Raw genomic sequence first — 57,671 nt, forward strand, 5'->3', positions numbered from 1 at the left:
CGGTGAGTGGCATTGTCCGCTCGGGCTCGACCGCGACTGTTACGGCGGTCGCTCACGGGCTCGTAGACGGCCAAACGGTGTGTATCGCGGGAGCGGATCAGGCGGAGTACAATGGCGACTTTGAAATCGCCGTTACCGGCGATGATAGCTTTGTCTACTCTGTGGCAGGGACTCCAGCGACCCCGGCCACGGGGGATATTATTTACAACGGCGGGCCGTATATCGCGGAGGTTTACGGCGACATGATCTTTACCTCCTGTATTTACTCCGACCCGTCCCGGGAAGGGGCAGAGTACATTATGCTTTTCTCCGCCTCAAAGGCCTTTCTGTGGAGTGAGAGTGAGGCTGTGATCACGGTCCCGTTTGACGTCTCCGAATCCATTGCTCTTGCCGACCGCCCCTCGGCCCGCCAGGCGGGCGATAAGGTCTACCTGCACAGGGGGCGTGGTAAGCTCGCGCTCGTTTGGGACGGTGACGTAGAGGGGGCCTTTACGCCGGTGGCCGCAGAGCCGGGAACAGTCAATGAACTGGAGGACGCCACGGCGGGGTGTGTTGGGGGTAAGGTCACGTTGGAGGTTGCTGCTCATGGGCTTTCGGACAAGGCAAGCGTTACGATCCTCTCGGCAGCCGAAGGTTCCGGTCTGGTCGAGGGAGACGCCTACGAGGTCCGCGTGGTCGATGCCGGCACTTTTTACTTTTGGGCGAATGTCGCGGACTTCACGGATCAGTCTGTGTCTGTCAGTGCTCGCCGGCCGCTCTCCGGGGGCTTTGAGGCCCTTCCGAAGGTGAACTGGTCGGTGTGGGCTGACTCCCGGCTGTGGGTTCCCTATGCGCGCGATCAGGTGGCGGCGTCGGATGTGCTCGATCCGGAGACGTTTGACCCGGTCACGAACCAGTTTCGCATCAATCACGGGAGTGCTGACTATCTGGTCGGGCTTCACGCCTGGCAGGAGGGGCGGCTGTTAGTGGCCTACCGGCGCTCTCTGCACCTGCTCTACGGCACGACGGGCAATCTGGATGCCGTTCAGGTCTACACACTGACGAATGAGTTTGGCTGTCTCGCCCGGCGGACGCTGGCGACGGTCGGTGCGAGTATCTTCTTTCTTGGCGACGGAGGGGTCTACTCGCTGGGGGCGAGTGGGGAGCTCGCGCTGCTGGGCGCCGATGCGCCGGTGTCGCGGCCTATCGACGATGTGCTTAAGCATGTGGATGCGGTCAGTGCCGAGGATGGCGCTCAGGCGGTCTTTCATGATTCGCGCTATAAGCTGGCCATTCCTACCGGTAGCCCGGCCGTGGTGCGTGTGGTGAAGGGCTCTGGCCCGTCCGGGGCATTGACCGAGGCCGATATAACGATTGTTGAGGGCGGCTCGGGCTATCGAGACGGGACTGTCCGGGTTCAGGTGCTCCCGCATTCAGAAGACGTTGAGACGGTTTCACCGGCAGAGCTGAGCGCGACCGTTGAGAATGGCGTTGTCACAGCAATTTCGGTGGACGTGGGAGGCAGCGGCTATGCAAACGCACCAACGATTCGCGTACTTCGGCCTAATGACACGGTGCTAGTCTGGAGCCAGCTTAATCAAGCCTGGGAGAGTGTGGACACCTATCCGGAGGGAGTGGACGTGCAGGACATTTTGCTCTCCCGCTATCGGGGGCGACTGCGTCAGTTTTTCGCCAACCGTGAGGCCGGCGTTTATCTGGCTGAGGAGCTTGAAACCGGCGATGAAGTCGGCACGTCCGGAGACGGCGGCGGGGGCAGTGTGCCTGTTGCCGGCGTGCTGGAGACGCGGGCCTATGGTGCGGTCGGGATTAATCGCTTTCTGGATGCGTGGATCGACGGCGTTTTCAGTGGGGATGAATGCCTTGAGCTTGCCGGTGTGCATGAAAACCCGGACGGGGAAAGTCGCTCCCTGGTAATAGGTGGCGCTGAGGGCGACGACTTTGTCCAGCGGTGGCCTGTCCGCAAGCGGGCTCACGTTTGCCGCCTGCGTGTGACTACCCTGCTTGGTCGGCCGAGGATCCGGCGAGTCGGTGTGCGGTGGATTAACCTTTCTCAAAAACAACGACGGAGATTTGAATAATGGCCATTCTGAATAAGGGACACGTTTTTACGGAGGGTGTGCTGCGAGCCGCTTACCTGAACGACGCTTTCGACAAAGCGACCATCACGCTAGAGTCCGATGATGCGGATGATATTACGATTGAGATCGTAGGCGAGAAGATCCGGCTCAAGGCGGGCAGTGTCACTAACGACAAGGTGGCCGAGGACGTTGTTGAGGCTCTAGTCGGTGAGGGGCTTTCACGCAACGGGAAGCTTCTGAATATTCAACTCGCTGATGGCGTGCTGAGTATCGGGCCGGATTTATCCCTGGCGGGTATTACCGGGGCCGACGATACGGCGACCGCAACCACTGATGATGATCACGGCCTCAGCGTCGGGGACCGCGTGATTATTTCCGGCTGTGATCAGGGGGAGTACAACGGCATCTTCGATGTTGCGAGCACTCCGACGACGACGACCTTTACCTATGTTACGGCGAGCTCGATAACAGTATCTCCGGCCACGGGCAGCCCGGCTGCCAAGCTCTCAAAGATACAGTTTTCGGTCGCAGATCGTGCCGACGTTGAAAGCGAGACCGGCGAGCGGCCGGTGATCCCGGGGATTATGCGCTATCATCCGGCTTTCCCTGTGGCGTGGGCATCAGCTCAAGGGGATGGTACGATCTTACAATCATTGGGGGTCGCGTCCATCGAGCGATACTCGGATGGCGACTATACGGTCACGCTGTCGGAGGAAATGTCGGGCACTGACTACTGTATCATTACTACGATGGGGAGATCTACGAGTAGCGGCTACGTGGTGTGCTACGAGATCCTCAGTGCGACTCAATTTAATCTGCATGTATCGGCCGATTTCGATTTCTCTTTCTGCGTTTTTGGTCCGCGTGCTTCTGCCGAATGAACGCCTGTCAGATAGCCATTCAACACTACGCTCGGGTCGGAGGAAACTTTTCCGAAGTGCTCGGGCAGTATGCCGCGAATGGATACGTCCACCTGACCCCGGACTATATTTTGATCTTTCGGCCGCTCATGCGGGAGGAACCTGGTCGTTGGCTCGACACCGTCGAGGCTCTCAGGGCTGACACCTGGTTTATTCGCTTTGCGGCGGGGGCGAGCTGGCTTGACCGCATGTGGGATCACATGCCCCACCCCCTCCCCTTCATTGGCTGGCGGCGTAGATTGCGCGGAGACCAGCTCGTTTTTCACGATCTCAAACGCATTAAAGGACTTACTCAATGTTCCACATTTTAAAGCTTTTCGGAAAGCGCCGGTGCTGTCGGTTGCTCAACATCTTTAATCCCTTCGCGCTGGCCGAGGCCTGCACGCTCCACGACTCCGAGCCGGCGTATCAGGAGTACACCCCGCGCGACGCCGGAAAGGACGCCCTCGCCTATACCGAGGGAATGGCCGACCCTGAGCTTCAGCGAAAACTGCTGGAAACGGACCAGACTTTTCGACCCGAGTGGACGGAGCTCGACCTCCAGATGCTCGACACCTACATGCGGGGGACGGACGAGACACGCGGCATTCTGGAGCAAACGGCAGATGCGGCCGAAGCGAGCCGAGGTATCACCAGCGCCGAGCGCGAGGACAATCTGGCCGACGTCGAGCGGCTGGGGGGCCGGGCCTCCGAGGCCTTCCGGGCCGCCAATCCTCAACTCACGCAGATTACAGACTCCCTCGTCTCTCAAGCGCAGGATGAACTCGACGCCAATGGCCGCCTGACTCCACAGGAGCAGCGTGAGGCCACGCAGTCTGTCCGCGAGGCCTACGGGGCGCGCGGGATGGAGATGAGCAACCCGGCGATGTTTGAGGAGGCCATGAACCGACAGGCCTATCTCGATGCACGGCAGGACCGTTCGCGCAGTTTCGGGATGGGGGTTGCTGGCCTGCTCGATCAGACCTCCCTCGACCCCTACGCTGCCATCCTTGGGACGGGCTACTCCTCCGGGCAGAGCGGCAGCGGGTTGGTCAACTCCGGAATTGGTTACGATCTATCCACCCTGGCCGGCTCGCAACTCATCAACCCCGATGCCGGTGTGAATATCGGAATGGCGAACGCTGCCAACCAAAACAATTTTAACTCTAATATCTTCGCCTCGAATCAGGCATTCTGGGGAAGTGTCGTCGGGGCTGCCGGTAATATGGCCGGGGCCGCGATGCCGATGTAGGGAAAGGATAATCAGATGGCACGATTGGGAGACAGTATCCACGCGGGGCTACTCCGCACCGACTTTAGTCCGATCCGCGCAGGCGGGCAGGCCTTCGCCAACGGGATTTCGCAGGGTGTGGGGGCGATAGCTGACGGCATCAAGGAAAGTAAACTGCGCGAGCGTATTCAGCAGGAGCAGGACCGCACCCTGGCTGAGGAAACGAAGAAGTACACACAGATCGCAACCGCGCTCGGCGTCCCCAAAGGTGAAGCCTCATCGAAATCTCTCGGCGAGCTGAAGGGGTACGTTGAGGGCGAAGCCATGAAAATGACGCAGCAAAAGCTCCAGGCTGAAACCGTTGCTGCGCAGGCGAAGGCGCAGGCGGCGCAGAGTCCGGCTGGCGGGCCTCAAAGCTACACGGATCCCACCAGTGGCAGGCCCTTTGTCTACTACGGCAACCAGATACTTCCGGCGGGGGAGTCGGCGGGAACGCCGTGGGCTCCCTACATGCAGGCGGGCCGCACGGCAGGCAAGCCGCTTCCCGTCGCAGAGGTAGCCGGTCAGCCTTACTACGCCGTTTCCGGCGTCGGTCTGGTGAATCAGAAAACCGGGGAAGTCATTTCCCGACCCGGCGGCGGCACGAACTCTGTTTCTCAATATCTCGCCGGGCGTAACGCTGCCCCTCAAGTCTCGCCAGAGGCTAAGAAGATGCAGGAGCGACAGGGCACGATCAATGCGCAGGTTGAAATGCTGCGTCAGGGCGACAGCGGAACGGGTCAGTGGAAGATCCTCCCCGGAATCTCTGACCGCAAGGCCCATGTTAAGAAGCTGATTGACGACTACAACGTCGAGGCTGCGCGACTGGGGCAGCCTCGGATGGAGTACCCGCCGGAACTGGCGGCCGGTGACAACTCGGCCGCCCGGGATGAATCTCTCGATACCGACAAGGCGCTGGATCGCCTCTTTAAGTAATGGCCTCGACGGACGTCAACCAACTGCTCGATGCGCGGGACGCTGAGCTGGAAAAGCGCGTACGCTCGGATCCCTCCGTTGTGCGCTGGTTGAATGGAGCGAGCGACGAGGAGGTCAGCCAGTTTCGCGACCAGGCTTATTCGCGGCTGGGAGAGATGGACGAGTTTCGCGTCGAGACAGTTCCTGCTCGTAAGGAGAAGCGGCTGATCAACGCGGCCCCGGATACTGGCCTGGGGCCTGCTGTCGCGCAACCGGTGGAGGCTGAGCGCGACGTGGACGCGGTCACGCGGCCTCTCTACGACCGCTCGACCGAGGCATTTATCAAGCGGGCCGGATCCGAGCCTGTGGACTGGGGCCAGTTCGGCGCGGATGAGGTAGTCGGGATTGCCGGACTCCTGGCGCAGGCCTACCCTCAGCGGGCACAGGAATTTCTCAAGCAAGGCGGTGCGCGAGCACAGTCCATTCTCGACGAACGCGGAATGACGCTCTTTCCGGATGCGGAGAAAGAAGGGGGCTCGAAGCTGTTTGCGCAGGATTTCACCAAACGGTTAATGGCGACGGGTGAGCCCGTGGGCGGGCCGTTGACGGACATCGCCAAGGCTCAATACAAAATGAACCTGACCCCTCCGTGGGCCTCAAGGGAGGAAGCGGAGCAGAACCGCGAGTTTGCCGAGCAGATGTTCCAGGAGGGGACCGGATGGGATTCGCAGAACCGGATGCTCGCGGCCCTCGCCTACGGGGATGAGGTCGCTCTGAATAAAAACCTCGGGACAATGCTCTCGTGGGCCGGGGGTGCGAACGCACTGCTTCGCCGCAGCCTCGGCCCGGGTCGTTTTGTTGTGGATCCGATCTCTCGGCAGGGCGTGCTGGAGGGGGCGGCCTTCTCGGTCGGGATGGGGGCGACGCTCGGGCCTGAGTATGCGCCCTCCCCTGTTGCTGATTCGCTGGGGCTGGAGCCCTCCCGGCTGACCTCGGCAGTTGAGGCCGGCCTGTTCGATCTGGCTGTAGGCACCGGATTGAGAACTGTTTCCAATACCCGATTGGTCAACCGTGCGCTGGAAAATCCTCACATTGGGCGAAAGATCGAAGAGTATCTCTCTGAGCACGGCGTCAGCAGGACAGCCGACCGTCTGCGGGAGCTGGAAAAAGAAGTCACAAGGCGCATGCGCGAAGCCGTCGAGAAGGCTCGCCAGCGCCCCGCTAAGGACGTTACGCCGGGTGATGGTATGCAGTCTCGGTCTGGGGCGCTTGAGCCGCCACAGGAGCGGTTGCCGGATGCCGGACTTGAGCCGATTCCGCCGACGGTGGACACTCCCGGACCTATGGGTCCAGCTCGCCGCGGGGATCTTCCAGCCGAAGGCGGTGAATTTGTTAATGACGTGGCCGAGGGTCACGCGCGTCCAGCTCCAGAGAAGCGATTTCGGCTACCAGACGGGACGGAGATTCAGCGGGCCGACATCGTGGCGAAGCCCGGTCCTCGGGACAGCGTTGTTGACACGCCGGAATGGGTGAAACCGGAACCGGAGGTTGTGGACGTGATCGCCATCCCGGTGTCGGATCTTCCGAAGAAAGGGGAGCTTGAGGCTGCTCGGCGCAATCTCGTAGCCTGGGCGCGGGAGAACCTTCAGGGAAAGACTTTTGAGACTCCGCAGCTTGGGCCGGTTGAGGTTTCCCGGAGAAGTATCAACAAGGGGATGCGGAGTTCGCATGAGCATGCGTCGGCTCAGATCGCGGCGGGATACAGAATCCCTGAACTGCTCGCCAACAGCCTATACGGCTTCAAGGTCGAGAACTCGAAGAACGGAAAACCTCGCGTGCCTGCTCATCGTCTCTTTGCTCCCGTACAGATCGACGGGAAACCGTGGCGCGTGAAGCTCACGATTGAAGAGCGAGCGGGGAAACTGTACTATGATCATTCCCTTACACAAATAGAGCCCGACACGGGGCCGGGCTCATCGTCTGGATTGTTCAAAGCTGGCCCGGAGAACCGGCGCTTTTCCACAGACGATACCCCTATTCAACCACAGCCGGGGGCGGAAGTCAAGCCGGTGGCGTCGGTGAGGGCTGTTCGCAATGGAGTAAGGTTGCGGGAAAACGGAGCGGAAATGCCGACACTTGGCCTTACGCCGGAGGCAGTTTTCGAGGAATTTAAAAAGTTGCGGTTCGCGGCGGGGTCGCTGCCGATCCTTCGCAGTTACGGCGAAGCCCCCGGTGAGTACGCGATGGGGCCGGACGGGCTGGAAAAACAAGAGCTTGTCGGTGGGGTCGCGGCCAAACGGAAAATCGGTGCCCAAACGTTGAACACGATCCTGGAAGACATTGCCGCGGGGGCTGTTCAGATTCAGTACGAGCCTGCTAAGGGGGTGGGGTTGACTGCAAATTCCCGAGACTACGTCGGGAAAGCGGATCGCCCCACGAATGTGCTGCATCAGGCCGACGGTGTACCTTTACAAGCCTACACAGAAGGGCCGGGAGGCTCGGCTGTCACTGAGGCGGTCAGCGCCGAGGCCTCGACGATCCGCGGCGAGCTGGATGCGGTCGAGGGTGAGCGCGAAGCGGTTGCCGTAAAGATGCAGTCGCAGGATGTGGTCCCGGAGTCTGTGGCGGGGGTAGCCCGCCGTGAAGCTGGCCGATCAATGGCAGCCGCTCTGCGGATCCAAAAAAGCTACCTGCTGGATAAGCTTGATGGGCTGATTGCCGAGGCTCCCGCTGTATCGCCTGAGAGCCAGCCGACGATAACGATCTCCATTCCGGACGACGGCACCTTTACGGTGGCCAACGACGAGGTATCCCTCAAGCGGTTTCGCGCGCTCATCGCCAAGCGAATGGGCAAGGGGTACAGGGTTCCGGATGCTCCGGGGTCGGTTGGTGGGCGATTGCCGAGCCCAAGTGTCTTTGATGCGGCGAAGCGCGAGGCGGCGGCGGAAAAGAAAGCCACAAAGGGGAAGGCTCCCACAGTGCCGGCATTGAACAAGCGGCCGACGGTAAAGGATCGTAAGGCGGTGGCTGAGACGTTCGTCGGCTCGGACCCGAAGGTCAAAGTGCTGCACAAGATCCACCAGGACGGGAAGCTGGCAGTGGCGACCGACAAGGCACGGTTGATTGTGCTGCGGGCCGACGTCGGCAGCTCGGGCCATTATCCTGAATACAAGCAGGTCTTACCCAAGTGGGCGGTGGCCGTTGATTCGGAAACAGGATCCATTACCTGGACCGGCGGGGAAGCACGACGGGTCGAGGTGGATACTAAGACCTTTACGGGCAACCTCGGCCGGGGAAAGCCTATCTATTCCCTTCAGAACGGGCAGGTCTTGCTCGTGGATCGCGGTGGCGAGCTTACCTTTGCTTCAACCAACGTCCACGGTGAATATTATCTGCCCGACGGGCTGACGCCGGAGGAGGCAAAGACAGGGGCAGTGGCGATCTTTAATCCCGAGTTTCTCGGAGATCTGATGGCGGCGAGCCGACGGCTCGGCCATGAACGGCCGCAAGTGCTCTTTGGAAAAGATGAGGGGCAGCCGCTCATCATCAGGTTTGGCGATGAGGGCTTTGCGCTTCTGATGCCTGAGCGTGGAAGTATCGAGGGCATGCTGGATATAATAGGGGCCAAGCGGGAAGCGCCTGCGCCGGCGGCGACCAAGCCCAAACGCGCCAAAGGTGCGGAGGGCTACCCGGCGGCCGAAGGAATGAGCCGCACGAACGGCGGCGAGCTGGGGCCGACCTACCGGGCGGCCGAGGCCTCGCCTGAGCCGGAGCCGGTCGTTATCGAAATGCCGGAGGCGGTTGCCTTCGCGCGGGAACTGCTGGACGGCAAATACCCGGGCATCGTTCGCGGGTTTCGGGGTAAGTGGCTCGGGGTTTTCCGGCACACCGATGGGCCAAAGGGTGAGGGTTCGATTGCGTTGATGGCTGATATTTTCCAGCTCGTGCAGCCCGCTGAGAAAGCCGCGCTTCGCAAACAGGCCGAGCAGTGGGCCAAGGCTCAAGTTGAGAGCGGTGATGCGTCGCTGGCCGACGTCGAGCGATTAACCTTTGAGCGATTCGAGGAGCTGCTGGACCGGCTCCTGTCACAGCGCAAGGCGCAAAACCCGATCCTTGCCTCAAAAGTGATCTGGCACGAAGTCGGCCACCTGGCAGACTGGTTGCCAGACAAGGTAGTGCGCGGTCGGGGGAACGTCCTCGCGCGCATTGCCAGCCTGACTCGAAGCCTTCAGACAACCCTTGAGGCAGAGATGCCGAAAGCCGGGGCCGAGGACCGGAGGCTGACCCGAAAGGACCGGGCGGCGCTGCGCCGTAAGGCAGAACGCGAGACCGGCGCTCGGCCACCCAAGGATGAGGAGGCCGAGTTGGCGGCCTGGCGTGAGGAGGTCGGCCGGAAATACCGCGAGCTGGTAGACGTTGAAATCGAGGAGCGCGGACTGATCACCGAGGCCGAGATCCGCGAGGAGCTGATGGAAACAATGGCGTGGTGGCAAGGTCTGCCCGGGCCGCAGGCCATTGACCCCTACTATCACCAGGCACACGAAATGTATGCCGAGGCCTTGAGTGTATTTTTCAATAACCCGCAGGCCTTGGCGCAGCGGGCCCCAAAGTTTTATCGTTCCCTGCTCTCCTATCTGGAGCGCAAAAAGAATCTTCACGATCTTTACTGGGGCATCGTGGACGACATCCGCAGCGGGCGAATTATGAAGAAGCGCGTGCAAAACCTGCGGGAAATGTTTGCCGACTCCTACGCCGCCGGGATCGAGCAGGAGCAGCGGGCAAAGCCGACCTGGGGTGAGCGGTTGGACGTAGTTCGCTACACGCTTGACCGTCGCTTTGGGCCTGTCTACCGGCGGGCAGAGCAGGCGCGCAAGAGCGGCAAGGCCCCAGATGCGGTCGACGCGGCCGAGGAAGCTATCGGCAATTACAGATACCGGGTGGCGCTGCATGAGCTCTATCTCGATCAGCTCAACAACCGGGTGGCCGGTCCACTTGTAGAGGCCAATCTCGATATGGTGGACCTGGCCGAGTATGTCTTTCACAAGCATGTCGTGGAAAACCGCTACGATCTGGCTAATGCTCAGGGCTGGACCAGTAAAACCTCGCAAGAACGACTCGACGAAATGCAGGAGCAGCTCGGGGGTGGGAAGTGGGAGGCCTTGGAGCAGGGGCAGCGGCAGTTGCGGGCACTTTACGAGGAGTACGTGGTGCGCCCGGCGGCCGAGGCTGAGCTGTTCGACCCGGAGTTGCAGGCCTTAATCGAGGAACGTGTCTTCTACGCCCCTTTTAATAAATCCGGGGCATCGGCTGCTCCTGGCGGTCGTGGGAGCATCGAGGAGGCCCTGGAGCAGCGCCTCGGGGCGGCCGGGTCAAAGATCTATCAGGCACACGGCTATCTCGGTGAGATCACCAATCCGGCTACGGGGCTGATGCAGAAAACGCTCTCCATGATTTCGATGATCGCTCGGGAAAAGGCCAAGCGTGGCATTGCCGAGCTTATGATCAAGATGAACGATCCCATGATCACCGAGGCCTCCCGGAAATGGGACGGACGCCGGCGGGCCCTAGTCATTAAGGAAAATGACCGGGTCGGCACCCTCTCCTACCTGCACCAAGGACAATTGCGGGGCTACTACGTCCCGAAGGTCGTTGCCGAGGCCTTCGAGTACGACTCACCGGTTGAGCTGGGGCTCGTGCTCAACTCGATGCGCTGGATGAACTACGCACTCAAGGGGCTGTTTACTCAATGGAACTACGCCTTTTGGCCGGTCGCCTTCGCGCGAGATCTGCGCGGTTGGGCTCGCCGGATCCCACAGGGGCATCTGCTCTTTACCGACCGGGCCGTCTGGCGCTACCTACCCTCCTCCCTGAAGGCGGCCCGGGACAGCGTGCGCGGCCGTGAAAATCCGCTGGCCGAGCAAGCCCTCAAGCGAGGCATGGTAATCTCGCGGGGTGAACCTTACGGGTTCTCAGATCTGGCGCAGGATAATTTTGAGCGGATGCTGCTACGCTTCAATAAGGATCCGAAGACCTGGCGGGGTAAGGAACTGTCGATCTGGCAGAATGTCTGGAAGCTCGTCGAGAAGTGGCAGGCAACCGGGCAGATCTTCGAACGAGGGATGAAAATCGCCGGCATGCAACACCTTGACCGGACGGCACCGGAGCTGCCCGAATGGCGCAAGCAGTGGATGGTCCGTAACTGGAGCGGATCCCCTGACTTTCTGGATAAGCCGAGTCCCAATGTCGCCCCCATCTTCGACCTGTTCATGCTTTTTTATAATCCGTTCAAGCAGGGATGGAGAGCTGAAGCTGCCGCCCTGAAGGCCTCACCGGCCGGATTCGCCGCACGGCTGGCCAAGTACACGGTGCCACGACTGCTCTTTAAAGGGCTGCTGGCGGGCGTTTTCGGGGCGGCGGGGGTGGAGATCCTCCGGCGGACGCTCGGGGATGAGAAGGCCGATGAGGTGCAGGCGATGATGGCATCGGTTCCTGAGTACGACAAAACAAACTACGACATTATCCCGCTCGGGTGGGCCGACCGTGAGGCCAAAAAGGTGACATACCTTCGACTCCCCATGGAGGAAAGTGAACGGCTCTACTCCGGCGTCCTCTGGAAAACAATGAGCGATGAAGGCAAGCCGGGGCAGGCCTTGAGTTTCGCAGGCGGTCAGTTGCCGGGGGCTAATCCTCTGCTTTCGGTGGGGATGGCGTGGTTTCAGTACCTTGTCGGCGGGCAAAACCCTTATGATCCCTTCTACGGCCGCAATATCATTGACTCAACATCGTTTGAGGCGGGCGAAGGAACTGAGGATATGCTGCGGTGGACATGGAACTCGACCGGCGGGTCTATCCTCATGCGAGCGCGCGAGGATTCGCTCTACGACACCGAGCCAACCGGGCTTGAGGAGACGTTGAATCTTCCTGTGGTGGGACCACTGGCAGGCCGCTGGGTGAAGGTCTCCAATCGCGGGCTTTACGATCAGGCCGAGGCTCTCACGGCCGATGTTCGAGAGAGTCGGGCTCGAGTGCGGCTGGTCGGCCGGGAAATCGTCCGTAAGTTGATGGTTGGCGAGGCTGTTTCTGAAGCTGAGCGCGCTGCACTGGCTCAAAATACCTACCTGGCTGACTACGTGGACCGACTGGCAGCAAAAACCCTTCAGCGACGCAGCAGCGTTGAAATGGACATTCTCATGCGTGCGGGCTCAAAGGAGGAGCAGCTCCTCCTGCTCGATGAAATGATGACCGAGGGCAACTAAAGCGCAGTCGAGGGGCGATTGACCAAGTCTGTGTAGTGGCGCTCGGCGGTCGCGACCGAGTCCCGAAGGTTTCGAGCCGCAACGTATATCCCGTGTGCCGTTGCCCACTCTGCCCCGGCCTGCTTGCGTAGTTCATGGAGACGTTTCTTGCGATCTGGCAGGAATGGGGCGAGGTAGGCGGCAGCATCCCGCTGAACAACTTCCTTGCGAGCTGTGAGCGTTTTCCCCGGGATAAGGTAGTCTGAGGTCCAAGGCTCTTCCACCGGGAGTTTGAGGAGTTCACGCCATGCGAGCACGCGCGCCTTCGACACGGGAACCTTCCCGTATTTGCTGTTTCCCTTAGCGATAAACGCCGGCACCTTATCCTTTGCGGGTCGATAGCGTATATCAATGGCCATCCCCGCACCGTCATTAACGATCCATTCCCACCGGGCTTGCCATATTTCCTGAGCCGTCAGGCCACAATACCGTGCCAGCTCAACGGCGATGCGGACGCCGTCGGTTTGCTCCACCAGACCGGCGAGGATAGCCTCGTCAACATCTTTCGGGATGGTTTGGAATCTCGTGGCTTTCTGAGGGAGTGAAGGCAGGGAGCAGAAGTCCAATACGTTACCGGGAAGATCGAAATTCCCTTTGTATATCCGGCGGGAGGCCCGGCCGAAGATGTCCTTGGCTGCACCGTAGGTGCTGTTTAGGCCTAGATTTAAGTCGAGGTCTACGTCCTCGCCGTAACGTTTCCCTCGCTTCTTGTAGCGAGAAGCTCTCCAACTGAGTACCCTGTCCTCTGTCAGATCGGTCAGTTTCAAGTCTCGCCAGCGTGAACCGGCAGAAACCTTCAGGATGGTGCCGAGTTGGTTGACGTTTCCGCGTGCGGTCTTAGTCGATACTCGCCCGCGTGCGGGGCCTTGCTGCTCATAAAAAACAAGGAGGTCGTCTAATGTCGGGGTGCTGTTCCTGCGGGACAGGGTATCCTCGCCCGTTGTGAAAAGTTGTTGGTAGCGAGCCCAAAACACATCGCGTGCGGCGGCCTCGGATGAAACTCCACTGCTCCAATGAAACCGCCGGCCTTTTACCTGAAACATGCATTTGATGCGCTTCGTGGCGGGATCAAGGTACATATTTCCGGCCACATTCTCGCGGCGAAGGCGGAAGTCGGACTTAATGCGAATCATGATGTGTGCAGCAAACAACTGTGTTGCCAACAAGTCAAGATCCGTGTGCGCTTTTGTGTGCGCCTAGCGTTGTCCAAGATGTCCGCGATTGTCACCCTCTGACACGCTTATATTTCCCCTAGCAACTGGCCAATCCCGCATGAACAAAGGGACAATCGGGCTACAACCCGCATAAACAAAGTGGTGGGCGCTGCAGGGCTCGAACCTGCGACCTACTGGGTGTAAACCAGTTGCTCTAGCCAACTGAGCTAAGCGCCCCAAATGAAAAGCGCGAATTATCGAGTTAAACTGGCACGGAGCAAGCTTTTATTGCCCATAACTTAAAATCCCAAAAACCAATTGACACCATTAGAGTAATAGCGAAAAACACGCCACCATGCTACGTTTAGCCACCTCACGCACACTCATACTATTATCAAGTTTCATTGTTGCAGCACTGCCAACGTTTGCCGCGACAACCATATTTTCTGAGAATTTCAGTACAAATGGAACGTTGAATGGGATGTCTCCCGATGTCGGCGGCACCTGGAGCGGCTCAAGCGGTCTCACGGTCGAAGACGGAGTCCTCGACACAGCTCTCAGTAACACCCCGTCCCCCGACTCGATTAGTGCGAGTTTTACGCAGGCGCTTGGCAGCGGTGAAATCCTTGGCTTATCGTTCATCACGACCGAGACACAGGGCTTGTTTGCCACAAATGGCTACGCCGGCCTAACGCTGTACGCGGGTGGCACAGAGTATTTCTTTATTGGCAGTCCTGGCTTGGTTGACGAATGGGGAATCACTGGCACAGGCCTCTCTGCATCGACTCAAACCTTCACCCCAGCACTGACCGCGGAAGCCCAAACTGTCTACTTCACATACGAGTACGACACGGGTGATTGGAGCCTCAACATCGGCGGCGAAAACCTGAACGGCACTGGAGTAGCAAACCTGGAAATCGATTCCGTGGGTATTGTATCCGACGGATACAATATCGCCGATATCGCCATCTCCTCCATAGGCCTGGAACTCATCCCCATTCCCGAGCCCGGATCCTATGCTCTGCTCTTCGCAGGCGGTCTACTCGGGCTTCTCGTACTGCGCAGACGCATTACGAAGTAGCCGCGTACGCCAACCTACGCCACCCCTATAGGCACTTGGTTACAAACCGGTTCCTGTCGGACCGATTATGGGCCGATAAACGTTTTACAGAGGAGCAGCCACGAGCATCCAACGGCTACCTCATTTGAGGCAGCTTAAAACACAGGCGCCTTATGGATAAATTCCATGAAGGCGACAAGTGTATGGTGGGCGATGCGAATCAGGCCAGAGCGGACTGCTTGTGCAGTTCTTCGGCGATCTGCACGGCGTTAAGGGCTGCGCCCTTCCAGAGCTGATCACCGACGATCCACAGCGACAGGCCGTTCTCAAAGGCCGAGTCGATACGCAGGCGCCCTACCCCGCACTTTTCCTTACCGGAGAAGTCGAGCGGCATCGGGTACACCTTGTTCTCCACGTCGTCGCACAGCTCGGCACCGGCAAAGCCAGCAATGACCTCGCGGGCCTTGGCCAGATCCACAGGGCGCTCAAACTCGGCGTTGATGGCGATGCTGTGGGCACGCAGCACGGGCACACGCACACAGGTGGTCGAGGCACGCAGGCCGGGCAGGCTCATGATCTTGCGGCACTCGTTGAGCATCTTGTGCTCTTCCTTGGTATAGCCGTCCTCGTAGAACACGTCCACGTGCGGGAGCACGTTAAAGGCAATCTGGTGCGGGAACTTCTCCACCTTCATAGGCTCACCCTTTTCCCAGGCGTGAATCTGGTCGATCAGCTCGGCCATGGCCGAGGCACCGGCACCAGAGACCGCCTGGTAGGTGGAGGCGAAAAAGCGCTTCAGCCCGAATGCAGCGTGCAGCGGGGCCAGCCCCATCAGCGCGACAGCGGTCGAGCAGTTGGGATTGGCGATGATGCCCTTGTGGTTGCGCATGGCCTCGGCATTCACCTCGGGCACGACGAGCGGCACATCGGCATCCATCCGGAAGGCCGAGCTGTTGTCCACGACGACGCAGCCGCGCTTGACGGCCTCGGGGCCGAGCTCCTTCGAGGTGGAGGCTCCGGCGCTGAAAATCGCGATGTCGAGCTTATCGAAAGCGGTGGGCTCGGCTTCTTCAACGGTCCAGGATTTGTCTTCCCAGGTGATGGTCTTGCCAGTCGAACGCTTGGACGCAAGCAGCGTCAGGGAGTCCATCGGGAAATTCCGCCGATGGAGCAGTTCGATCAGTTCTTGACCTACGGCGCCGGTGGCGCCGACAATGCCGACTCGATAGCTCATGGTGGTGGATAACTGTTATTCTAGTATTATAGAGCGGTGTGACCGCCTGTCAATTGAACCGACAGAGCATGCGCTTCACGTCTCGCTTTGCGAGAAGAAACTGAGGCACTTTTGCAAAGGGGAGCTCGTGCGCACCTATGACACGGCCTTCGGGATCAACCCGCCCTCCTGCGTCGAAAACTCCCTCGGCACCCCCACCGGGCTGCACGTTATCGACGAAAAGATCGGCGACGGCGCCCCCGCCGGGATGGTCTTCATCGGGCGCGTGCCCACCGGTAAGCGGTACTGGGAGCACGAGGAGCAGCGAAACTTTGTCACCACGCGCATCCTCTGGCTGCGCGGGCTGGAGCCGGGCCACAACGCCGGACCGGGCTGCGACAGCCATGACCGCTACATCTACATCCACGGGACGAATCTGGAGGCGGACTTCGCCAACGCCCGCAGCCACGGCTGCGTCCTCCTGCGCAACGAGGAAGTGATCGAGCTCTACGACGCCGTCCCCTCCGGGACGCTCCTCCTCATCGAGTGAAGCCCGGTAAAGGCCCGGCTATTTATCCGCATCATAAGTGGCCGGTCCATCGCCACAGGCAATCGGGATTGGCCAACAAATGGCACAACTTCCGCAAGCGTGGCCTAACGGAGCTGGTTGGAGTCGGCGTCAACGGCGGCGGCATCAGTGATCCGTCAGGATCACAGGTGCAGGACTGTGTCCTGCCTGCTATATGCGCTTGCGGGGCGCGGGTCCTCCCGCATAGTGGAAGGCATGAAACTGACTCGCCTGCTGTCCCCCGTTTTTGCCTTCACTCTGCTCTTCGCGCTCACTGGCTGCGACCGCGAAGCTGAAAAGCTCGACTCCGAGTACACCAAAAATGTAGCCGAGGGCATCGATGACCTGCAAAAGGACATCAAGCAGGCCCCGGATGAGCGCGGCGAGGTGCCGATCGTCCCCGAGCAGGTGATCAGCCTTACGCTACCCGTCCCCACCCCGGCCTGGAGCCTGAAGATCGACGAGGCCTGGGTTGTCGGCCAAGAGCTGTGGGTCATCGCCACCCTTTCGCAGGATACCGACGGCATGGCCGCACAGGTTATCAGCCACGCCAAGGCCAGCGCCACGCTCCAGAATGTCCCGCAGATCCCCGCCACCTACTTCGTGCTCGGTAAGAGCTTCGATTGGGAGCAGGAGATGCCGAACGTGAAGTTCATCGACTCCAAGGCTGAAATCCAAAAGGGCCTCAGCATGGGCGCGCAGGTTTACCCCTCACAGGTCGAACCGCTTTAATAAGGGGGCTGTGCGCCCCCAACCCCCGCAGCAGGCAGAGCCTGCACTTTCGATGCTGCGCATCGTGTTAGCGATTACTGAAAACAGCAGAAGCTGCTTTCAGTAATCGCTAAGCAGAGCATCAAAACTGGGCTATCCCATTGTCATGAGTCCAGTGTTCTGCCCTAACGGCGAGGCCGTGACAGGGAAGGTTTCAATGCCGGTCCGGCGTTTGGGCGAAGCCCGGACGATGGACCGAAAGTGCAGCCCTCGGCTGCCGCGGGTCCGGGCCGCGCAGGCCCGGAAACTGCCCCCGCCTAGTCCACCAGACAGCAGATCTGGACGCCGGGGCCGTGCACACCCTCGATGAGGATGCCCTCGACGTCGGCCGTCTTGGAGGGGCCGGTGGCCCAGACGATGGACGGGTCGTCCCCGAAGTGCTGGATAGCCGTCACCGTGTCCGGGTAAAGCGTGTCGCTCTTCAGCATGGCAATGTGCGTCCACGGAGTGAGCGCACCGAGGCGCGAGGAGGTGTCCGCATCGCTGAGCATGACCGTGCCAGTCTCGGCGATAGCACCGGTGGCACGGGTGATACCAAAGGTGTAATCGTCCACGCGGGCGCGCTCAAAAGTCGTCTCCAGCGTGAGCCCGGCAAAGGCCGGATGCGCACGCAACTCGTCGGCCAGCGCGGGGTCGCAGTAGCCGAGGGTCAGCCCAGCCTCGTGCAACCATTTGCCCAGAGCATCAAGCCCGGCGATCGGCGTGCCGTTGACCTGCTGCATCTTGTGCGAGAAAAGCTCCCAGTCGCTGCTGAAGTCCGGGTGCGCCTTGCAGACGGGCAGTTGCGGGTCCCATTCGGGATACTCAGCACGTTCCTTGAGGGGGGCGAGCGCATCGCGGATGCGGCCCATGACCAGTTCGCGGTCGTCTTGCATTTTTATAAAAAAGCTGGGGTTAGTTCTTGGAGCGGCTCTTCATCCAGTTACGGAATTTCCCGCCACGCCACTTCGGGAGCTGGCGGCAGGAGTTCCACGCAGCAGCCGGAGGCACGATGTTAATGATGGCGTCGGGCGTCAGGTTCATGGCCGCGCCCATCGTCATGGCGGCACGCCAGGCATGAGGTTGGCTGGCCAGCAGACCAAACATCCCCATCGGCGGGGTGCCCTTCATCGCCTTCTCGGCATGCTCGGTCTTGGCCTTGTCGCGCAGACGCAGGAGCAGGTCCGGGATCGGGATGTTAACCGGGCAGACCTCGTTACAAGCGCCACAGAGGCTGGAGGCCTTGGGCAAGTCCGCCAGCTCGGGGAAGCGGCTGCCCGCCAGCAAGGGGCTGAGCACCGCGCCCACAGGGCCGGGATAGACGCTGCGGTAGGCGTGGCCGCTGGCCTGACGGTAGACCGGGCAAACATTCAGACAGGCACCACAGCGGATGCAGCGGAGAATCTCTGAGCACTGCGAGGCGAGCACCTCGGTACGCTTATTATCGACGAAGATGACGTGCATCTGCTCGGGGCCGTCAGGCTGGCCCTCGCGCTTGGGGCCTCCGATAAACTGCGTGTAGCTGGTCAGGTGCTGGCCGGTACCGGAACGCCCGATCAGCGCCGTGAAGAGCGCCAGGTCGCGGTCGTGCGGGACGAGTTTCTCGATCCCGACGATAGCAATGTGGATCGGGGTGGCGGCCATGCAGAAGCGGGCGTTGCCCTCGTTGGTAACGATGGTCAGGCGTCCACTCTCGGCCGAGACAAAGTTCGCTCCGGTCAGGCCGACATCGGCCTCAAAGTATTTACCGCGCAGAAACTTGCGGGCGCGGCGGGTAATCGTCTCCGGGTCGTCGTTGTAGTCCCCCAGCCCTTCGCGCTCAAAGCTCTTGGCGATGTCGCGGCGGTTCTTGTGAGCCACGGGTTTGACGATGTGGGAGGGGTGGTCGTTATCGATCTGAATGATGAACTCGCCCAGGTCGGTCTCCAGGCACTTCATGCCGTTGTCTTCGAGATAGTGCCCCAGCCCGGTCTCCTCGCTGACCATGCTCTTGGACTTGACCATGCTCTTGCAGCCATTGGCCTTCATGATCTCCAGGATCATGCGGTTGGCGGCGTCGCCGTCGGAGGCGAAGTGCACCTGAGCCCCGTTGGCCTTGAGAGCGGCCTCGGCCTGCGGCAGGTATTTGTCTAAATTCTCCAGCGTGTGCTGCTTGATCTGGCCAGCGGTCTGGCGGAGCAGGTCCGGGTCCGGGTAGTCCCGAAAGAGCACCTCGTAGCGCTTTTCGGTCGTAGCCTTGGTGCCCCCGTAGACGGACTGGTAAACGTCCGGCTTGAGGTCGCGCGCGAAGCGGTCGATTTCCTGTTGGGATTTCGTAGGCATGGCTCAGTCAGCGGGTAAAAGGTTAGCAGAGATCAGCGCATCACGCAGGACCTGCGCCACGTGAAAACGGGGCAGGTTCTTACCGCCCTTATCCACGATACCGCCCAGATGCAGCAGGCAGCCCATGTCTGCGGCGACGAGATACTCGGGGTCGGCGGCGAGGATATTCTCGATCTTGAGCTGGCCCATCTTACCGGAGACATTCGGATGGCTGACCGAGAATGCGCCCCCGAAGCCGCAGCACTGCTCGGCCTCTCCAAAGGTGGCGATCTCCAGCCCGTCAATCGACTCCATCAACTGGAGGGCAGCCGGGCCGCTACAGGTGCCACGCAGGTGGCAGGAGCGGTGGAAGGAAACTTTATGCGGGAAAGAGCCCGGCCACTCGGTCACACCAAGGCCATTGACGATGTAGTCGAGCAGCTCCCATGAGCGATTCGCCAGCTGCTGCACCTCGGGCAGGTCGTCCTCCTTCTCGAACTCCAGCAGCGCACCGTGAAACAGCATGGCCGCACAGGAGCCGGAGGGGATCACGACCGGGTCTTCACCCTTGAACGCATCCACCACATGGCGCACCACTTTGCGGGAGGCTTTCCAGTCCCCGGCATTAAAGGCCGGCTGTCCGCAGCAGGTCTGGTCGGCGGGGAACTCCACCTCGACCCCGAGGTATTCGAGGACTTGCACGGTCGCCTTGGCCACATCGTCGAAAAACGCGTCGCACAGGCAGGTCGCCATGAACTGAACTTTTTTAGGAGCAGGAACGGTACGTTGGGGGCTGATCACGTTGGCCGATTAAAGGAATACCGCTTCAAAAAGTCAACTACACCCGTGATAGGTTTTGAAAAAAATCAGCCAGAATCTATCAAGACAACTCTGCGATATCATTTCAAAGCCGGCGGTTTTTGAGGCAAAGCTATTCAGCACGGCCTCTGGCCCACACAGTTTTGCCGCGTTGGGGCTACTCCTCCATCTGCTGATGCACATTCTCGATAACCTGCTCGCCGCGATCGATGGAGCCTAGCAGTTGACGGCCTCCCCAGATCGCTCCAAAACCGAGTGCCAGCGTCAGCACGGTAACCACCAGCCCTACCCCACGGGTGACCCCCATGAGAAACCGGCTCACCAACACCACACCGACAAACCCACCGATAGCAGCACCGGCGATGACCGAGCCATGGAGCAGCGGCACACTCTGCGTATGGGGAGCGAGCAGCGTCTGCACGAGCACAGCAGCCCCCAGCCCTAATGCGACGATGACCAACTGCGCGAGCAGGATGGGCAAAAACCCTCTTGAATTCCCGCCGATCATGGAAGCCATCAGCTTGCCCATCACGAGCAGCGCGAACACTCCCACGCCAACCAGCAGGTAAAACGCCCCGCTGGCCCAGGGGGCACCCACGATGAATTCACTCATCGCCCGAAGATTTGCCAAATACGTATCCAAGCTCATCGATACACAAACGTATGGATGGAAAGCGCCCTGTCACCCACGAATCACAGTGTATGTGAAATTCGCCCTCTCATCGAACTCAGGGAGCAGGGGCCTCGACCGGGTCAGATGCCGGAACATCCTCACCGTCGGGTTGTGCATCGGCTGACGATGACGTATCCGGCGCCTGTTTTTTGCGTGAGCGTTCGAGCTGTTTACGCATTGCGGCGGCAGCGCTCGCGGTGCTCTGCGGGGCGGGAGCCGGTCCCTCCAGCACATCCGCGGGGGCCAGAGAGCGATCCACCGGAAAGGGCCCACTCAGGCTGTCTTGTTCAGGCTCCGTTTGTCCGGCCTTTTCGACACCCGCCTGAGCCTCCTGGTCGGCTATGCTCTCGGGAGAAACGGGCTTGGGCGTAGACTCTGGATGGAGCGTATCCGCCAGAGACTGAAGCGCCAGTGTGAGGCGTGGGCCCGGTATGTTAAAAAGACTGTTGTCGATCCTGTAGACGCGCCCGTCACGCACAGCGGAGAGCTTACCCCAGACCGGGTCCAAGCGGTAGGTCTGCAGCAGTTCCTCCCCTGCTGGCTCGACCGGCTGGCTGATCTCACCGGGGATCAGCATCACCTGCGGGTCACGTTCGACGAGCGTTTCCTCCGACAGCTCAACCCAGTCGCCCTTCACATCATAGGCGATATTGCGGCCACCGGCTTCCTTGATCAATTGATCGGGAAAAGTCCCCGGACCAGCCGTGTAAGTCTCACGCTCACCGTAACCCAGAAAAACACGCGGGCGCTCCTGCATGCTCAGGCCCGCGAAGCGCATCCCCAGCTGGGTGCGTACCTGATCGAAACGCGTCAGCAGGTCCGCGGCGGCTTCATCGCAGCGAAGCACGTCGCCGAGACGTTCGATATCATCCATCAGCCCGTCGAGGCCATGGGAAGGCAGCACAAAGACCGGAAGCCCTAGCTCACGCAGCCGGGACGCCGTGGCCGGGCGCGTGATGTTGGAGGCCAGAATCAGGTCGGGCTCCAACTGCAACAGGACCTCGGGATTGGGTGAATCAAACCCCTGGATATGCGGCAGTTCCTGCGCCTCAGGCGGGAACTTGCAGTACTCGGTATCGGCAATCAGGCGATCCCCCGCCCCCAATGCGAAGACCAGCTCTGTCGTACTTGGAGCCAGGCTGACGATTCGCTGCGGGTTGCCTGAAATCATGACAGGGTCGCCGCGCCCGTCCACCAGCGTGGGCCCCTCCTCGCCTTCCTGGAAGTACTCGACAGATTCAGGCAGGATGAGCACAGAGGTCGTTGCCCCGACCCGCAGGGGCAGGTTTTTCGGTGGGTCAATCAGGTGGATGCGCACCGGAAAACGCTGGGCGAGCCGCACCCAGTCCACGGTTGGCGCGACTTCGGGCAGCAGGTTTTTACCTTCGGAGCCATTCGGGCGGTAAATCCCCCAGCCTACGCTCTGGACCACGCCATCCATCGGCTCGCCGTAATGCCCCATAAAGCGCACCTCGGCCCGCCTGCCGGGGACGACGCCCTTGAGGTCCGTCTCGCGGAAGAAGCCGGTCACCCAGAAATCATTCGCATCGACCAGCGCCATCAGTGGCTGGCCCTTTGTCACGTAGGTCCCGGTCGTCACCACGAGATTCGTCACGTAGCCGTCCACAGGGGCATAGACGCGGGTGTAGCTGAGATTCAGCTCGGCGAGCTTCAGCGCTGCTGTGGCCACCTCGATGTCCGCAAGCGCCTCCGTGTACTTGGCCTGGAGGATCTGGTAGTCCTCGACAGATACGAGTTGCTGAGCCAGCAGGGGCTTGCGACGCTCGATCTCCAGACGCAGCAGCTCGGCCACGGAGCGGGATTTATTCAGAGAAGCGTGGGCGGAGTCCACCGCCTGCTGATAATCCGTCGGATCGATGGCGAAAAGCAGATCCCCCTCCGAGACGCGCTGGTTATCCTGCACCGGCACATCAATCATCGGTCCACTCACGCGAGCGGCAATCCCCACGACGTAGGCCTGGACCTGCCCGTCCCGCGTCCAGGGGTTTAGCAGATACTGGTGCCAGTACACCCATGCCAGCAGGAGGGCCAGCGCTACCGCGCACAGGGTGATAAAGACTTTGAAAAGCGTTTTGACCATACGGATTCTATACCGGCATAAACAGGAGTGAGAGTGTGATGCTGTAGATCACGGCAAGCGAGAACAGAAACAGCGGCGGGTGCCAGATAAAGCGGGTCAACCGGGCTATGTCAATCAGCCACACCGACACCCCGGCCAGCAGTATTCCGAGAATAATCACTACAAAAATAGGCGTCAGATAGAAGCCCAGCAGGTTGATCTCTGCGGGTAGCCGCCAGTCCGGGGGGACGATCCGGGCAAGCCGTTCCATCAAATCCACTATCATCGGCGTTTACAATCAAGCCATGTGCGCTTAAACACAATGAGAATTATCTGCCGCATGGACGCCCAGACAACAACAGCCGCCCCTGCAGCTGCCTCCTCCAGGCACTGGCATTGGCCGACGTTGAACAAGCTGCGCTGGCTCACCGCGTTCAAGGCCTCACTGGCCTCGGTCATTGCGATCGGTATCGCTATGGGGCTGGGCTGGGAGCGCCCCTACTGGGCCGGGATATCTGTGCTGGTCGCCACCCTGCCCTACATCGGTGCCTCGCTGGAGAAAGGCATCATGCGTCTGGCCGGTACCCTCGCCGCCGGGGTCGTCGCTTACCTCATCTGCGGCGCATTCCCGCAGAATCAGATTGGGTTTTCCCTGATGCTCTTCGTAGCGCTGACCTTCACCGGTTACATGGCATTGGGTAAATTCTACCCGTACACCTTTTTCCTCAGCGGTATCACCCTGTCGATTATCAGCGCGCAGGTATTCAACGACCTGGAACAACTCTGGCCGGTGGTCTTCTTTCGCGTATCCGAGATCAGCCTCGGCGTCATCGTCGCCCTCACCGTCAACTCCCTGCTCTGGCCGCAGAGTGCGAGTCGGGAGATGGGCCGCCAGATGGCCACGACTCTCAAGAACTGTATCCGCCTCTTTGACCACTCTACCGCGCTGTACAGTGGCTACGGAGAAAAAGTCCCCGACTCGGGTAAGCTGAGCGAAAAGCTGAGCGGAGCCTTTCCCAAGCTGCATGCCCTCCTCCCGCAGGCCATGCTCGACTCAAGCCGCTTCTCCAACCACCGATCCAGCCTGCAGGCAGCCCTGCAGTTTATGGAGAGCACGTTTGTATCCGTGGTCACCACCCTGCACTCCACGCAGGGAGATTTCCCCCGCCGCTATCAGGATAATCTCAGCGAAGAACTACGGGCCTACACGAATGCGCTCCGGGCTGACCTGTGCGCGCTGGCGGACTTTTTCGGCAGTCCGGCTCCACTGCCCCCGGCACTGGCTCCCGAGGCCCACGCCGCCCTCCAGCAACACCTTGAGAAGCTCCGCGCCAGCGATATTCCCTTGAGCTACGACCTGCGGGATACCACCTCGTTCATGGCCTACTACGCCAACCTCGCCGAGATCGAGCGCGTGATCATGCTGTTGAGAAAGACCGCCATTGCGATCCTCCAGCCCGGACGGGAACGCCGCGAAGTCAAGGAACAGGTCCGCCACAACAAGCAGCGCTGGCGCCCAGACTCGATGCGCCTGAAGCATGGCATCAAGGTCGGCCTCGCCGTCATCTCCACACTCTATATCTGGCAGTGGACGCAGTGCCCCGGCGGGGTGCCTGGAGTCATCACCGCCGCAATCCTGATCCAGAAAAGCCTCGTCGCCAGTAACCAGAAATCCCTGCTGCGTCTGGCCGGGTGTCTGCTCGGGGGCTGCATGGCGGCCTTCTTCATGCTGTTGGTCACTCCTCATCTGGAGACCTATGAGGAGCTGGCTCCCGTGCTGTTTCTGTGCTTCATGGTTTTCAGCCTGATCAACTACGGGCCGGTACGCTATTCCTACTCGGGCTTTCAGGCCTTCCTCGCCTTTCTGCTGATGACCTCCGTCTCTAACACGCAGAGTATTTCCCTCAAGCCGGGCATCGAGCGCCTGATGGGTATCATCTTCGGGTTTATGGTTTGCGCGGTGATCTTGCGCCTGATCTGGCCCGTCATCCCTGAGCACCAGCTACGGCAGACATTGTGCAAATTTTTCAAGGACTGCCGTGGATACCTCGACCTGTACACGCCTCAGGTCCTGCGCGGCGAAGCTCCGATCGCCGTCATAGGCTCTCTGGAGAACACGCTGACCGACCTGCCCAGCGCCTGCCAGGAGTGGATCAGCCAGATCGGCCTGCATAAAAAAGAGGAAGGCGAGCGCGGCAAGTACCAACAGCTCGCCCTATGCCTGCAAGGACTGCGCTTCCGGCTGCAAGCGCTTGAGCGGGCGATCCGCCGCCCCATGGCACCCGCGCTGGCGGAGCGTATGGCTCCGACCATGATCGAGATCAATGAGAGCATGAAAGGATGCCTCGATAAATTTGAGCAGACGTTCGAAACAGGCATTCGCGCCGAGGACTACCCCGATCTGCGTACGCCGATCACGAAGCTCAACCAGGAACTGCTTGTCATGCTGCGCAAGGATCACCTCGCACGCGCCATCCCGGCTGGCGACGTTGCCGTCTTCCTCTCGCTCGTGCGTCGCTACAGCGACCTCGTCAGCGAGGTTCATAACTGCCGCGAGCAGATGGACAGGCTCAACCTCACCATCATGGAGCGCAGCCCGTTCTTTTAAGTTATTCGGAGGCGTGGGGATTCACTCCTGCTTAAAGCCCGAAGTATCTCGCGGCACTCTCGCGATCAGCACCGATCTGCGCCTTAAGCTCATCCAGACCGTTGAATTTCTTCTCCGGACGTAAGAACTCCAGCCACTGGACGGTCAACCGGGTGCCATTGCCCCACTCGACGGGCTGGAGCATATGCGCCTCCAGCAGGGGTTGAGCGGGCTCCTTATCGACCGTCGGTCGCTGCCCGTAGTTAGCCACACCCGGTATCCATGCGCTGGATACATCCTCGCGCACACGGACGGCATACACCCCATAATGAGGGGCCAGCTCGGGCTCCCAGGCCATGTTTAAAGTCGGAAAGCCCAACGTCCTGCCCAGCTGACGTCCGGGGATGACCTCGCCGTAGCTGGTATAGGGATAGCCCAGCAATGCCCGGGCCTGTCGCATGTCGCCCTCCTCCAGGCAGACGCGGATGCGTGTGCTGGATATGGGCTCACCGTCTACCCGCAAGCGCTCAGCACTGAAGACGTGCATACCGAGCTTGCGGCAACCCTCGATCAAGGTCTCAATCGTGCCGGTTCGCCCTTTACCGTAGCGGAAGTTTTCGCCCACGTAGAGGGCCTCGAGCGTGGGTAGTTTCTGTTTGAGATAGGCCGGAAAATCCTCCGCCTCGATAGCGGCAAACTCCGATGTGAACGGCTGGACGATCACGCTCTCGATACCGCGCTTATGCAGGTACTCCGCCTTTTGGTCCAGCGGCATGAAAAGCTTTGTCGCCTGATCGGCCTTACGAAAGAGGCGGCTCGGGTGCGGCCAGAAAGTCAACACCCCGGATACACCACCGCATGCGGTGGCCGAGCTGACACAGGCCTCGATCACTGACTGGTGCCCCAGGTGCACGCCGTCGAACATGCCGATAGCCAGATGCAGCGGGCGGTCCGACAGATTCGGGTTATCAAGTGATGCGTAGGCCATCAGCGCAACAATGGGGGGGACGTTTAACAAGCGAGACGCTCAGTTACTTAGCCCGAACATGCCGCGTAAACCAGCGAAAAATCACAGCACGTGGCTCGGCACAGCCTGATAAATCGGTATCAGACGGCGGCGAAACGCGGTCAGGGACATCTCTTCCAGCTCTTCCAGCGTCGCGGCATCCTCCACATGGAAATGCCCCACCGCAATACGGCGCAGCTCGGACAGATGCGCCCCACAGCCGATCTTTTGGCCGACATCGTGGGCCAGCGTACGCACGTAGGTGCCCTTCGAGCAGGCCATGCCGATCTCCGCGCACGGCTCCGTGTAGTCGAGCAGCTCGATCTCCGAGATACGGATAAAACGCGGGTCGCGCTTCACTTCCTTGCCCTTGCGGGCCAGCTTGTAGAGCGGTACACCGTCGATTTTCTTGGCCGAAAACATCGGCGGCAGCTGGTACTGGTCTCCGACAAAGGACTGCAAGACGGTATCGATCCCGGCAGCGTCCAGCCCATCGGGCAGCGGCTTGGTCTCGACGACCTCTCCGTCGCTGTCGTAGGTATTCGTCTCTTCCCCCAGCTTGATAGTCCCCTCGTAGGCCTTGTCGAGAGACATCAGGTACTGGGAGACTTTCGTCGCGCGGCCTATCAGCATAATGAGCAGGCCCGTGGCATTAGGGTCGAGCGTACCGGCGTGGCCGATGCGCTTCATCTTGAGCTTGCGGCGCAGACGGTCAACCACGTCGTGCGAGGTGGGGCCGCAGGGCTTGTCCACCAGCAGGACGCCTTCAAAGTCATTCTGTGTCGTCGGAGTCATGATTTGAGCAAACAATCATTCTCTCAAAGCCCTCCCCCTTGGCAAGGCTGAACTCCCCTCTTGTCCAATCCGGTCGCGACTCCTTTTTGAGGCCCGGTCCAGCTGTGTTTTTCTATAAAAAACATTCGCGCGCATCATTACATGGAATAATACCTGCAATCAGGCTTCTCATCGCCCTCTGAACCATCGCATTTATTGTACTTCGCAACAACGACTATGCTCCGAAAACACCACCTGCTGGGACTCTCACTGATACTTTCAGGCCTCGCCTCGGCCCATGCCGGCCAGAAGGTCGCCTACGTCAGTGTCGATGCCTCCGACAACAACAGCTACAACCTTTACGTGGCCGACCTGTCGGACCTTTCCAGCGCGACCCTCACCTACCAGTACCCCTCCAGTGTCGGCGAGGCCCCGGTCAACGTGCTGGGCTTTACCTATGGGAACAACGGCTTCTACGTCTCCTACGAATCCGGGTTCTACGACCACACGGTCCAGATCGACTATGTGACGATGGACGGGCAGTCCAGCTCCTTTGGGTCGATCGATTATTACGATCTGGAGGACTCAGCCAGCACGACTCTCGCCTACTCGGCTCTCACCCAGTCCGTCTACCTGCTGTTCAAGGATGAGCATGAACTCGAGGACGACGACTACCAGCTCTACCAGGTCAACAGCGGGGGCAGCTCCGTCATCGCGACCGAGAGCCTCCTGAGCGAGAGCTCGTTTTCCCTGGCGGCAACCGCTGATGGCAGCGGCATCGCCTGGATCATCACCGACGCCTTTGATTCTGCGGCCTACTACACCGACCTGAACACACAGGAAACCATCAACAACTTTGACCAGCTGGTCGGGATATCCGGTAACATCAATGTCGGCACCAACGGCGTCGCCTACATCAGCAGCACACCCGATGTAGAGTCCTGGGACGTGACGGATGCCGACACATCCCTCACCGAGGTGGATATCAGCTTCCTCGATGTGTACGACGGAGTTTCTGTCACCGAGTACAACGGGCTCATGTATGCCTCGGCAGACGGGACCCTCTACAGCTGGGACGCCAGCGATCCGGAGAACACCTTGACCACGTATGATTTCAGTGCCGTTGGTGGTCTGCCACTGGACTACGTGTTCGTCCCCGAGCCCGCGCACGTGGCGTTTCTCGGAGGGCTGTTTGCCAGCGGGCTGCTGCTGTACCGGGCACGTCGCTCCAGAGGCCAGCGCCGCAATACAGCCAAGACGACCCCCGCCGCCTAAAGGCCCATTTAGCTCGCCGGGGTATTGTCTATCGCGTCGAGATGCTCGGCGGCAGCCTTGAGGAGCAGGTCACACACCTCCTCCAGCGGACGGTGCTGGTTAAAGCCCGCCGCCGGAGCATGCCCGCCGCCCCCGAACTTCCGGGCCAGCCGGTCGAGCCGGTAGTTACGGGTTTTCGCCCGCAGGCTGCCTTTGACCTGATTCTCAAACTCCTGCACGAAGATGCCGATATCGACCCCGTCCAGATCGCGCGCATAGTCCACAAAGCCCTCGGCATCCTCATGGGCGGCGCCGGTCTCCTCAAAGTCCTTTTCACGCAGCGTACCGATGCAGATGCGCTCGCCGTGGACGAGCTTCAAAGTTCCCAGGAAACGCTGGAGCAGCTTGAGCTTGGCGAGGGGCTCACGCTCAAACAGCTCCCGTGCCACACCACCCGCCGAAGCCCCACAGGCGCAGAGCCGCGCGCACAGTTCAAATACCTGCCCGCTGGTCGTGGGGAAACGGAACTGGCCGGTGTCGGTCGAGATGCCGACGTAAAGTGCCTGCGCGGTCACCGCATCCACGGGCAGGTCGTGGTCGAAAAATAACCCTGTCAGCACCTCGGCAGTAGCCGCCGTGGAGGGCTCCACAAAGTTGTGCCGGGCGTAGTTCGGGTTAGAAACGTGATGGTCGATATTCGCGAAGGTTTCCGGGAATTTCTTCTCCAGCAGCATACCCACGCGGATCGGATCGGCGCAGTCCACATTGACCGACAGGTGCCCCTGCGGGTCGAAGTCCTTCGCCTGCGCCCAGGGCGTATCCGCGATAAACGCCTGCATCACGCGTGGTGCTTCATCGCGATTAACGGCGATCGCATCCACACCCTGTGTCCGCAGCACACGCGTCAGCGCCACCTGTGAGCCGATGCAGTCCCCGTCCGGCCGCAGGTGCCCGAGTACGGCCACGGGCTTACCGCGCAGCTCGGACAGCAGTTGGAGGAAAGATTCGGACAGGTGCGGAAAATACATCGGAACTGTCTTTAGCGGTAAAACACCTGCAAAGACAGGAAAAAGCGATAAGTGCCCCGAGGCGACGTGCTCTGAAAGCGGCCCTCAGCCCATTAACGACACGCGATAACAGCAACAGGGATTGCCACGACCGGCCCCACCGGATGCAGCAACCCCTGCCGGGATCCATGCCGATGCTCCCTCTCACAAGGAGCCGGCACTAGTAATGAATTGATCAGGAACGGCGACCGAACAGCTTCATCCGGCGACCGATAGCCAGGCACATGATACCAAGGCCAACCGCAAGCGCGCTCATCGTCGAGGGCTCAGGAATCGAAATATTCGAGTCTAGAGAGATGTCGTCCAGATAGATGGTGCCCGGGCTGTTCACCTTTGAGGCGAAGTTGATATTCTGGACCGTCGTCCCCGTACCGATGTTACCCGTACTGGCCAGGTCATCACCGATCAGTTCTCCGTTCAGATAGACGTCCATCATCTGTGAGGCCACTGACCCACCATCATAGTTAAGGGTGCTGTCAGAGTTGTTGAAAACGATGCTGATCGTATAGGCGGTATCCTGCTGATAGGTCCCGATCTGAGCACCCGGGCTGACATACTGACCACTCCCGACATAGAGAGTGCCATTCTGCATAAACAGTCCCCACAGCGTATTCCCATTACCGCCCCACGCATTACCACTGATGCGCATGAGCCAGTCCGAGGTGTCGCTGGAGGGATCATAGAAAGAGAAATTCATCTGGCCGGTCGTAGTCCCGGAAAAGCCCGTGGCCGAGGCCAGTCCCTGGCCAGTGCCATCGACCTGACTGAGCACGGCGTATTTGTTGGACTCGCTGGAGAAGTAGTGCCCGGTGTCGTTCTCGGCATCGAAGACAACTTCTCCCACCACCTTGGCCTCGCGCCATATTTCTTCGGAGCCGAGCGGTATTGCTGCGCCCGCCGTGTACTCCTCGAAATCATCAGAGAAGAAAGTCGCCGCCGACGCGGTTGTAGCAATGGCACTCATACCAATGAGGCCGAGAGGGAGCAATTTGCTGAGATAGTTCATCGTTGGATCCTTTTCTGGGGTTGGTGTGTATCGTTTGGGGTTACCAGTGCAGATCCTGCCTCAGGTTGCCTACACCCGGACCTATTAACCGGACGGAGGGCATCCCATCAAAGCTGGTCGATCTGCATGAATCCAACCATGCACCCAAACACACAAAAGATAAAGCTAGCGCCTACTCAAACAGATGAGTCAGCGCTTGGCAGTGACTTTGTCGGGCAGTGTTTTACCCTCGTTCCAGACGCCTTCGATGAGCGTACGCTGCACTTTGACGGGGATGCCCCGATCCCCGCGCATGACGAGGTTTGTCAGCTTGTCCACCGCGACTTCTCCGATATGGAAAGAGTCTTCGTACATCCCCGTCAGCTCGCTCTGCTCGCTATCGAGCACGGGGCAGGTGAGCGGAATATCTTCGGGGATGCGTATCCCCGCTTCGCGGGCGTATTTGAGAAAGGCGACGTCCCCGGTCATCACGACATCCGGTCGAGCCTTGCGCAGAAACGTTTTAAAGCCGCGCACAAAGCCCCACTTATAGTCAAAGATAAGGGGCTCAAGACCCATCTGATGCACGAAAGTCAGATACGCGCCACGAAAGCTGTGCCCCACGCGCTCATCATGTATGCTGGCAATACCGTACCCGATGCGCCGGTAGCCATAGTCATACATCTTCTCCAGCAGGCGGAGCGTGGAGCGAAACTGGGTGGCCGTCACCGTGTGGAACTCCGGCTTTTTGAGCGTATAGCCGAAGGTCACAACGGAGAAATCTTCCCAGGGGAAATCCAGCTCCATGTTTGGGTGCGGCATCGGGCACAGCAGGATGCCGTTGATGTTCCTCGCCTTGAGGATGGCTCCCATGCGCTGGGCAGAGACCTTTCGGGTATTAAAATTGTAGACATCCAGCTTGTAGCCGTACTGGTCGGCCCGTCGACAGGCCCCCTCATAATACTGCCGGTATGTGCTGATCTCTTTCCAGTCCGGCTTTAAGTCGTCGTTCTGCAGGTAGAGCCAGGCCAGCGTGCCGCGAAATGGCTGCTCCTGATTATTACTCCGGTATAAGGCCAGTGCCGAGAGCATGGGGTCGGGACGGTAGCCCATTTCCTCGGCCACCTTCAGGACACGCTCACGTGTCTTGGCCGGGATGCTCGGATGGTGCTTAAAGGCCAGTGAAACCGTGGCCGCGTGCACGCCTAAGCGCTCGGCAATGTCCTTCTGTGTAACCCGCTTGCTCACTGACTAGTCTGTATAAGTAAACGATTGGTTGCGGGCACAGTCAAGTTCCCAAAGATCACCCATATATCACATACGCAGTCTTTGATTTTTCTGCATTCACCGCCCATGCCAGCCCCCCAGCCGACAGCCCTACGCCACATCCACGTCTTGTTCAAAACGCACCTGGACATCGGGTTTACCGACAGCGCCCGGAACGTGCTGCAGACGTATCTCGATGTATTCATCCCGGCCTCTCTCGATCTGGCCGCGCGTATGCACGATGCCGGTAATGAGCGGTTCCGCTGGACCACCGGCTCCTGGCTGATCGAGCAAGCGCTGGAAAAATACAGCCCCCGGAAACGCGCCCAGCTTGAGGCAGCTATCGAGCGCGATGACATCTGCTGGCACGCCCTGCCCTTTACCACGCACACCGAGCTCATGGACGCCGCCTTGTTTCGGCACGGGCTGAGCATCAGCCAGAGGCTCGATCAGCGCTTTGGCAGAAAAACCATTGCCGGGAAAATGACAGATGTGCCCGGCCACACGATTGCCATGGTTCCCTACCTGGCCGAGGCCGGTGTCGAGCTTCTGCATATCGGCGTGAACCCAGGCTCACGCCCGCCCAAAGTCCCCAAGGCCTTTCGCTGGCGCTATGGCGACGACGAAGTCTGCATCGTCTATCAAACCAGTGACTACGGGGGCTTCTGCCAACCGGAAGGCAGCAGCGAGGCCATCTACTTTGCGCACACCGGCGACAATCTCGGCCCCTGTACCCAGCAGGATGTGGAGCAGACATTTGCCCGCCTGCGCAAGAAGTACCCGGAGGCCACGCTGAGCGCTGCGAACCTGTCAGACTACGCCGAGGCCCTCCGGCCAGCCGTACCGGGCCTGCCTGTGATCACGCAGGAGATCGGTGACACATGGATCCATGGCGTGGCAACCGACCCGGCAAAGACCGGGCTTTACCGGGAGCTCATCAAGTGGCGCTCCACTCTGCCTAAGCCGAAAAACGCAACAGAGCGCCAGGCACGCAAGGGCCTGGAAGATGCGCTGCTGCTCGTCCCCGAGCATACGTGGGGGCTCGATGTCAAAGTCGCCCTCGGGCACGAAGACAACTATGACCGCACCTTTATCACGCGGGACTTTCTGCGCAAGCGCAGCATCCCGCCCTACCAGCGTCTGGAGAAATCCTGGCAGGAACAGCGCTCCTATCTGACGCGCGCCATCAGCGCACTCAAGGGAACACCCGAGCACAAGCAGGCGCTCGCCCTCAAAGCCTCGCTCAAACCCAAGCGCAGCCGCAGCGGCAAATCGATCGACCCTGCCACCTACATTGATACGCCGTTCTTCGAGCTCGGCATCGACCCGATGACCGGGGCGCTCCACCGCGTGCATAGCCACAAAGATAATCGCACCTGGGCAGACAAGGAGCATCCCTGGTTTGAGCTCAGCTACGTCGTCTATGACCGTGAGGACTACGAAAACCGCTGGAAACGCTACAACCGTAACCACCGGACGCACCGCAGCTGGGTCGTCCCCGACTTTCTCAAGCCCGGCGTGGAAACCGCCGTCAGCCATCACCAGTGCTGGCTGCCCCGCCTCAAGGAAGCCAGCCTGCTCCCCGCGACCAAAACAAGCAGCCCACGCCTCTGCCTGAAGTTGAGCTTCCCCACGGAGCCGTGCCGACAGTTTGGCTGCCCACGCGAGGCCGAGGTGCTCATCAGCTGGGATGAGAAACGCCCACGGCTCCACGCCGAGGTGAAGTGGTTCGACAAGCAGGCCTGCCGCGTACCAGAGGCCATCTGGATGGCGCTGCGCCCCATATCGACACCAGGCGCAACATGGAGACTCCACAAGCTCGGTCAGCCGATCGACCCTCGCGACGTGATCCTCGATGGCGCACGGATGCTGCACGCCGCCGAGCTTTGCGAGTATCAAGACGAGCAGAGCAAGCTACGCATTGACCACCCGCACGCTCCGCTGGTTGCTCCCGGACTACCGCAGCTCGTGCGTTTTTCCAACCACCTGCCCGGCCCACGGGAAGGCGTCCATTTTAACCTCCTCAATAATACCTGGGGGACAAATTTCCCGCTCTGGTACGAGGAAGACGCACGCTTTGCCTTCAGTGTGGACTGGGAGGCCTAGCTCGTTACGGCTGAGCGCAGCAGCGCAGGCTCAGTCCTGATCTTCTTCGGCGTCGATCTCGTCGATGATCTTGAGCACCTCCGTACCCCGAGCGATTGAGTCATCCTCGATGAAACGCAGGCGCGGCAGGTATTTTAAGACGATGCGCTTGCTCATCTCCTGCCGGATCTCCCGATGGCGGGCGGCAAAGAACTTCTCCGCCAGGTACGATGTCCCCTCGTCCCCGAGGATCGAGTAGTAGACGCGCGCGCTGCGCAGGTCACTCGAGACGGCGACCTCCGTGATGGTGATATTCACCGCATCGCCCTGATAGCGGGTGTGCAGGATGTCGCTGATCTCGCGCTTGACCAGCTCGTTGACGCGTGTTCCCCGATTGGACATGACTGATAACTAAGGGTGACTGGAGTGGAAAAACGGCGCGGCTCCGCTGGAACCGCGCCGCCGGGAAAGGATACCCGTCGCAGAGTCTGCTAGCGCAGGCTCGGACGGAACTCGTGGATTTCGTAGCACTCGATGCGGTCGCCTTCCTTGTAGTCGTTGCAGCCGCTGATCTGGATACCACACTCGTAGCCGGCGCGCACCTCGGTGGCGTCGTCCTTGAAGCGTTTGAGGGTACCGATACGGCCCTCGTGGACGACCTCCTCCTTGCGCAGCAGGCGGGCGTGAGCGTCGCGCTTGATCATGCCCTCCGTCACCATACAACCGGCGACCTGGCCCTTGGCCAGCGGGAAGGTGGCGCGAACCTCGGCCATGCCGAGTTTGACTTCGCGGAACTCCGGATCGAGCAGCTCGGCCATGGCTTCTTCGACCGAGGTGATGAGCTCGTAAATGATGTTGTGCTGGATGATGCGCACGCCGTGGTGCTTGGCCAGTGCGGTGACACCGTTCTCCTGCTTGACGTTAAAACCGATCACGGCGGCCTCCGAAGAGTCGGCCAGGGTGACGTCATTCTTGGTGATCACACCAACACCGGTCTCGATGACCTCAAGCTTGACCTTGTCGCTTTCAATGGCGTTGAGGCAGTCAGCGAGAGCTTCGACACTGCCGTTCACGTCGCCCTTGATCACGACACGCAGCACCTTGGAGGACTGCTCGTCGATGGCGGCCAGGAGGCTGTCCAGATCGCTCGCACCCGAAGTAACAACCGGCGTGGCGTTGGCTTCGGCCTTGAGGGCCTGCTCGTTTTCTTCGGCCTCACGCTTGGCGGCCTTTTCGTTTTTGGCCACGGTGCAGACGGCTCCGGAAGTCGGCGTGCCCGACCAGCCCATGATGCGGACCGGAGTAGAGGGCGGCGCAGTCTTAATCGGCTTGCCGTGCTCGTTCATCATGGCGCGAACCTTACAGTAGTTCGGGCCAGAGACCAGAGCGTCGCCGACCTTGAGCGTGCCCTTCTGGATGATCACGGTAGCGGTCGGGCCTCTGCCCTGCTCTACCTGCGACTCCACGATGACCCCTTCGGCGTTGGCCTTGGGGTTGGCGCGCAGTTCGCTGACTTCGGCCTGGAGCAGAACGAGCTCCAGCAGCTCTTCGATGTTTGTTCCCTCCAGTGCAGAGACCGGAGTGCAAAGAGTTTCACCGCCCCAGTCTTCGGGCATGAGGTCGCGCTCCTGCATCTGCTGCTTGACGCGGTCGATGTTGGCTCCCTTGGCGTCCATCTTGTTGATGGCGACGATGATCTCGACATTCGCGTTGCGGGCGAACTTAAGAGCCTCGTCAGTCTGCGGCATAAAGCCGTCATCGGCTGCCACGACCAAAATAGCGATGTCGGTGACATTGGCACCACGCTCACGGATCTTGGAGAAGGCCGCGTGCCCCGGGGTGTCCAGGAAGGTGATCTTCTTCTCGTTGTGCGTGATCTGGTACGCACCGACGTGCTGGGTGATACCACCGGCCTCGCCAGAGACGACGTTGGCCTTGCGGATCTTGTCCAGCAGGCTGGTCTTACCGTGGTCAACGTGACCCAGTACACAGACAACCGCGGGGCGCTCCTCCATCAGGGCGGGATCGTCTTCGCGGGGCTTGTCCTTCTTTTTCTTGGGCTCGGGCTTGTCATCGCCGCGGTGGCGAATATCCAGCGTGAAGCCATGGCGCTCGGCAATTTGCTTGGCGTTGGCTTCCTCGATCGCCTGATTCATCGAGGCGAAAATACCCATCTCCATCAGTTCGGAAATGAGCTGGAAAGGTTTCTTGCCCAGAAGTACGGCGAAATCGCGCACGACGATGGGGGGCTTGACCTGGATGATCTTCTCACCCTCCTTCTCGATCACCTTACCGGCAGCAGGAGCCTGCTGGCCAGGCTGCTGAGGCTTGGGAACGGACGGCGGAATAATTGGGCTGTTCGTCGGGCGAACCGGAGCCGGGATCTTAACCGGAGGGGGCGTCGTCGAAGGCGCGGCACCGGCAGCGCCGGGTGCGGGCGGAGTGGACGGCGCAGCAGGTGTACGCGGCGGCACCGGTGAGGGTGCGGCACGGCCGGGAGCCGTCACGGGCGGCGCAGGCATCGGGCGGCGCGCACTGGGCATTGGCGGAGGCGGCGGAGACTTACGCTCGGGCATCGGCGGAGTGGCCGGGCCAGCCTTCGGGCCGGGGGTAACCATAGCCTCGCGCTGAGCCTGGCGGACGGCCGCGCGCTCTTCTTCACGCTTGTGGCGGGCCTCCTCGGCAGCGGCTTCCTTCTCGCGCTTCTCCTGCTCGATCTGAGCGGGCGTCTTCACGATGGCGGACGGGGGCAGCTTCGGAACAGCAGGACCAGGCGTGACTGCATCTGAGGCAGGAGCATCAGCGGGCTCGGAGGTCTTTTCGCTATCGGCGTCAGTGCCCTCCCCGCTAAATTCTTCGATGAGCGCCTGGGCGGAGATGTTATCAACCGTGCTCGAGGCGCTTTTCACCTCAAAACCACGATCGCGGAGGAGTTGCATAACCTCCTTGTTTTCCATGTTCAGCTCTTTGGAGAGCTCGTAAATGCGGACACTCATAAATTAGGTAGTCGTGTAATCAGTCGGGATTTTCTCAGGCCTGGGATTGGAGTTCGTTGACTTTGGCAATGATGCCAGCGGCTTGTTCCGGCGTAAAATCACCGGAATCGACAAGGTCGTCTGCGGTGACACCAGCGGCGATAACCTCGACCGAGTTGATGCCCATAGCGACGAGTTTTTCGGCCAGATCCTCGTCGATTCCCAGGGATTGGGCGAGGTTGGCACCGGCGCGTTCGGCGCGCTCTTCCAGCGTGGCGGCTTCGCGCTTTTCCTTACCGATATCGAGGCGCCAGCCCATCAGGCGGGAGGTCAGCTTGGCGTTCTGCCCGCGGCGGCCGATGGCCACGGCGAGGTCGTCCTCGCTCACCTCGAAGTAAATACGCTTGGCGATGGGGTCGATCTGCAGGTTCTTCGGGATGGCCGGCTTGATGGCCTCCTCTAGCATCTGCTGCGGATCTTGGAAGTAGCGGATGATGTCGATCTTTTCACCGCCGAGTTCACGCACGATGCTCTTGACGCGGGCGCCACGGGCACCGACGCAAGCGCCGACGGGGTCCACCTTCATGTCATTGCTGTGGACGCAGATCTTGGTACGGTAACCAGGCTCGCGGGCCATGCCCTCAAGCGTCACGGTACCATCGGCGATTTCCGTCACTTCGAGTTCGAAGAGACGGCGGACAAATTTAATGCTGGAGCGGCTGAGGATGAGCTCGGGGCCGCGGGGGGTGCTTTCGATCGCCAGCAGCAGGCAGCGGATGCGTTCGCCGGGGGCGTAGTCTTCACCGGGGACGCGCTCACGCGGCGGCAGGACAGCCTCGGCCTTACCGAGATCCACGATCAGGTCGCCCCGTTCACGGCGGCGGACCACACCGGTCACGATGTCACCAACCGAATCCTTGTAGTCGTCGTAAATGCGTTCTTTCTCGAACTGGCGCACGCGCTGCATGATAGCCTGGCGGGCGGTCTGGGCGGCAATACGCCCGAGGAAAGCCGGATCGATATCCTTACGAATAACGTCCCCCACCTTAGCATTTTTATCGTACAGGTGGGCCTTATCGAGGGGTATTTCGGTAGAAGGATCGCTAAAGGAGTCAACCACGTTGAGCAATGTCCACGCTTTGAGAGCACCGGTGCGCGGATCGATCTGCACTTCGAGCTCGGCGCCGGCATTGACGCCCTTCTGGGCGGCACCTTTGATGGCAGCCGCGATGGTGGCGATCATGTCCTCTCGGCTGATCCCCTTCTCCTTCTCCATGTATTCGAGAACAGACAGGATTTCGTTACTCATCGATATGTTATTAGAAAAAAAATAGCGGGTACATGCGACCCACTATCCTGAGGTATAGGATGGTTGGAAAAGTGGGACCTTGCCAGCCCCCGCAACCTTTGTCAAGCGAACGAATAGAACAAGCCCACTGGGTTGCCCCCGGAAGCACGGATGGGGCTTCTGCCCGTGCGTGACCGCACTAGACGTTGAGGGCTTCGCCCTACGCTCACTGCGTTCGCTACCCACCCCGCATAAAATAAGACGTAAGCGGAGCGCGTTTGAGCGTACGTGAACCGCCGTGGCCCCTACCACCGGGCGGCATCACAAAAAACATGGCCCCTAAAAAAGAGCCTGCGCTTGCCACGACGGGGTAAAGCAGGTGATGCTGGCCGGATGATCGGATTTCGCGAAGGCGGGGGCAGCCCGCTGCCCCGTACTCCGCTGAGCGTTGAGCTGGCGGATCGGGTCTTCGCGCCCGATGGCTGGCTGGCTGAGCAGCTCGGTCTGGAGCACCGCCCCCAGCAGGAGGCCATGGCCCAGGCTGTCTCACGTTCCATGGCCACGGACAGCCCGCTAGTCTTCGAGGCAGGCACCGGCGTCGGCAAGAGCCTCGCCTACCTTGTACCGGGCATCCTGCAGGCCGTAGCCGACAAGCGCCCCCTGATCGTCTCCTCGCACACCATCGCCCTCCAGCAGCAGCTCAAGAACCACGATATCCCGCTGGTGCGGCGGCTTTTCGACCAGGTGCCCCAGCTGGAGCCCTACCGGGGCTTCAAGGTCGCGCTCATGGTCGGGCGTGGCAACTACCTGTGCGGCCACCGTCTGGCCCGCGCTATTCAGACCCGCGGAGATCTATTTAATAAAGCCGAAGCCGAGGAACTGGAACGCATCTGCGAGTGGTCCACCCAGACCAAGACCGGGCTGCGCGAGGAGTTGACGCCCGCGCCCTCCCCCGAAGTCTGGGAATGGGTCAATGCCGACGGCTCCTCCTGCAACTCTAAAAACTGCACGCCGGATACCTGTTTTTACCGTAAGGCCATCGCCGAGCGTGCTCAGGCGCAGGTCGTCATCGTCAACCACAGCCTGCTCTTCAGCCTGATCAGCGCAGGGCTCTCCCCTGCCGGTGGCGCGCGGGGCGTGCTCTTCCCGGAGGACTTCCTCGTGCTCGACGAGGCGCACACCATCCCGGAGATCGCCACCAACCACTGCGGGCTCAATATCAGCTCCTACGCCATCGAGCGCGCCCTGAAGCTTCTTTACAACCCGAAGACCAAGAAAGGGCTGCTGTCAAAAATCGCCAAGCGCCCCGATCAGGAGCAGGTCGTGCGCGCCATCAGCGCGAGTGAGTCGTTCTTTAACGGCATCCGTCGCCAGTACCTGGAAAAGCGCGATGTGATGCGCCTGATGAAGCCTGACTGGACCGACCCGATCCTGCACCGCCCTCTGGGCACCGTCTCCGGTATACTCAAGCGCCTGCGCCAGGACATCACCGACGAGGGCACCCAGCAGGAGCTGGCCGACCACGCCACCCGCCTCGACGCCTACCTCAAGGGCATCACGCACTGCCTCTCTCTAGAAGAAGAGAGCGAAGTCTACTGGATGGAAAAAACCGGGCGCCGCCGCCAGATCGTCACCCTGCGCACCGCCCCTATCGACGTGGCCGAGTTTTTACAGGAGACGCTTTTCGAAAAAGATACCTCCGTCACCCTGGCCAGCGCCACCCTGACCAGCGGTCGTTCCATGGCCCCCTTTCTGCGGCGGGCCGGAGCCGAAGGCGAAGAAACGGGCATCGAGGCCTCGCCCTTCGACTACGAGAACAACGTCGAAATCTACATCGCCGAGGATGCGCCCGGCCCAGACCGCAGCTCCAACCGCCTCGATATCCACTACCTGGCCGACACCATCGGCTTTTGTACGCTCCAGAGCGAGGGCGGCACACTCGCACTCTTTACCAGCTACGCGGATCTTAACCGCGTGGCCCAGCAGCTCCAGCCCGTACTGGAAAAAGCCGGGCGTACCCTGCTCTCGCAGGGGATGGGCCTCTCTCGCTCCGAGCTGAAAAACCGCTTTATGGAAGCCGGGGACGCCCTCCTGCTCGGCACAGAGAGCTTCTGGACCGGGTTCGATGTGCCCGGCCCGGCGCTCTCGCAAGTGATCATCACACGCCTGCCCTTTGAGATACCGACTCACCCGGTGGCAGAGGCTCGCTCCGAGTGGATTCGCAAGCGCGGCGGCAACCCCTTCGCGGAGATGACCCTGCCCGACGCGGTGATCCAGTTCCGGCAGGGGATCGGGCGGCTCATCCGCAAGCAGGACGACACCGGCCGTATCGTCGTGCTGGACTCACGCATCCTTCACAAGGAGTACGGGCGGCACTTTATCGAAGTCCTCCCGAAGCGCCACTTCGCCCGATTCAACCAGCATGACCGCGAGGATGTATTTGTCATGTAAGCGTGGATACATATCTATTATTTGCACTCCCCTCACCTCTCTCTTCTCTCACCATGAAACATCTTTGCATCCAGCACTCCACCCGCTACGACTTTTCCCAGCCGGTACGGCTCGGGCCGCACACGCTGCTTATCCGGCCTCGCGCCGGGCACGATGTGCGCATCGAGAGCAGCATGCTCACCATCGACCCGGTGCCCTCGCAGATACTCTGGCAGAGGGACCTTTATAATAACTCGGTCGCGCGGGTGCTGTTCGCCGAGTCGGATACCCTGAGCCTGTCCATCAGCAGCGAGGTGACGCTCCAGCAGTTTGATATCGAGGCCTCCCCCCTGCCCATCGCCTCCAATGCCGAGGAGTGGCCCTTTAACTACCACTCCATCGAGCGGCTGGACCTGGTGTCTTTCCAGACCCCGGCCTTTTTCGGAGATCAAGTCCAGGTCGGCCAATGGGTGGACGGCATCCTGGCCGAGCAAGCCGACTGGCGCACGGAGGACCTGTTGGCCCGCCTCGCCTCAGAGACTGCCAACAATTTCCAGTACGCCATGCGCGAGGAGGAAGGTGTACAGAAACCTGCCCAAACCCTGTCCAAACGCGGGGGCTCCTGCCGGGATTTCGCCACGCTCTTTATCGAAGCCTGCCGCTACCTCGGGCTGGCCGCGCGCTTCGTCAGTGGCTACCTGAACGCCCCTGGCATGGCATACGCCGAAGGCTCCACCCATGCCTGGTCCGAGGTCTACCTCCCCGGACAGGGCTGGCGGGGCTTTGACAATACGAGCGGCCGCCTCTGCGGCCCCGATCATATCGCTACCGCCATTGCGCGCCACCCGGAGATGGTTCCACCCATCTCGGGCAGCTATACGGGACCCGGTGGCGTCAGCACGACCCTGTCCGTCAACGTCAACGTCAGCGAGCGCACCTGACCCACGCCAGGGCTGAAATAACAGCTCAACTCGCCTCCCGCGTCCCTCTGGGCACAGCCTTGAGAATCAGGGATTAGCTTTACTTTTGGCGGGTACACGAATACTTTTAGACGAATGTCCGGAAACTCCGACAACCCTCCATCCAAAGCCGCATCTGCGGTCGAATCCCCTGTCCTGATTTACGGTGCCACCGATCGCGGCCTCATGCGCAGCGAAAACGAAGATGCGCTGCTGGTCGATGCGAAGCGGGGATTTTTCGCCGTGGCCGACGGCTTGGGTGGCCTGCCCGAGGGGGCCATGGCCAGCGAGATTGCCATCGAGCTGCTCAGCAAGTGGGCCCAGCAGCACAAAGAGGGCGAGAGCGTGAGATTTCGTCCGGTTTTCGACCATATCAACGAAGCCGTTTACCAGCGTGGACGGGAGATCAGCGCGGACCTTGGCATAGGTACGACGTTGACCGCCGCCTATCTGCATGCCCGGCAGTTAACTATCGGCCATATCGGCGACACCGCGCTGGTGGTATTCAAAGCCGACGGTACGTGGGAGCAACTGACTCAGGACCATACCATGGCCCAGGAGATGCTCGACCAGCTCCAGCCCGGTGAGGATGCCTACATCCCCGACTACTTTAACCATACGCTGACACGCTGCCTCGGCCAGATGGGAGAGATCAAGACCGACATCATCGAGGCCATCCTTGAGCCCGGCGACCGCGTCCTGATCTTCAGTGATGGCGTGACCAAGACGCACAACATGGATGAAGTGCAGGAGCTTATCTTTTCGGTCTCACGGCCACAGACGTTTGTCAAAAGCCTGATCAAGACCGCTAACGAACGCGGCGGGCCGGATAACATCACCGCCATCGCCCTTTTTATTGAAAACACCTGATCATCTCTCGTCCATGAACATCGATCTGCTGCGTGAGCGCCTGGCCGCTGACCCTCACAATCCGCTTTTTCACTTCAGCCTCGGGCAGGCTCTTTCTCAGGATGCCCAGTGGTCCGAAGCCATCGAGCACCTGCAGTTCTGCAGCCAAAGCCGCGACGACTGGATGCTGCCTCGCATCATGCTGGGTAAGGCGCTGATCGAAACCGGTGAGCGTGAGGCCGCCGTCCCCTACCTGCAGGAAGGTCTGCGCCTGGCAGAGGTACAGCATCACGAAGACCCCGCCGATGAAGCCCGCAAACTGTTAGCGGAGCTTGGCGCAGAGGAAGCGTAAAGCGAGCGCCCGTAAAAAGGAACTTGGGTCTATACCCGCCATTCGCACCGACAGGCTCAGTGGTCGGAGCCGTGTTTTCGCTGGTCGTGCGTGGACGCTTTTCAAAAAGAGAGGCTCGGCGGAACCCCAACCGCCGAGCCATCATCTAGCTATCCCATGAGCCCAACTTGTAACACTCATTAAAATATGAGCACCATCCATGCCAGTGCTTGCCAAGTGCTGAAGAAAGCTCATATTTTAACGTCGCTCGCTCTTTAGGTATTTGCTCCTGCAATGATGGCTAAATTATATACGGAAAACCTGCACCTGCTGACTGTCGGTCTCACTGCCAAAGAACAAAGTGCTATCGCCCAGAGTCTGGAAGATTTCTCCGTCAAGGCCACCTACACGCAAACAGGGAGCTGGAAAGAAGCCGAAAGCATACTCAGTGAGCACGGCGGCGAGTTGGATGTCGTCCTGGCAACGGCCTCCTCTATCCCCGACAAAGGGAACTGGGAAAGCTGGCGCGAAGGCCTCTGCGCGGATAAAACCATCCCCGCGATCCTGCTTGACCGCGAACCCAGTCGCGAGCGGACGCAGGCAGCCTTTCAGGCCGGCTTCCAGGACTACATCGAAATCGACGCCGATGGCCGCTACCTGATCTACCTGCCCCATACGATTGTTCGCCTGATCGACCACTATCAGGCCAAGTGGGTTCGCAAATCTGCCGAGCGCGCACTGGAGCGTATCGCCGTCTCTATCACCGCCGCCTCCGGGACTGCGTTCTTCCGGGAGCTTACCCGGTACATTACCGAGACCCTCAATCTCGACTACGCGCTGATCGGTGAGTTCACGGGTGCCGAAAAAGATCACGTACGCACCCTATCCTTTTCCCGCCGCCAAAACTATTCGCCGAACTTCGAGTATCCGATCAAAGGCACCCCCTGCCTGAATGTGCGTGCCGGCGAGCCACTCATCGTTCAGGAAAAGGTGCAGGAGAGCTTTCCTGAAGACGCTCAACTGACCCAGCTTCAGGCCGAATCCTACATCGGCCTGCCTCTTTTCAGGCACGACCAGGGCGTTGAGGGGCTGCTCTGTGTACTTCACCGTAAACGGATCGAGAACCTAGACTTCGTCCTGCTCGCCCTGCGTGTTTTCGCCACGCGTGCCGAGATGGAGATCGAGCGCGAACGCTCACAGGAGGCGCTCCAGCGCCAGGCGCGCATTTTAGAGCAACTCGGCGAGGCCATCATCGGTGTCGATATTGACGGGAACATCAAGTTCTGGAACCGGCAGGCAGAGTCGCTCTTTGGCTACAATGCCCAGGAGGCTGTCGGCAGTTCGCTGGAGAAACTCCTACCCAAGCCCGAGGCAGGATTCGTTAATCAGCACTTTCTGGAGCCCTTACTCATCCACGGCAACCACGTCGTGGAAACACAGCTCAAGCACCGCGACGGGAACGTGTTCTATACTCACCTATCGCTCAGTCAGGAAAAGAACCAGCGCGGGGAAGTCGTCGGTGTCATTGCCTGCTGCCGCGACATCAGCGCGCGTATGCATGCCGAGCAGCAGCGCCAGGAAGCCCAGCAAAGACTGCAGTTCCACGTGCAGCGCACACCACTGGCCTTCATCGAGTGGGATCTGGACCGACGCATCACCTCCTGGAACCCCGCCGCCGAGCGCATCTTCGGCTACAGCGCCGATGAGATTGTCGGCCAGTCCTTCAGTTGGCTGGTACACGAGCACTTCCTCAGCTCTGGCAATGATATCTTTACCAAGCTGCTTTCCAACGCAGGCGGCTTCAGCAGCACAAACGAAAACGTAACCCGTGACGGACGTGTGATCACCTGCGAGTGGTACAACACACCCCTCATGAACGAACAGGGCAAAATCATCGGCATTGCCTCGCTCGTCAATGACATCACCGACCGCATCCGATACGAGGAAGAACTCAAAAAATCAAAGGAGGCTGCCGACGCCGCCAACCACAGCAAAGACGAATTTCTCGCAGTCATGAGCCACGAGATCCGTACTCCGATGAACTCCATCATCGGCTTTGCGGACCTGCTGCGCGAGCAGGCCATCGATGCCGACCAGCTCGAATCCATCGACATCATCAAGGCCAACGCCTACACCCTGCTTGAGCTGATCAACAACGTCCTCAACTACAGCCGCCTGGACTCCGGGCGCGTCGTCCTGGAGCACCGCGACACAGACATCCCGCTCCTGCTCAGCGAGGTCGAGGAAGCCATGGGAATCGAAGCCAGCCAGAAGGAACTTCAGCTCAGCTTTGAGATCGAGGAGCATACACCCTCTCTGGTCAAAACCGACTACCTGGAGCTGCGCCAGATCCTGCTCAACCTCATCGGCAATGCCATCAAGTTTACCGCACAGGGCTCGATCCGCGTCACCGTTTCGGCCAAGCCCTCCAATGAAAAATCGGGCCACTGGACCTATATCTTTGCCGTACGCGATACCGGCGTAGGTATCCCCCGCGACAAGCTCAGCACCCTTTTCAAAAGCTTCAGCCAGGTCGACTCCTCCTCCACCCGCAAGTACGGTGGCACCGGGCTGGGTCTGGCCATCTGCCGCAAGATCTGCCACCTGCTGGGCGGAGACATCTGGGCCGAGAGCCATGAGAATCGCGGCACGACATTCTACTTCACGATCGACGGTGAAGTCATCCAGCAGGATACCTCCCACCCGATGGCGACGGCGGACGATAATCCCACAAACCCGCTGCACATCCTGCTGGTCGAAGATGAAGTCCAGACCCGACAGCTGCTTCAGGAAATCCTGAAGCAGATGGGGCACCAGTGCGAGACGGCTTCCTCCGGCGAGGATGCTCTTGAGCTGCTCACCAACGACCGCTTCGACATTGTGTTTATGGATGTCGAGATGACAGGCATGGATGGTCTGGAGACCACCCGTACCATTCGTCGTGGCGATGCCGGTGAGGGAAATAAGGACACCTTTATCTGCGCCCTCACGGCCTACACCCACGGCGACGATAAGCAGGCCTGCCTCGACGCGGGTATGAACGAGCACCTCGGCAAACCCATCCTCACGAAAAACCTAAAGGCGGTCCTGGCCAAAGCGGGCCAGCAAAAGGTCTAGCTCACCGGCTTAGTGTGACCCGGATTCGCTAACGAGTGTCCGCTTAAAGAAGCTCACCATTTCCACAAGTGCGTCCTCGGTCTTGGTGGCCACATCGTGACCGCCATGTGAGTATATCTTGATCTCGGCCTCGCCCCCGGCATCCACCATCGTCTCGTACATGTCGAGCGATTGATACCAGGGAACGACCTTGTCGTCCGAGGCACAGAGAAAAAGCGTGGGAGCATCATCTTTGTCCACGTAGTGAATAGCGGATACGTTTTTCCAGTCCTCGCTGCCTGCAGAAAAAGGAACCCCTACCCACTCGCCGTTGGTCTGGACCTTAACGTCAACTCTCGGCTGCATGGCCACCTGACGCTCATCCTCGAAGCGCGCCACAAAATCAAATACACCTGCCCCACAGACGGCAGCCTGGATGCGACTGGAGAATTCATGATGACCGCCCTGCCCCTCGTATTCCGGCATTCCACCGGTTACTGCCAGCAGGGCCGTCAAGGTGCCGCCAGCGGAGTTTCCCACCGCACCGATCTTGTCGGGATCGATGGAATACTGGTCACTTATGCTGCGGATATAGCGGACTGCAGCCTTAACATCCGAAATTGTGTCCGGATAAGTGTGGTCGGGACGACCACGGTAGCAGATCTGGGCAACGGCCAGCCCGTTCTCAGCCAGGCGCTGCGTGATGTGCGCGTACCGCATTCCCTGAGCAGCTCGAAATCCACCACCCGGGATAACGACCACACAAGGCACCGGCTCATCCGTCTCCGCGGGCAGCGTCAGATAAATTTTTAGCTCTGGGTCTTCATCGGAAAAAGCAAGCGGCTCCAGGACGCGGACCTTGTCCGGCAACGGTGTTTCGGCATGGGCATCGACCAAGCTGGTAACCGCCAACAGCAAACATAAAAGTACGCATCGTCCCGGAATAAATTTCATAATATTATCCTGTCTACCTCGAATTCATGGCCAATACCACTGTCAGCTATGCCTGTTCACATGCCGCCTCCTGGCCCTCTTGCGTATCCACGCAGGAGACGCTGGAAGACAATCAAGTATCCACGGGCTCACAAATAGCTGTCAAGCCGGATACATGACCAACGCCACGGGCCCCATAAACGCGGCAAAGTGGACCCAAGCCCATGTACGCTTATTTAATCACCCCTCAGGTGACGAAAGCTGGCTCTCATCAAGGAGCAACAAAAGTGGTGCCCGGGGCGGGACTCGAACCCGCACGCCCTTGCGGGCAAGGGATTTTAAGTCCCCAGTGTCTACCATTCCACCACCCGGGCGGGGCGCGAAACGAAACGCACAGCACAGGGAATAATCTGCCCGAAGGCAAGTGCGCAAAAGCTCCTCATCGGCTGAAACTTGTCCTAAGCACGATGGAGATAAAATGTCCCAAACTGAGTCACCACCATAGTGCATGGAGAGAATAGAGATATTCTCGGCCCAAAAGTATGCTCGGGCAACATTTCAACATAACGAGTCACAATGGGATCGGCCATTAGTATGGTTAATGCATCGACAACCACCACAAATACGACATCCACGAAACACCACAAAATGAAAATGTAACACAAATCACTGATTTAAGCTTCCACTAGGCCGCAGAGATTATAATAGTATACTTTATATTAACAATCTAATCCCACATTTATATCCACACGAGGATATAATCCCTGAGTTTCAGCCCCCTCAACTATCAGTAGCTACCATGAAAAGATGCGCATGTTTTTTATTTATCTCATTCATTGCGCTAATCGCAAATGCATCTCAAATTATCTATACACACTTAGATAAAAGGCTAACACTGATGGAGATCGATTACGTCGGAGTGAGCCCAGAATATGGGATGTGGGATATAGGAACCAGAGAAGTTAACGAACCATACTATCCTGAATACAATAAACTAGGAGTTGAAGACGCTATCGCCGGCAATATAAAATACCGTCAAATATGGTGGTACAAACTAAATCAGGATATACCTGATAATGCCATCAACATCAGATTTTATTTTAACCGTTATAGCGTCTCAGAAATAGAGCATGCAGAAACTTCGGGCACACGAGAGATAACTGCTTCATGCATAAACATAGGCCCAGTTGAGTTCAGCATAAAAAGCAACAAGTCTAAATTTGAGCTCATTAAAGATGCATCTACCACCCTAATTGATTCAAGACCGCTATCCCCAGAGTATGCCGGAATAACACTCTGCTACAATACTGGTTTATTATACAATATTAGCATAGTAGAAAAGCAATGGATCGGTGTTGCATTTACTGTAGATGAAAGATTAACACCCGGCATTGATGACACCTGTAAGCTTGAGGTAAACTACTACAAATACCAAGGATCATCTTATCACCCCGTAATATACTATGACCTTCCAACAACAACAATTACGCCAACGAGCAAGCATATTGATAGCCACTCCGGGAGTTACACAATCGACGTAACATCTAACACATCCTGGACAGTAAGTGATGTACCACACTGGGCAAGTGCAGCATCAACACCAGGGGGCGGAAATGGTTCAATTACGATCACATATCGTTCAAATGAATCCACAAGCAGTCGTAGTGCAGTCATTAAAATTGGCGATAAAACGCATACGATTACACAAGCTGGAAAGGCACCTAGCACAAGCATAAGCCCCACAAGCATGACTATAGCTGCTTCGGGTGATGGATACCATATCATTGTAACCTCAAATGTAGATTGGGCCGTCAGGGGTCTCCCAGACTGGGCATTCGCGCAATTAGCCTCAGGCAGCGGTAACGGGCAAGTCTGGATTTCAGCCTACCCCAACAACTCAACCGATAGCCGCAGCGCTACGTTCACGATCGGAGGAAAAAGCCATACAATAACGCAGTCCGGCACCACACCTTCAACCAACATCACTCCAACAACAAAGAGTGTAGGCAACGGCGACGGCAGTTACACTCTCAGTGTAGCATCGAACACATCCTGGCAGGTAAGCGGATCGTACAATTGGGTTAGGGCAAACATAAACGCGGGAAGCGGAAACAGCAGCATTACAATCACTTACGACCCAAACAACTCAACCGATAGCCGCAGCGCTACGTTCACGATCGGAGGAAAAAGCCATACAATAACGCAGTCCGGAAAAGAAGAATCAAACCCCTTACTGTTCAAAGAAGACTTTAAAGACCTGAAATCGTGGACTACATGGGGGCATCCCTCACCTTATATAGATTACGAAATCGGAAATCCTGCCCCTAGTTTCTGCAATAATGGTGACAGCAGCTGGGATAGCGGGATCACCTCAATTGCAATATTTGATTATTCAACCGGATTAACCATAGAAGCGAATGCCTATCAAATTGAGTTTGATACTTGGGAAAGCTTTGTCTTTGGCCTATCAAGTGTGCCTTCTTACGGCAATAACGAAGGGGTAAAGCCATCTGTTTGGATACGCTCGAAGCATGACAACGGAGATATAACCCAGTGCGGTCTCTATTACAGCGCATCCGATACAGAGGTCTTCGAGACCTATGATGCCGATACGAGTTGGAGAATTTATCGCATCGTTATATTACCCGATAGAAGAGTTAAGTTTTATAAGGGTGATCAGATGATTTATTCCTCTACCCATACCCTTTCACTTGGCTTCAACCATATGCCACTGGTGGTCGGTGGACGAGCATCCTCTACCGTTTTAGTTGACAACATAGAAGTGTACTCAGGTGAGCCAAAATCAATTACGCCTACGCTAGGTATAGCGAATAAACGAACAAGCATCCCAATACCCATCCCACTGAAATGGTCAAAATTGTTTAAATGAGAATCGATAAGTAAGCAAAGCGCCTTCGGAGCTTACCGACAATTGCTGCCACAATCCTCATCGGCTGAAACTTGTCCAACGCCGAATGCTCTCTAGATATAGTACATGGGACCGGTTTCGGCGACCATGTCTGAGAGGGGGATGTTTTTCGTGCGCTCGGCGAAGGTGTCTCCGATCTCGGCCCAGATGCCCTGCACGGCCTGGCCGGACTGGCCGTTGGCGGAGACGGAGTTCTCCAGCATCTCGGCATCGACGATGCGGATGATGTCGTAGAGGGAAATCTCAGACGGTGCCTGCGCCAGCGCGTAGCCACCCTGCTTGCCACGGCGGCTGGTGATGAGCCCACCGTTACGCAGCTCGTTAAGGATCTGCACCAGATAGTTGGCCGGGATGTCCTCGGCCTGGGCCAGCTCCTCGATATGGGCGAGCTGCTGGTTACCATGAGAGCGGGCGAGCTGGGCCAGCACCCGGCAGGCGTATTCGACTTTGAGAGATATTTTCACGACAGAAACGAATACTTGGGCTGCTTACCCAACAAAGGCAAGACAGGAAAGCCCAAGCGCGATTCTCCCTAGCTAAAGGCTTGGCAAACGAGCGCAGATCGGGCACAACTGGACACGCTCTCACACGCAACTATGGAAGAGGAAATCACCCAAATCCAGGCCCACACCCAGTACCTGGTGCAGTTCCTGGTCGAAAACGCCTCGAAAATCGTCAGCGCCCTGATCATCCTGCTGCTGGGCTGGATATTCTCCGGCTGGCTCAAGGGCTTCCTGCTCAGACGCTTCGAGAAGCGCAACCTCGACCCTACCCTTTCCCGGTTCTTCGCCGGCAGCGCCCGGATCATCATCCTGGCCATCGGGACGACCTTCGCCGTGGCGAAGTTCTATAACATCGCGCCGCTCATCGCCGGTCTGGGTGCGATCGCCTTTGGCGCCACCCTGGCCATTCAGGGGCCGATCGCGAACTACGGGGCCGGGCTGGCCATCATCCTGACGCGCCCCTTTGTAGTGCACGACACGATCTTTGTGCAGGGCCAGTACGGCGTCGTCCACGAGGTCACCCTCGGCTATACCCAGCTCATCACCGAGGACAGCGAGATCATCACGATCCCGAACAAGCTCATCATGGGCGAGATTTTCACTAACTCCCAAACCCGTCGCATCGTCGAGGCGACCCTGAGCATACCCGCCAGTGTGGACGCTCAACGGGCCTGCACGGTGCTTAAAGAGGCGCTGCTCAGCGTCGAGGGCGTGACAAATGAGCCAGCGCCAATGGTGGGCATCGACGAGTTTCGCGAGGGCACGATCCGCCTCGGCTACCGGTACTGGCTACCGACCGAGCGGTACCACTCCCTGCGCTACACCGTGAATGGCGCGATTGATGCCGCATTCCGCGAATCGGCCATCCCCTTGGCAGTCACCCCCTACGAGGTGCACATGCGGGAGCCGGAGAAGCGCTCCTGAGCGCCTGTATCAGCCCGCCACGTCTTTTATACCGCTCCACTTCAGGGGTTCGCGAACCATTGAAAACTTTTTGTTCGCCTTGAGAGAGGCGTTCACCTAATCTTCATCCTTTACCAGCGTACTTATGCCAGACACAGACCCTTCGCAAAACGATATTCCCGTAAATCCCTCTCAGAAAAGCAATTACGACGTAGACTCCCTCGGCAAGCTCGAAGGGCTCGAAGCGGTCCGCAAGCGGCCGGGGATGTACATCGGTGACCCGACCAACGGCAGCGCCCTCCACCACTGCGTGTTCGAGATCGTCGACAACTCGGTGGACGAGCACCTCGCCGGCTACTGTAACGAGATCAACATCACGATCCACATGGACGGCTCCTGCTCCGTCGAGGACGATGGCCGCGGTATCCCGGTCAAAGTCCACAAGCAGTACGGGAAGACCGGCGTCGAAATGGTGCTGACCGAGCTGCACGCCGGTGGTAAGTTTGGCCAGGGCGGCTACAAGGTCTCCGGCGGTCTCCACGGCGTGGGCGCCAGCTGCGTGAATGCCGTCTCCGAGTGGCTCAAGGCTGAAGTCCGCCGCGACGGCGAGATCCACCGCATCGAGTTTGCCCGTGGTAAAGTCACCGAGCCCCTCAAGGTCGTCGGCAAGACCAAGTCCACCGGCACGAAGATCACCTTCCTGCGCGATACGGAGATTTTCGTCACCTCCAACGAATTTGTCTACGACACGCTGGCCAAGCGCCTGCGCGAGATGGCGTTCCTGAATCCGGGCGTCGCCATCAACTTCTCGGACGAGCGCAGCGGCAAGAGCGAGCTGTTCAAGTTCGACCAGGGTGCGGCCCAGTACGTGGCCTGGCTGAACCGCTCCAAGCAGTGCCTGCACCCCGAGCCGATCCACTTCACCGGCGAGATCGCCCCGGACGACTCCAAGCCCGATGAGACGGTGTCGATCGACATCGCCATGCAGTACAACGACTCGTACAACGAGCAGATTTACGCCTACGCCAACTCGATCTTCAACGGCGACGGCGGCACCCACCTCTCCGGCTTCCGCACGGCCCTCACGCGTATCATCAACAACTACGCCAAGGCCAACAAGCTGGTGAAGGACAAGGACCCGAGCATCTCCGGCGACGACGTGCGCGAGGGCCTCACCGCCGTTATCGCGGTCAAGCTCTTCAACCCGTCCTTTAACAACCAGACCAAGGACAAGCTCCTCAACCAGGAGGTGGACGGCATCGTCCAGCGCGTCATGGGCGACAAGCTCAAGCTCTTCTTTGAGACCAACCCGCCCATCGCCAAGAAGCTGGTCGACAAGTGCCTCAACGCAGCCCGCGCCCGTGAAGCCGCCCGCAAGGCCCGCGAAACGGTCCGTAAGTCCGCCATGAGCGGCGGCGGCCTCCCCGGTAACCTCGCTGACTGCTCCGAGAAAGACCCGTCCCTGTGTGAGGTCTTCATCGTCGAGGGTGACTCCGCCGGTGGCTCCGCCAAGCAGGGCCGCGACCGCCGTTTCCAGGCGATCCTGCCGCTCTTCGGCAAGCCCCTTAACGTGGAGAAAGCCCGCCTCGACAAGATGCTCAACAACAAGAATATCCGCTTGTTGATCACGGCTCTTGGCACCGGTATCGGGCAGGACGGGGACGGCGCCTTCGACGTGACGAAGACCCGCTACCACAAGATCATCCTGATGGCGGACGCTGACGTGGACGGCTCCCACATCATGACCCTTTACCTCACGTTCTTCTTCCGCTTCATGCGCCCGCTGATCGAGCACGGCTACGTGTACATCGCCCAGCCGCCGCTCTATAAGATCAAGCGCAAGAAGCGCGAACAGTACGTGGACAACGACGCCGAGATGAACCGCATCCTGCTGGAGCTCGGCTCCGAAGATGTCGTCCTGAAGCGCTTCCGCGACGACCATGAGTTCCCCGGGCCGAAGGTAGACAAGATCGTGGAAACCCTTTCGCGCCTCGAAGCCATCAGCAACAGCATCTCCCGCTATGGCTGCAGCCCGGCCGCCTACCTCGACCAGCACAACGAGGAAACTCACGAGCTGCCCAAGTACATTGCCCGCATCCGCACCGGGAACTCCGAGGAGTTCGCCTTCCTGCCGGACGACGAGGCTCGCTCCCGCTTCTATGTCGAGCACGACATCCAGGAGGATATGTACGCCGGGATGAGCATCCGCGAGGTCGACATCAACGGCATCAATGTCCAGCAGCGTATCTCCGTTCACGAGATCCACGAGGCCACAATCATGACCAAGATCCTCAAGGAGCTTGCCAAGATCGGCCTAGACATCCGGAACTTCACGCCGACCGATGAGGCCCGCTACACCCTCACGGAAAACGCTGGCACCAAAAACGAAACCGTCCTCGAACTGCACTCCATCCTGGAGATTGTCGGTAAGATTCGCGAGCTCGGTCGCCGCGGCCTGAACATCCAGCGATACAAGGGTCTTGGGGAAATGAACCCCAAGCAGCTCTACGAGACGACGATGGACCCGTCCAAGCGCCGCCTCCTCAAGGTCGACATCACCGACGCTGCTCACGCCGACGAGGTCTTCTCCCGCCTCATGGGTGAGGACGTCCCGGCCCGCCGCACCTTCATCGAGGACAACGCCCTCAACGCCTCCAACCTCGACGTGTAAGCATCTACTGATTGTTTTTTAAACCGCAAAGGACGCGAAGAACGCAAAAAAAGACTTTTTCAAGAGCGTACCAACCTCCTGGAACTCTTCGTGTCCTTAGCGCTCTTTGCGGTTAATTAATTCCATTTTCTCTTTCCAACATGTACACCGAAAACGAACGCCTCGAGCCTCGCCCGATCACTCAGATCATGGAGACGGCCTACATCGACTACTCGATGTCGGTTATTGTTTCGCGCGCCCTGCCTGATGCCCGCGACGGCCTCAAGCCCGTCCAGCGCCGTATCCTCTACGCGATGCAGGACATCGGGCTCTCCCACAACCGCCCCTTTAAGAAGTGCGCCGCTGTCGTCGGCGAAGTGCTGGGTAAGTACCACCCGCACGGTGACCAGTCCGTCTATGATGCGCTCGTGCGCATGGGACAGTTCTGGGTCATGCGTTACGGTCTGATCGACCCGCAGGGTAACTTCGGCTCCATCGACGGTGACCCGCCCGCTGCTTATCGTTACACCGAGTGTCGCCTCGCCAGTATGGCCGAGGACCTGATGCGCGACATCGACAAGGACACGGTCGACTTCGTCCCCAACTACAACGAAGAAACCGTCGAGCCCTCCGTCGTCCCCTCCGGCCTGCCGAATCTTTTGATGAACGGCTCCACCGGGATCGCCGTGGGTATGACCACAAACATCCCCCCGCACAATCTCGGGGAACTGGTCGAGGCCACCTGCGCCATCATCGACAACCCGAACATCACGATCGATGAGCTGATTTCGATCATCCCCGGCCCGGACTTCCCCACGGGCGGCACCATCGCCGGTCGCGGCGGGATCGATAGCTACATGCGCACCGGTCGCGGCATCGTCCGCATCAAGGGCACCGCGCACGTCGAGGAGATCAAGAACGGTAAGGAACAGATCGTCATCACCGAGATCCCTTACAACGTCAACCGCGCGAACCTCGTCACCAAGATCGCTGACCTCGTTCACGACAAGGTGCTCAACGAAGTCTCCGACCTGCGCGACGAGTCCGACGAAAACACCCGCATCGTCATCGAACTCAAGCGCGACGAGTCCAGCCGCGTCGTCATCAACAAGATTTCCAAGCACACGCCTTTCGAGAGCTCCTTTGGCGTGATCCTGCTCGCTCTCGATAAGCGCCGCCCGAAGCAGATGAACATCAAGGAGATGATCACCTGCTACATCGAGCACCGCCGCGAGGTCGTTTACCGCCGCACGCAGTACCTGCTCCGCAAGGCCGAAGACCGCGCCCACATCCTTGAGGGTTACAAGATCGCCCTCAACAACCTGGACGACTTCGTCAAGATCATCCGCGCCTCCAGCAACCGTGAAGAGGCCCGTGAGAAGTTGATGGACAAGTACGCCCTCTCCGAGCGTCAGGCCAACGCCATCCTGGACATGCGCCTGTACCAGCTGACCGGCCTGGAGCGCGACAAGATCGAGGAGGAATACCGCCAGCTCATGATCACCATCGAGGAGTACCGCTCTATCCTGGCCAGCGAGCAGAAGCTGCTGACCGTGATCAAGGAAGAGCTCAACGAGCTCAAGATCAAGTACGAGTCCCCGCGTAAGACCCAGATCCTCGGCGAGGAAGGCGAATTCCGGATGGAAGACGTTATCGCTAACGAGGGCTGCATCATCACCGTTTCCCACAAGGGCTTCATCAAGCGCACCCCGGTCAGCTCCTACCGTTCGCAGCGTCGCGGCGGCAAGGGCGTTATCGGCTCCGGCCAGCATGAGGAAGACTTTACCGAGCACCTCTTCACCGCCTCCACCCATGACTACATCATGTTCTTTATGAACAATGGTCGCGTCTACGTGGAGAAGGTTTACGAGATCCCCGAGGGCACCCGCACCTCCAAGGGCCGCTCCATCGTCAACGTGCTCCAAATGCAGAAGGGCGAATCCATCGCCGCCATGATCTGCGTCAAGGAGTTCGAAGGCGACGACAGCCTGATCATGTGCACCAAGAAGGGCACCGTGAAGCGCACCATGCTCTCCGAGTACGCCAACTACCGCAAGGGTGGCATCATCGGCATCAAGATTGACGACGATGACGAGTTGATCGGCTGCAAGCTCGTTAAGGACGGCGACGACGTAGTGCTGGTTACCCACCACGCCATGAGCATCCGCTTTACCATCAACGAGAGCAACGTCCGCGCCATGGGCCGCGCCACTCGCGGGGTCAAGGGCATCACCCTGAAGAAGGCCGACGACTTCGTCGAAGCCATCGAGCTGGTCGACCCGAACGCCGCCCTCCTCATCGCAGGCGAGAACGGCATCGGCAAGCGCACCAGCTACGACGAGTATCGCGTGCAGAGCCGTGGTGGCTCGGGCATCATCGCCACCAAGACCCAGGGCAATGTCGCTGGCGCACTCAGTGTCCGCGAAGAGGACGAGATCATGATGTTCACGCTCGGCGGCCAGGCTGTCCGCAGCCCCGTCAAGGACATCCGCGTCATCGGTCGCGCCACTCAGGGCGTCCGCCTGATCAACCTCGCCGACGGCGATACCCTCGTGGGCATCTCCCGCATCGTTGAGGTCGAGGACGAAAAGCTCGAAGCTGAGGCCGAGGCCGCAGCTGAAGAAGCCACCGAATCCGACGAATCCTGAGTCAGTTCCTGAATGTTTTCCCAAGCCCCGCGCGCCGATGGCCGCGGGGCTTTTTCATATGTGAAACAAACTGGGCCCCGACGGGCTTGCTAATGCAATCACACCATCCCATTAGACAAATAATTGTTATGCTAACGCAAAAAAAGCTCACCTGATTTTTGCCGAATAATAATGACGGGACCGTTACGTTAGGGCTCTAAAACCACGAAACTGGTTGCACCTTGGCGCGTGTCCTGCATCTTGTCTGCTTTGATGGACTTGAAAAAAGCGATTGGAATTGAAGCGGGTAAACGTGAGACGCCATTGCGCGATCCTTTTTTACTCGAATACGTCAACGTCAAGCTCGCCTCCCTGGGGCAACCCATTTACGGCAAGCCAACCGATTACCAGTTCATGCCGCTGGCCGGCGCCCTCCTCGGGGACTACCAGGAGAAGACTCGCCTGTTGAGCGGTCATCTCTGCCCGGTGGATATGCGCATCCAGTCCTTTATCGACGGCTATCTGTCCGATCTCGATGAAGTCGAGCCGCGCCCGCGCCTGCCCGAAAACACGCTCGTGCTCGACCGCCACGGTCTGGCCCGCATGCTGTCCATCCCGCCGGACAACGACCAGTTCAAGTCCGACATCGTCGACTCCTACCGCGTGCAGCAGGGTGTCCTGCACAACCCCAAGAGCGACCGCCGCACGACCAAGGGTGTCTTCCACGTGACTGAGGGCGGTCTGCCCATCACCGCGGATAAACTTTCTGTGCCGAAGGTCACCTTCGCGCGTATGCTGAAGGCCGCGCTCAATCCGCCCAAGGAACTGATGCGCCTCCCCCTCACCTCCCGCCAGGAGGAGCAGGCCGAGGTATGGGTCTCGCTCATGCTGCGCCCGACCGTCAGCCCCGACATTCCGGGTACCATTTCCAAGAAGCGCTACGAGTGCCGTTTCTTTGCACCGGGTAACCTCGTCAGCAACCTCGACTTCGTCGAGTCGATCTTCGGGAACGCTGGGGACCCCGTCCTGCCCGAGAACGACTCCGGCCTCGACGCCAAGGGCTGGACCGGCCACACCGGCTGCGTCATCCTCGCTCCGC

General features: G+C 59.4%; 39 protein-coding genes and 2 tRNA genes (2 of these 41 only partly in view). 21 read left to right on the plus strand and 20 right to left on the minus strand.

Going from position 1 to position 57,671, the window contains the following annotated elements; genetic code table 11:
* From K0V07_RS13580 to K0V07_RS13600, 5 genes are all read left to right on the plus strand, one after another.
* Positions 1–2,078, plus strand: the 3' portion of a protein-coding gene (locus K0V07_RS13580; RefSeq protein WP_220621929.1) for a hypothetical protein. Its footprint begins 232 nt before the window's first position; the window shows 2,078 of its 2,310 coding nt (coding positions 233–2,310); its start codon lies off the left edge, out of view; it ends in the stop codon at positions 2,076–2,078.
* Positions 2,078–2,959 (plus strand): hypothetical protein, encoded by an 882-nt coding sequence (locus tag K0V07_RS13585; protein WP_220621930.1) that lies wholly within the window; start codon positions 2,078–2,080, stop codon positions 2,957–2,959. The genes K0V07_RS13580 and K0V07_RS13585 overlap by 1 nt, the downstream gene beginning before the upstream one ends.
* A gap of 334 nt (positions 2,960–3,293) precedes the next feature.
* Positions 3,294–4,229 (plus strand): hypothetical protein, encoded by a 936-nt coding sequence (locus K0V07_RS13590; protein ID WP_220621931.1) that lies wholly within the window; start codon positions 3,294–3,296, stop codon positions 4,227–4,229.
* A gap of 15 nt (positions 4,230–4,244) precedes the next feature.
* Complete coding sequence (locus tag K0V07_RS13595; RefSeq protein ID WP_220621932.1) at positions 4,245–5,183, plus strand: hypothetical protein; 939 nt, start codon at positions 4,245–4,247, stop codon at positions 5,181–5,183.
* Positions 5,183–12,418: a hypothetical protein gene (locus K0V07_RS13600; protein ID WP_220621933.1), complete on the plus strand. Its 7,236-nt coding sequence runs from the start codon at positions 5,183–5,185 to the stop codon at positions 12,416–12,418. Before K0V07_RS13595 ends, K0V07_RS13600 begins: the two co-directional genes overlap by 1 nt.
* On the opposite strand, the gene K0V07_RS13605 is transcribed toward K0V07_RS13600, so the two are convergent.
* Both K0V07_RS13605 and K0V07_RS13610 read right to left on the minus strand, forming a co-directional pair.
* A complete protein-coding gene (locus tag K0V07_RS13605; RefSeq protein ID WP_220621934.1) occupies positions 12,415–13,590 on the minus strand; it encodes a hypothetical protein in 1,176 nt (391 codons plus the stop codon). The two genes, K0V07_RS13600 and K0V07_RS13605, sit on opposite strands and share 4 nt — an antisense overlap.
* Positions 13,591–13,771: 181 nt before the next feature.
* Positions 13,772–13,848, minus strand: a tRNA-Val gene (locus K0V07_RS13610).
* 118 nt (positions 13,849–13,966) lie between these two features.
* Between K0V07_RS13610 and K0V07_RS13615 the strand changes: the two genes are divergently transcribed.
* The gene (locus K0V07_RS13615; protein WP_220621935.1) at positions 13,967–14,692 is read left to right on the plus strand and encodes a PEP-CTERM sorting domain-containing protein; all 726 of its coding nucleotides are present in this window, start codon (positions 13,967–13,969) and stop codon (positions 14,690–14,692) included.
* Between the two features lie 199 nt (positions 14,693–14,891).
* Here the strand turns inward: K0V07_RS13615 and K0V07_RS13620 are convergent, their stop codons facing one another.
* The gene (locus tag K0V07_RS13620) at positions 14,892–15,905 is read right to left on the minus strand and encodes an aspartate-semialdehyde dehydrogenase (RefSeq protein WP_220621936.1); all 1,014 of its coding nucleotides are present in this window, start codon (positions 15,903–15,905) and stop codon (positions 14,892–14,894) included.
* Between the two features lie 127 nt (positions 15,906–16,032).
* On the opposite strand from K0V07_RS13620, the gene K0V07_RS13625 reads away from it, so the two are divergent.
* Together K0V07_RS13625 and K0V07_RS13630 are read left to right on the plus strand one after the other, a co-directional pair.
* A complete protein-coding gene (locus K0V07_RS13625; RefSeq protein ID WP_255567989.1) occupies positions 16,033–16,434 on the plus strand; it encodes a L,D-transpeptidase in 402 nt (133 codons plus the stop codon).
* Between the two features lie 234 nt (positions 16,435–16,668).
* Positions 16,669–17,184 carry a hypothetical protein gene (locus tag K0V07_RS13630; protein WP_220621938.1) on the plus strand — a complete coding sequence of 172 codons (516 nt, stop codon included), beginning with the start codon at positions 16,669–16,671 and terminating at the stop codon, positions 17,182–17,184.
* 296 nt (positions 17,185–17,480) lie between these two features.
* Here K0V07_RS13630 and K0V07_RS13635 read toward each other — a convergent pair whose 3' ends face one another.
* From K0V07_RS13635 to K0V07_RS13660, 6 genes are all read right to left on the minus strand, one after another.
* Entirely contained in the window at positions 17,481–18,098 is a 618-nt protein-coding gene (locus K0V07_RS13635; RefSeq protein WP_220621939.1) for an LUD domain-containing protein, read from the minus strand.
* Positions 18,099–18,117: 19 nt separating this feature from the next.
* Complete coding sequence (locus K0V07_RS13640; RefSeq protein WP_220621940.1) at positions 18,118–19,524, minus strand: LutB/LldF family L-lactate oxidation iron-sulfur protein; 1,407 nt, start codon at positions 19,522–19,524, stop codon at positions 18,118–18,120.
* Between the two features lie 3 nt (positions 19,525–19,527).
* Positions 19,528–20,256 carry a (Fe-S)-binding protein gene (locus K0V07_RS13645; protein WP_220621941.1) on the minus strand — a complete coding sequence of 243 codons (729 nt, stop codon included), beginning with the start codon at positions 20,254–20,256 and terminating at the stop codon, positions 19,528–19,530.
* A gap of 223 nt (positions 20,257–20,479) precedes the next feature.
* A complete protein-coding gene (locus K0V07_RS13650; protein WP_220621942.1) occupies positions 20,480–20,935 on the minus strand; it encodes a hypothetical protein in 456 nt (151 codons plus the stop codon).
* 115 nt (positions 20,936–21,050) lie between these two features.
* Positions 21,051–23,096 (minus strand): efflux RND transporter periplasmic adaptor subunit, encoded by a 2,046-nt coding sequence (locus K0V07_RS13655; protein ID WP_220621943.1) that lies wholly within the window; start codon positions 23,094–23,096, stop codon positions 21,051–21,053.
* A gap of 7 nt (positions 23,097–23,103) precedes the next feature.
* Positions 23,104–23,361 carry a DUF1656 domain-containing protein gene (locus K0V07_RS13660; protein WP_220621944.1) on the minus strand — a complete coding sequence of 86 codons (258 nt, stop codon included), beginning with the start codon at positions 23,359–23,361 and terminating at the stop codon, positions 23,104–23,106.
* A gap of 54 nt (positions 23,362–23,415) precedes the next feature.
* On the opposite strand from K0V07_RS13660, the gene K0V07_RS13665 reads away from it, so the two are divergent.
* Positions 23,416–25,683: an FUSC family protein gene (locus tag K0V07_RS13665; RefSeq protein WP_220621945.1), complete on the plus strand. Its 2,268-nt coding sequence runs from the start codon at positions 23,416–23,418 to the stop codon at positions 25,681–25,683.
* A 31-nt stretch (positions 25,684–25,714) separates the two neighbouring features.
* Here the strand turns inward: K0V07_RS13665 and ribF are convergent, their stop codons facing one another.
* A complete protein-coding gene (gene ribF, locus K0V07_RS13670) occupies positions 25,715–26,650 on the minus strand; it encodes a riboflavin biosynthesis protein RibF (RefSeq protein ID WP_220621946.1) in 936 nt (311 codons plus the stop codon).
* Positions 26,651–26,731: 81 nt separating this feature from the next.
* Positions 26,732–27,463, minus strand: coding sequence for a tRNA pseudouridine(55) synthase TruB (truB, locus tag K0V07_RS13675; RefSeq protein ID WP_220621947.1), 732 nt, complete (start codon positions 27,461–27,463; stop codon positions 26,732–26,734).
* 216 nt (positions 27,464–27,679) lie between these two features.
* Here truB and K0V07_RS13680 point away from each other — a divergent pair, with 216 nt between their 5' ends.
* Complete coding sequence (locus K0V07_RS13680) at positions 27,680–28,717, plus strand: hypothetical protein (protein ID WP_220621948.1); 1,038 nt, start codon at positions 27,680–27,682, stop codon at positions 28,715–28,717.
* Between the two features lie 8 nt (positions 28,718–28,725).
* Here K0V07_RS13680 and K0V07_RS13685 read toward each other — a convergent pair whose 3' ends face one another.
* The 3 genes from K0V07_RS13685 to K0V07_RS13695 all read right to left on the minus strand — a co-directional run bounded on the left by K0V07_RS13685 (position 28,726) and on the right by K0V07_RS13695 (position 31,996).
* On the minus strand, positions 28,726–29,724 hold the full coding sequence (locus tag K0V07_RS13685; protein WP_220621949.1) for a DHH family phosphoesterase: 999 nt from the start codon (positions 29,722–29,724) through the stop codon (positions 28,726–28,728).
* A gap of 214 nt (positions 29,725–29,938) precedes the next feature.
* Positions 29,939–30,769 carry a PEP-CTERM sorting domain-containing protein gene (locus K0V07_RS13690; protein ID WP_220621950.1) on the minus strand — a complete coding sequence of 277 codons (831 nt, stop codon included), beginning with the start codon at positions 30,767–30,769 and terminating at the stop codon, positions 29,939–29,941.
* A gap of 189 nt (positions 30,770–30,958) precedes the next feature.
* Positions 30,959–31,996 carry a LacI family DNA-binding transcriptional regulator gene (locus K0V07_RS13695; RefSeq protein WP_220621951.1) on the minus strand — a complete coding sequence of 346 codons (1,038 nt, stop codon included), beginning with the start codon at positions 31,994–31,996 and terminating at the stop codon, positions 30,959–30,961.
* Positions 31,997–32,101: 105 nt separating this feature from the next.
* Between K0V07_RS13695 and K0V07_RS13700 the strand changes: the two genes are divergently transcribed.
* Positions 32,102–34,120: a DUF5054 domain-containing protein gene (locus tag K0V07_RS13700; RefSeq protein WP_220621952.1), complete on the plus strand. Its 2,019-nt coding sequence runs from the start codon at positions 32,102–32,104 to the stop codon at positions 34,118–34,120.
* A 30-nt stretch (positions 34,121–34,150) separates the two neighbouring features.
* Here K0V07_RS13700 and rbfA read toward each other — a convergent pair whose 3' ends face one another.
* The 3 genes from rbfA to nusA form a co-directional block, all read right to left on the minus strand.
* Positions 34,151–34,501: a 30S ribosome-binding factor RbfA gene (gene rbfA, locus K0V07_RS13705; RefSeq protein WP_220621953.1), complete on the minus strand. Its 351-nt coding sequence runs from the start codon at positions 34,499–34,501 to the stop codon at positions 34,151–34,153.
* Between the two features lie 89 nt (positions 34,502–34,590).
* Positions 34,591–37,095 (minus strand): translation initiation factor IF-2, encoded by a 2,505-nt coding sequence (gene infB / locus K0V07_RS13710; protein WP_220621954.1) that lies wholly within the window; start codon positions 37,093–37,095, stop codon positions 34,591–34,593.
* Between the two features lie 34 nt (positions 37,096–37,129).
* The gene (nusA, locus tag K0V07_RS13715) at positions 37,130–38,383 is read right to left on the minus strand and encodes a transcription termination factor NusA (RefSeq protein WP_220621955.1); all 1,254 of its coding nucleotides are present in this window, start codon (positions 38,381–38,383) and stop codon (positions 37,130–37,132) included.
* Between the two features lie 372 nt (positions 38,384–38,755).
* Here nusA and K0V07_RS13720 point away from each other — a divergent pair, with 372 nt between their 5' ends.
* From K0V07_RS13720 to K0V07_RS13740, 5 genes are all read left to right on the plus strand, one after another.
* Positions 38,756–40,813, plus strand: a complete 2,058-nt coding sequence (locus K0V07_RS13720) for a helicase C-terminal domain-containing protein (protein WP_220621956.1) — start codon at positions 38,756–38,758, stop codon at positions 40,811–40,813.
* Positions 40,814–40,866: 53 nt separating this feature from the next.
* Positions 40,867–41,733: a transglutaminase family protein gene (locus K0V07_RS13725; RefSeq protein ID WP_220621957.1), complete on the plus strand. Its 867-nt coding sequence runs from the start codon at positions 40,867–40,869 to the stop codon at positions 41,731–41,733.
* Positions 41,734–41,847: 114 nt separating this feature from the next.
* Complete coding sequence (locus K0V07_RS13730; protein WP_220621958.1) at positions 41,848–42,621, plus strand: PP2C family serine/threonine-protein phosphatase; 774 nt, start codon at positions 41,848–41,850, stop codon at positions 42,619–42,621.
* Positions 42,622–42,634: 13 nt separating this feature from the next.
* A complete protein-coding gene (locus tag K0V07_RS13735) occupies positions 42,635–42,952 on the plus strand; it encodes a molecular chaperone DnaJ (RefSeq protein ID WP_220621959.1) in 318 nt (105 codons plus the stop codon).
* A gap of 273 nt (positions 42,953–43,225) precedes the next feature.
* Positions 43,226–46,048, plus strand: a complete 2,823-nt coding sequence (locus tag K0V07_RS13740) for a PAS domain S-box protein (protein ID WP_220621960.1) — start codon at positions 43,226–43,228, stop codon at positions 46,046–46,048.
* Between the two features lie 9 nt (positions 46,049–46,057).
* Here the strand turns inward: K0V07_RS13740 and K0V07_RS13745 are convergent, their stop codons facing one another.
* Entirely contained in the window at positions 46,058–46,981 is a 924-nt protein-coding gene (locus K0V07_RS13745) for an alpha/beta hydrolase (RefSeq protein ID WP_220621961.1), read from the minus strand.
* Between the two features lie 267 nt (positions 46,982–47,248).
* Positions 47,249–47,334 (minus strand) — tRNA-Leu (locus K0V07_RS13750).
* 524 nt (positions 47,335–47,858) lie between these two features.
* On the opposite strand from K0V07_RS13750, the gene K0V07_RS13755 reads away from it, so the two are divergent.
* Positions 47,859–49,850: a BACON domain-containing protein gene (locus tag K0V07_RS13755; RefSeq protein WP_220621962.1), complete on the plus strand. Its 1,992-nt coding sequence runs from the start codon at positions 47,859–47,861 to the stop codon at positions 49,848–49,850.
* A 92-nt stretch (positions 49,851–49,942) separates the two neighbouring features.
* On the opposite strand, the gene K0V07_RS13760 is transcribed toward K0V07_RS13755, so the two are convergent.
* Complete coding sequence (locus K0V07_RS13760; protein WP_220621963.1) at positions 49,943–50,353, minus strand: Rrf2 family transcriptional regulator; 411 nt, start codon at positions 50,351–50,353, stop codon at positions 49,943–49,945.
* A gap of 132 nt (positions 50,354–50,485) precedes the next feature.
* On the opposite strand from K0V07_RS13760, the gene K0V07_RS13765 reads away from it, so the two are divergent.
* From K0V07_RS13765 to K0V07_RS13780, 4 genes are all read left to right on the plus strand, one after another.
* Positions 50,486–51,316: a mechanosensitive ion channel family protein gene (locus tag K0V07_RS13765; protein ID WP_220621964.1), complete on the plus strand. Its 831-nt coding sequence runs from the start codon at positions 50,486–50,488 to the stop codon at positions 51,314–51,316.
* A 124-nt stretch (positions 51,317–51,440) separates the two neighbouring features.
* Positions 51,441–53,966 (plus strand): DNA topoisomerase (ATP-hydrolyzing) subunit B, encoded by a 2,526-nt coding sequence (gene gyrB / locus K0V07_RS13770; RefSeq protein WP_220621965.1) that lies wholly within the window; start codon positions 51,441–51,443, stop codon positions 53,964–53,966.
* 140 nt (positions 53,967–54,106) lie between these two features.
* Positions 54,107–56,593 (plus strand): DNA gyrase subunit A, encoded by a 2,487-nt coding sequence (gene gyrA, locus K0V07_RS13775; protein WP_220621966.1) that lies wholly within the window; start codon positions 54,107–54,109, stop codon positions 56,591–56,593.
* Positions 56,594–56,845: 252 nt separating this feature from the next.
* Positions 56,846–57,671: the 5' portion of a hypothetical protein gene (locus K0V07_RS13780; protein ID WP_220621967.1), read on the plus strand. It continues 2,636 nt past the right edge of the window; the window shows 826 of its 3,462 coding nt (coding positions 1–826); it begins with the start codon at positions 56,846–56,848; its stop codon lies off the right edge, out of view.

This window comes from Ruficoccus sp. ZRK36 (assembly GCF_019603315.1).
Lineage (GTDB): Bacteria > Verrucomicrobiota > Verrucomicrobiia > Opitutales > Cerasicoccaceae > Ruficoccus.

What these genes read in the sequence shown, in the direction of transcription:
- K0V07_RS13755 (WP_220621962.1), top strand. Translation starts at nt 47,859, where the DNA reads ATGGAGATCGATTACGTCGGAGTGAGCCCAGAATATGGGATGTGGGAT.
- K0V07_RS13690 (WP_220621950.1), bottom strand. Translation starts at nt 30,769, where the DNA reads ATGAACTATCTCAGCAAATTGCTCCCTCTCGGCCTCATTGGTATGAGT.
- K0V07_RS13620 (WP_220621936.1), bottom strand. Translation starts at nt 15,905, where the DNA reads ATGAGCTATCGAGTCGGCATTGTCGGCGCCACCGGCGCCGTAGGTCAA.
- truB (WP_220621947.1), bottom strand. Translation starts at nt 27,463, where the DNA reads ATGACTCCGACGACACAGAATGACTTTGAAGGCGTCCTGCTGGTGGAC.
- K0V07_RS13745 (WP_220621961.1), bottom strand. Translation starts at nt 46,981, where the DNA reads ATGAAATTTATTCCGGGACGATGCGTACTTTTATGTTTGCTGTTGGCG.
- K0V07_RS13685 (WP_220621949.1), bottom strand. Translation starts at nt 29,724, where the DNA reads ATGTATTTTCCGCACCTGTCCGAATCTTTCCTCCAACTGCTGTCCGAG.
- K0V07_RS13680 (WP_220621948.1), top strand. Translation starts at nt 27,680, where the DNA reads ATGCTCCGAAAACACCACCTGCTGGGACTCTCACTGATACTTTCAGGC.
- K0V07_RS13595 (WP_220621932.1), top strand. Translation starts at nt 4,245, where the DNA reads ATGGCACGATTGGGAGACAGTATCCACGCGGGGCTACTCCGCACCGAC.
- rbfA (WP_220621953.1), bottom strand. Translation starts at nt 34,501, where the DNA reads ATGTCCAATCGGGGAACACGCGTCAACGAGCTGGTCAAGCGCGAGATC.
- K0V07_RS13585 (WP_220621930.1), top strand. Translation starts at nt 2,078, where the DNA reads ATGGCCATTCTGAATAAGGGACACGTTTTTACGGAGGGTGTGCTGCGA.
- gyrB (WP_220621965.1), top strand. Translation starts at nt 51,441, where the DNA reads ATGCCAGACACAGACCCTTCGCAAAACGATATTCCCGTAAATCCCTCT.
- K0V07_RS13645 (WP_220621941.1), bottom strand. Translation starts at nt 20,256, where the DNA reads ATGGCGACCTGCCTGTGCGACGCGTTTTTCGACGATGTGGCCAAGGCG.
- K0V07_RS13665 (WP_220621945.1), top strand. Translation starts at nt 23,416, where the DNA reads ATGGACGCCCAGACAACAACAGCCGCCCCTGCAGCTGCCTCCTCCAGG.
- ribF (WP_220621946.1), bottom strand. Translation starts at nt 26,650, where the DNA reads ATGGCCTACGCATCACTTGATAACCCGAATCTGTCGGACCGCCCGCTG.
- K0V07_RS13640 (WP_220621940.1), bottom strand. Translation starts at nt 19,524, where the DNA reads ATGCCTACGAAATCCCAACAGGAAATCGACCGCTTCGCGCGCGACCTC.
- K0V07_RS13635 (WP_220621939.1), bottom strand. Translation starts at nt 18,098, where the DNA reads ATGCAAGACGACCGCGAACTGGTCATGGGCCGCATCCGCGATGCGCTC.
- K0V07_RS13730 (WP_220621958.1), top strand. Translation starts at nt 41,848, where the DNA reads ATGTCCGGAAACTCCGACAACCCTCCATCCAAAGCCGCATCTGCGGTC.
- K0V07_RS13590 (WP_220621931.1), top strand. Translation starts at nt 3,294, where the DNA reads ATGTTCCACATTTTAAAGCTTTTCGGAAAGCGCCGGTGCTGTCGGTTG.
- K0V07_RS13650 (WP_220621942.1), bottom strand. Translation starts at nt 20,935, where the DNA reads ATGAGTGAATTCATCGTGGGTGCCCCCTGGGCCAGCGGGGCGTTTTAC.
- K0V07_RS13605 (WP_220621934.1), bottom strand. Translation starts at nt 13,590, where the DNA reads ATGATTCGCATTAAGTCCGACTTCCGCCTTCGCCGCGAGAATGTGGCC.
- gyrA (WP_220621966.1), top strand. Translation starts at nt 54,107, where the DNA reads ATGTACACCGAAAACGAACGCCTCGAGCCTCGCCCGATCACTCAGATC.
- K0V07_RS13720 (WP_220621956.1), top strand. Translation starts at nt 38,756, where the DNA reads ATGATCGGATTTCGCGAAGGCGGGGGCAGCCCGCTGCCCCGTACTCCG.
- K0V07_RS13615 (WP_220621935.1), top strand. Translation starts at nt 13,967, where the DNA reads ATGCTACGTTTAGCCACCTCACGCACACTCATACTATTATCAAGTTTC.
- K0V07_RS13765 (WP_220621964.1), top strand. Translation starts at nt 50,486, where the DNA reads ATGGAAGAGGAAATCACCCAAATCCAGGCCCACACCCAGTACCTGGTG.
- K0V07_RS13630 (WP_220621938.1), top strand. Translation starts at nt 16,669, where the DNA reads ATGAAACTGACTCGCCTGCTGTCCCCCGTTTTTGCCTTCACTCTGCTC.
- K0V07_RS13655 (WP_220621943.1), bottom strand. Translation starts at nt 23,096, where the DNA reads ATGGTCAAAACGCTTTTCAAAGTCTTTATCACCCTGTGCGCGGTAGCG.
- K0V07_RS13660 (WP_220621944.1), bottom strand. Translation starts at nt 23,361, where the DNA reads ATGATAGTGGATTTGATGGAACGGCTTGCCCGGATCGTCCCCCCGGAC.
- K0V07_RS13600 (WP_220621933.1), top strand. Translation starts at nt 5,183, where the DNA reads ATGGCCTCGACGGACGTCAACCAACTGCTCGATGCGCGGGACGCTGAG.
- K0V07_RS13700 (WP_220621952.1), top strand. Translation starts at nt 32,102, where the DNA reads ATGCCAGCCCCCCAGCCGACAGCCCTACGCCACATCCACGTCTTGTTC.
- K0V07_RS13725 (WP_220621957.1), top strand. Translation starts at nt 40,867, where the DNA reads ATGAAACATCTTTGCATCCAGCACTCCACCCGCTACGACTTTTCCCAG.
- K0V07_RS13740 (WP_220621960.1), top strand. Translation starts at nt 43,226, where the DNA reads ATGATGGCTAAATTATATACGGAAAACCTGCACCTGCTGACTGTCGGT.
- nusA (WP_220621955.1), bottom strand. Translation starts at nt 38,383, where the DNA reads ATGAGTAACGAAATCCTGTCTGTTCTCGAATACATGGAGAAGGAGAAG.
- infB (WP_220621954.1), bottom strand. Translation starts at nt 37,095, where the DNA reads ATGAGTGTCCGCATTTACGAGCTCTCCAAAGAGCTGAACATGGAAAAC.
- K0V07_RS13735 (WP_220621959.1), top strand. Translation starts at nt 42,635, where the DNA reads ATGAACATCGATCTGCTGCGTGAGCGCCTGGCCGCTGACCCTCACAAT.